The sequence below is a fragment of the Pedobacter sp. D749 genome, from assembly GCF_019317285.1.
Taxonomy (GTDB): domain Bacteria; phylum Bacteroidota; class Bacteroidia; order Sphingobacteriales; family Sphingobacteriaceae; genus Pedobacter.
In genome coordinates, this window is record NZ_CP079218.1 from 807,399 (window position 1) to 865,069 (window position 57,671).

At 39.2% G+C, this 57,671-nt stretch carries 47 protein-coding genes and 1 tRNA gene (2 of these 48 cut by a window edge); 31 read left to right on the forward strand and 17 right to left on the reverse strand.

The window, feature by feature from the left end; genetic code table 11:
• The 4 genes from hisB to hisG all read right to left on the reverse strand — a co-directional run.
• On the reverse strand, window positions 1–725 hold the 5' portion of the coding sequence (hisB, locus tag KYH19_RS03375; RefSeq protein WP_219077550.1) for a bifunctional histidinol-phosphatase/imidazoleglycerol-phosphate dehydratase HisB. The gene continues 409 nt to the left of window position 1, outside the view; only the first 725 of its 1,134 coding nucleotides appear in the window; it begins with the start codon at window positions 723–725; the stop codon falls past the left edge of the window.
• A 1-nt stretch (window position 726) separates the two neighbouring features.
• On the reverse strand, window positions 727–1,767 hold the full coding sequence (gene hisC, locus KYH19_RS03380; protein WP_219077551.1) for a histidinol-phosphate transaminase: 1,041 nt from the start codon (window positions 1,765–1,767) through the stop codon (window positions 727–729).
• Between the two features lie 89 nt (window positions 1,768–1,856).
• Window positions 1,857–3,179, reverse strand: coding sequence for a histidinol dehydrogenase (gene hisD, locus KYH19_RS03385; protein WP_219077552.1), 1,323 nt, complete (start codon window positions 3,177–3,179; stop codon window positions 1,857–1,859).
• A 48-nt stretch (window positions 3,180–3,227) separates the two neighbouring features.
• A complete protein-coding gene (hisG, locus tag KYH19_RS03390) occupies window positions 3,228–4,079 on the reverse strand; it encodes an ATP phosphoribosyltransferase (RefSeq protein ID WP_029278663.1) in 852 nt (283 codons plus the stop codon).
• A gap of 274 nt (window positions 4,080–4,353) precedes the next feature.
• On the opposite strand from hisG, the gene KYH19_RS03395 reads away from it, so the two are divergent.
• From KYH19_RS03395 to KYH19_RS03525, 26 genes are all read left to right on the forward strand, one after another.
• Window positions 4,354–5,916: a L,D-transpeptidase family protein gene (locus tag KYH19_RS03395; protein WP_219077553.1), complete on the forward strand. Its 1,563-nt coding sequence runs from the start codon at window positions 4,354–4,356 to the stop codon at window positions 5,914–5,916.
• Window positions 5,917–5,987: 71 nt separating this feature from the next.
• On the forward strand, window positions 5,988–6,680 hold the full coding sequence (locus KYH19_RS03400; protein WP_219077554.1) for an NUDIX domain-containing protein: 693 nt from the start codon (window positions 5,988–5,990) through the stop codon (window positions 6,678–6,680).
• 68 nt (window positions 6,681–6,748) lie between these two features.
• Window positions 6,749–7,582, forward strand: a complete 834-nt coding sequence (gene prs, locus KYH19_RS03405; protein WP_219077555.1) for a ribose-phosphate diphosphokinase — start codon at window positions 6,749–6,751, stop codon at window positions 7,580–7,582.
• A 6-nt stretch (window positions 7,583–7,588) separates the two neighbouring features.
• Window positions 7,589–8,074: a nucleoside 2-deoxyribosyltransferase domain-containing protein gene (locus KYH19_RS03410; protein ID WP_219077556.1), complete on the forward strand. Its 486-nt coding sequence runs from the start codon at window positions 7,589–7,591 to the stop codon at window positions 8,072–8,074.
• A gap of 11 nt (window positions 8,075–8,085) precedes the next feature.
• Window positions 8,086–9,579: an ADP-ribosylglycohydrolase family protein gene (locus KYH19_RS24120; protein WP_255562537.1), complete on the forward strand. Its 1,494-nt coding sequence runs from the start codon at window positions 8,086–8,088 to the stop codon at window positions 9,577–9,579.
• 177 nt (window positions 9,580–9,756) lie between these two features.
• Window positions 9,757–10,275 carry an O-acetyl-ADP-ribose deacetylase gene (locus KYH19_RS03425; protein ID WP_219077557.1) on the forward strand — a complete coding sequence of 173 codons (519 nt, stop codon included), beginning with the start codon at window positions 9,757–9,759 and terminating at the stop codon, window positions 10,273–10,275.
• 29 nt (window positions 10,276–10,304) lie between these two features.
• A complete protein-coding gene (locus KYH19_RS03430) occupies window positions 10,305–10,961 on the forward strand; it encodes a DUF4291 domain-containing protein (protein WP_219077558.1) in 657 nt (218 codons plus the stop codon).
• Complete coding sequence (locus KYH19_RS03435) at window positions 10,951–11,493, forward strand: RNA 2'-phosphotransferase (protein WP_219077559.1); 543 nt, start codon at window positions 10,951–10,953, stop codon at window positions 11,491–11,493. Before KYH19_RS03430 ends, KYH19_RS03435 begins: the two co-directional genes overlap by 11 nt.
• 1 nt (window position 11,494) lies before the next feature.
• A complete protein-coding gene (locus KYH19_RS03440; RefSeq protein ID WP_219077560.1) occupies window positions 11,495–12,226 on the forward strand; it encodes a metallophosphoesterase family protein in 732 nt (243 codons plus the stop codon).
• A 20-nt stretch (window positions 12,227–12,246) separates the two neighbouring features.
• Complete coding sequence (locus KYH19_RS03445; protein ID WP_219077561.1) at window positions 12,247–13,704, forward strand: nicotinate phosphoribosyltransferase; 1,458 nt, start codon at window positions 12,247–12,249, stop codon at window positions 13,702–13,704.
• Window positions 13,705–13,764: 60 nt separating this feature from the next.
• Window positions 13,765–14,169: a hypothetical protein gene (locus KYH19_RS03450; RefSeq protein WP_219077562.1), complete on the forward strand. Its 405-nt coding sequence runs from the start codon at window positions 13,765–13,767 to the stop codon at window positions 14,167–14,169.
• 244 nt (window positions 14,170–14,413) lie between these two features.
• Window positions 14,414–16,453 (forward strand): BatA domain-containing protein, encoded by a 2,040-nt coding sequence (locus KYH19_RS03455; protein WP_219077563.1) that lies wholly within the window; start codon window positions 14,414–14,416, stop codon window positions 16,451–16,453.
• Window positions 16,450–17,706, forward strand: a complete 1,257-nt coding sequence (locus KYH19_RS03460) for a dihydroorotase (protein WP_219077564.1) — start codon at window positions 16,450–16,452, stop codon at window positions 17,704–17,706. Before KYH19_RS03455 ends, KYH19_RS03460 begins: the two co-directional genes overlap by 4 nt.
• A gap of 178 nt (window positions 17,707–17,884) precedes the next feature.
• Window positions 17,885–18,553, forward strand: coding sequence for a hypothetical protein (locus KYH19_RS03465; protein ID WP_219077565.1), 669 nt, complete (start codon window positions 17,885–17,887; stop codon window positions 18,551–18,553).
• 11 nt (window positions 18,554–18,564) lie between these two features.
• Window positions 18,565–19,170, forward strand: coding sequence for a DUF4199 domain-containing protein (locus KYH19_RS03470; RefSeq protein WP_132394838.1), 606 nt, complete (start codon window positions 18,565–18,567; stop codon window positions 19,168–19,170).
• 116 nt (window positions 19,171–19,286) lie between these two features.
• Entirely contained in the window at window positions 19,287–20,237 is a 951-nt protein-coding gene (locus tag KYH19_RS03475; protein WP_132394837.1) for a glycosyltransferase family 2 protein, read from the forward strand.
• A 69-nt stretch (window positions 20,238–20,306) separates the two neighbouring features.
• The gene (locus tag KYH19_RS03480; RefSeq protein ID WP_219077566.1) at window positions 20,307–21,275 is read left to right on the forward strand and encodes a glycosyltransferase family 2 protein; all 969 of its coding nucleotides are present in this window, start codon (window positions 20,307–20,309) and stop codon (window positions 21,273–21,275) included.
• Window positions 21,272–22,060 carry a hypothetical protein gene (locus KYH19_RS03485; protein ID WP_219077567.1) on the forward strand — a complete coding sequence of 263 codons (789 nt, stop codon included), beginning with the start codon at window positions 21,272–21,274 and terminating at the stop codon, window positions 22,058–22,060. Before KYH19_RS03480 ends, KYH19_RS03485 begins: the two co-directional genes overlap by 4 nt.
• 38 nt (window positions 22,061–22,098) lie before the next feature.
• Complete coding sequence (locus KYH19_RS03490) at window positions 22,099–23,649, forward strand: GH3 auxin-responsive promoter family protein (RefSeq protein ID WP_255562538.1); 1,551 nt, start codon at window positions 22,099–22,101, stop codon at window positions 23,647–23,649.
• A 152-nt stretch (window positions 23,650–23,801) separates the two neighbouring features.
• The gene (locus KYH19_RS03495; protein ID WP_219078864.1) at window positions 23,802–24,164 is read left to right on the forward strand and encodes a four helix bundle protein; all 363 of its coding nucleotides are present in this window, start codon (window positions 23,802–23,804) and stop codon (window positions 24,162–24,164) included.
• A 36-nt stretch (window positions 24,165–24,200) separates the two neighbouring features.
• Window positions 24,201–25,388 (forward strand): 1-deoxy-D-xylulose-5-phosphate reductoisomerase, encoded by a 1,188-nt coding sequence (locus KYH19_RS03500; protein ID WP_255562539.1) that lies wholly within the window; start codon window positions 24,201–24,203, stop codon window positions 25,386–25,388.
• A 28-nt stretch (window positions 25,389–25,416) separates the two neighbouring features.
• Window positions 25,417–26,805: a site-2 protease family protein gene (locus tag KYH19_RS03505; protein WP_219077568.1), complete on the forward strand. Its 1,389-nt coding sequence runs from the start codon at window positions 25,417–25,419 to the stop codon at window positions 26,803–26,805.
• Window positions 26,806–26,888: 83 nt separating this feature from the next.
• Window positions 26,889–27,431: a Fe-S protein assembly co-chaperone HscB gene (gene hscB / locus KYH19_RS03510; RefSeq protein ID WP_219077569.1), complete on the forward strand. Its 543-nt coding sequence runs from the start codon at window positions 26,889–26,891 to the stop codon at window positions 27,429–27,431.
• Window positions 27,432–27,788: 357 nt separating this feature from the next.
• Complete coding sequence (locus KYH19_RS03515; RefSeq protein WP_219077570.1) at window positions 27,789–28,082, forward strand: DUF3817 domain-containing protein; 294 nt, start codon at window positions 27,789–27,791, stop codon at window positions 28,080–28,082.
• Window positions 28,083–28,170: 88 nt separating this feature from the next.
• Window positions 28,171–28,250 (forward strand) — tRNA-Leu (locus KYH19_RS03520).
• A 107-nt stretch (window positions 28,251–28,357) separates the two neighbouring features.
• The gene (locus KYH19_RS03525) at window positions 28,358–29,077 is read left to right on the forward strand and encodes a DKNYY domain-containing protein (protein ID WP_219077571.1); all 720 of its coding nucleotides are present in this window, start codon (window positions 28,358–28,360) and stop codon (window positions 29,075–29,077) included.
• A gap of 116 nt (window positions 29,078–29,193) precedes the next feature.
• On the opposite strand, the gene KYH19_RS03530 is transcribed toward KYH19_RS03525, so the two are convergent.
• Both KYH19_RS03530 and KYH19_RS03535 read right to left on the reverse strand, forming a co-directional pair.
• Window positions 29,194–29,604 carry a nuclear transport factor 2 family protein gene (locus tag KYH19_RS03530; protein WP_219077572.1) on the reverse strand — a complete coding sequence of 137 codons (411 nt, stop codon included), beginning with the start codon at window positions 29,602–29,604 and terminating at the stop codon, window positions 29,194–29,196.
• Between the two features lie 181 nt (window positions 29,605–29,785).
• Entirely contained in the window at window positions 29,786–30,754 is a 969-nt protein-coding gene (locus KYH19_RS03535) for an alpha/beta fold hydrolase (RefSeq protein WP_219077573.1), read from the reverse strand.
• Window positions 30,755–30,802: 48 nt separating this feature from the next.
• On the opposite strand from KYH19_RS03535, the gene KYH19_RS03540 reads away from it, so the two are divergent.
• On the forward strand, window positions 30,803–31,726 hold the full coding sequence (locus KYH19_RS03540) for a LysR family transcriptional regulator (protein WP_255562540.1): 924 nt from the start codon (window positions 30,803–30,805) through the stop codon (window positions 31,724–31,726).
• Window positions 31,727–31,871: 145 nt separating this feature from the next.
• On the opposite strand, the gene galB is transcribed toward KYH19_RS03540, so the two are convergent.
• From galB to KYH19_RS03555, 3 genes are all read right to left on the reverse strand, one after another.
• Window positions 31,872–34,292 carry a beta-galactosidase GalB gene (galB, locus tag KYH19_RS03545; protein ID WP_219077574.1) on the reverse strand — a complete coding sequence of 807 codons (2,421 nt, stop codon included), beginning with the start codon at window positions 34,290–34,292 and terminating at the stop codon, window positions 31,872–31,874.
• Between the two features lie 277 nt (window positions 34,293–34,569).
• On the reverse strand, window positions 34,570–35,667 hold the full coding sequence (locus tag KYH19_RS03550; protein ID WP_219077575.1) for an adenylate/guanylate cyclase domain-containing protein: 1,098 nt from the start codon (window positions 35,665–35,667) through the stop codon (window positions 34,570–34,572).
• A gap of 238 nt (window positions 35,668–35,905) precedes the next feature.
• Entirely contained in the window at window positions 35,906–36,061 is a 156-nt protein-coding gene (locus tag KYH19_RS03555; protein WP_219077576.1) for a hypothetical protein, read from the reverse strand.
• Window positions 36,062–36,218: 157 nt separating this feature from the next.
• On the opposite strand from KYH19_RS03555, the gene KYH19_RS03560 reads away from it, so the two are divergent.
• Both KYH19_RS03560 and KYH19_RS03565 read left to right on the forward strand, forming a co-directional pair.
• On the forward strand, window positions 36,219–37,079 hold the full coding sequence (locus KYH19_RS03560) for a helix-turn-helix domain-containing protein (RefSeq protein ID WP_219077577.1): 861 nt from the start codon (window positions 36,219–36,221) through the stop codon (window positions 37,077–37,079).
• Between the two features lie 178 nt (window positions 37,080–37,257).
• Complete coding sequence (locus KYH19_RS03565; protein WP_219077578.1) at window positions 37,258–38,358, forward strand: medium chain dehydrogenase/reductase family protein; 1,101 nt, start codon at window positions 37,258–37,260, stop codon at window positions 38,356–38,358.
• A 506-nt stretch (window positions 38,359–38,864) separates the two neighbouring features.
• Here KYH19_RS03565 and KYH19_RS03570 read toward each other — a convergent pair.
• The 8 genes from KYH19_RS03570 to KYH19_RS03605 form a co-directional block, all read right to left on the reverse strand.
• Complete coding sequence (locus KYH19_RS03570; protein ID WP_219077579.1) at window positions 38,865–40,382, reverse strand: glycoside hydrolase family 32 protein; 1,518 nt, start codon at window positions 40,380–40,382, stop codon at window positions 38,865–38,867.
• Window positions 40,383–40,417: 35 nt separating this feature from the next.
• Window positions 40,418–42,376 carry a glycoside hydrolase family 32 protein gene (locus KYH19_RS03575; protein ID WP_219077580.1) on the reverse strand — a complete coding sequence of 653 codons (1,959 nt, stop codon included), beginning with the start codon at window positions 42,374–42,376 and terminating at the stop codon, window positions 40,418–40,420.
• Between the two features lie 11 nt (window positions 42,377–42,387).
• Window positions 42,388–43,941: a glycoside hydrolase family 32 protein gene (locus KYH19_RS03580; protein ID WP_219077581.1), complete on the reverse strand. Its 1,554-nt coding sequence runs from the start codon at window positions 43,939–43,941 to the stop codon at window positions 42,388–42,390.
• A gap of 31 nt (window positions 43,942–43,972) precedes the next feature.
• Window positions 43,973–45,352, reverse strand: a complete 1,380-nt coding sequence (locus KYH19_RS03585) for a DUF4960 domain-containing protein (RefSeq protein WP_219077582.1) — start codon at window positions 45,350–45,352, stop codon at window positions 43,973–43,975.
• Between the two features lie 19 nt (window positions 45,353–45,371).
• Complete coding sequence (locus KYH19_RS03590) at window positions 45,372–47,069, reverse strand: RagB/SusD family nutrient uptake outer membrane protein (protein WP_219077583.1); 1,698 nt, start codon at window positions 47,067–47,069, stop codon at window positions 45,372–45,374.
• A gap of 18 nt (window positions 47,070–47,087) precedes the next feature.
• On the reverse strand, window positions 47,088–50,159 hold the full coding sequence (locus KYH19_RS03595; protein WP_219077584.1) for a TonB-dependent receptor: 3,072 nt from the start codon (window positions 50,157–50,159) through the stop codon (window positions 47,088–47,090).
• Between the two features lie 78 nt (window positions 50,160–50,237).
• On the reverse strand, window positions 50,238–51,188 hold the full coding sequence (locus KYH19_RS03600; RefSeq protein WP_219077585.1) for a carbohydrate kinase: 951 nt from the start codon (window positions 51,186–51,188) through the stop codon (window positions 50,238–50,240).
• A 16-nt stretch (window positions 51,189–51,204) separates the two neighbouring features.
• On the reverse strand, window positions 51,205–52,539 hold the full coding sequence (locus KYH19_RS03605; protein ID WP_193422424.1) for a sugar porter family MFS transporter: 1,335 nt from the start codon (window positions 52,537–52,539) through the stop codon (window positions 51,205–51,207).
• A 253-nt stretch (window positions 52,540–52,792) separates the two neighbouring features.
• Here KYH19_RS03605 and KYH19_RS03610 point away from each other — a divergent pair, with 253 nt between their 5' ends.
• Window positions 52,793–55,588: a substrate-binding domain-containing protein gene (locus KYH19_RS03610; protein ID WP_219077586.1), complete on the forward strand. Its 2,796-nt coding sequence runs from the start codon at window positions 52,793–52,795 to the stop codon at window positions 55,586–55,588.
• Between the two features lie 186 nt (window positions 55,589–55,774).
• Window positions 55,775–57,671, forward strand: partial view of a PAS domain S-box protein gene (locus KYH19_RS03615; protein ID WP_219077587.1) — the 5' portion only. The gene runs 68 nt beyond the window's last position; only the first 1,897 of its 1,965 coding nucleotides appear in the window; it begins with the start codon at window positions 55,775–55,777; its stop codon lies off the right edge, out of view.

The following is a 57,671-nucleotide window of genomic DNA, read 5'->3' on the forward strand; positions in this document are numbered from 1 at the left end:
CCTTTGGCAATTACCTCTAAATCTACACTTCCATGTCTGGCAATCTGATCGAGCATGTGATCAAAAAAGTTTAAACCCGTTTCAATCTTTGCTTTTCCTGTTCCGTCCAGATCCAGGTTAATGGTAATGTCGGTTTCGTTGGTTTTACGCTCGTGGTGAATTTTTCTGCTTCCTGCTTTAAGCAAGTTGTAGATATCTTCCCATTTCCTGGTTTCCAGAATAATCACATCCAATAAAGTTTCATGCTTATCTAGGGCTTCTGTAGAACCTAATGCATCATTCTGGCGGAGAAAAATTGCCTTGGCACCTAAATTCTTGGCCAAAACAACATCGTTCAAACGATCGCCGATCACGAAAGAGTTTTTCAGGTCGTAATCTTCACTGAAATATTTTGTTAATAAAGCAGTGCCGGGTTTACGGGTAGGGGCATTGTCTTTTGCGAAAGTTCTATCAATCACAATCTCGCTAAAATGAACGCCTTCCCCTTCAAAAGTATCTAGCATGAAATTATGGATCGGCCAGAAATTTTCTTCAGGATTTGAAAGTGTACCCAGTCCATCCTGATTGGTTACCATTACCAGTTCATAATCCAGTTCGGCTGCAATTTTAGACAAATAATATAAAGAACGCGGATAAAATTTAAGCTTTGCAAAACTATCTACCTGCTCGTCATCAGGCTCGATATTTAACGTTCCATCACGGTCGATAAATAATACTCTCTTCATTTTAAAATTTTTCTAAAACAGTTAATAGTTTGTCGTTTTCTTCTTTTGTACCCACGGTGATCCTTAAACAACCTTCGCATAAAGTTACCTTAGAACGGTCGCGTACAATGATGCCTTGCTCCACTAAAGTATCATAAATTTTTAAGGCATTGGTAACTTCTGTCAGGATAAAATTGGCATCAGAAGGATATACTTTTTTGACGATGTTTAGTGCGGTTAAAGCCTTGCTTAAACGGTCTCTTTCTGCAACAGATTCTTTAATCCATTCGTTCACCTGAGCGATGTTTTTTAAAGCTTCAAAAGCTAAATCCTGCGTAGCCTGATTGATGTTATAAGGTGGCTTAATTTTGTTTAAAACATCGATCACTTTTGTTGAAGAAAATGCCATGCCCAAACGTAAAGCGGCAAGTCCCCAGGCCTTAGAAAAAGTTTGCAAAACTACCAGGTTTCCGTACTCGGTCAACTCCTGTATAAAGGTCTTCTGACGGGCGTAATTTATATACGCTTCATCCACGACAACGATGCCATTAAAGTTGGCTAAAATGGTTTCAATATCTTCGCGGTTTATCGAATTTCCGGTTGGATTATTTGGTGAACAAATGAAGATTAATTTTGTGTTTTTATCAATCGTTTCTGCGATCTTTTCCATATCTAATTGGAAGTTTGGAAGCAGGCTCACTTTGCGTATTTCTACGTCATTTATATTGGCCGAAACTTCGTACATTCCGTAAGTTGGAGGTAGTATAATTACGTTGTCTTTTCCGGGATTACAGAAAGCGCGAAACAATAAATCTATCGCTTCATCACTACCATTTCCTAAAAAAGTATTCTCGATTGGCACACCTTTTATTTTGCTGATTGCATCTTTCAAATCAAGTTGCAATGGATCAGGATAACGGTTATAATTAGCGGGTAATGGCGAACCATAACTGTTCTCGTTTGCATCCAAAAAAACAGATGCCTGACCTTTAAATTCGTCCCTAGCGGTAGAGTAGGGGCGGAGGTTTTTTATATTTTCTCTTACTAAATTGTTAATGTCCATGTTAATTAAAATGATTGCACAGATTACTTAGTTCTTTTACTTCGGTATGATTACACAGATGATGTGATTACACCGATTTGCATTTTCTTTTATGTCGTTTTATCTTCGGACTTCGGACTTCCAACTCCTGACTCAAAGTTCAATCTAATACTAACTGCATTTTTATGTGCTTCCAAACCTTCAGCTGCAGCCAATATCTCTACTGTAGGGCCAATATTGTTTAATCCTGTGGCCGATAACTGCTGAAAGGTGATCTTTTTCAGAAAAGCATCGGTAGATACGCCTGAATAAGCTTTTGCAAAGCCACTGGTTGGTAAAGTATGGTTGGTTCCCGAGGCATAATCGCCAACGCTTTCCGGTGTAAAGTTGCCTAAAAATACCGATCCTGCGTTGATAATCAATGGAGTTAGACTTTTGAAATGCTCCGTAGCTAATATTAAGTGCTCTGGTGCATATTCATTCGAAAATTGCATTGCCTCATCCAGGTTTTCAACTAAAACGGCATAAGAATTGGCTATTGCTTTAGCAGCGATCTCCTTCCTTGGGAGAATAGCAAGCTGATTTTCAATTGCTTTTAAGGTTTCAGCGATGATTTGATTTGAAGTAGATACTAAAATAGCCTGACTATCAGTTCCATGTTCTGCCTGTGCAAGTAGATCAGCAGCAATAAATGACGGATTGGCAGTCTCATCAGCAATGACCAAAACTTCCGATGGTCCGGCAGGCATATCGATAGCGACTTTATTTTGGACCATGGTTTTTGCCGTGGTTACATAACGGTTGCCAGGGCCAAAGATCTTATATACCTGTGGCACGCTTTCGGTTCCGAAGGCCATTGCCGCAACGGCCTGGGCGCCGCCAATTAAGAATAATTTTTCGATCCCCAGCAGCACGGCACAGTAAGCCAGATAACAATTGGTTTTGCCATCACTTTGTGGAGGAGAACAAACCACTATTTCTTTACATCCTGCAATGATTGCAGGTGTGGCCAGCATTAAAAATGTGCTCGGTAAAACAGCTGTTCCCCCCGGGATGTAAAGTCCTACTTTTTCAATTGCCCTCGATTCTCGCCAGCACACAACGCCAGGCATCGTTTCGATTTTGTCCTCAGTTTTTAACTGCGACTGGTGAAAAGTTTTGATATTTTGATAGGCCGTATCAATTGCATTTTTTGCTTCAACTGGTATGGTAGATGCAATTGCTTTTAATTCTTCTGCATTTAAAAACAGCTTCTCCAAATCAACTTTATCGAATGCTTTTGCAAAGTTGAAAAGTGCCTGGTCGCCATCTTTTTTTACAGTGCTGATGATGTCTCTTACACGTTCTTCAACCAATTTATCGTCTTCAATCTGTCTTGAACAAAGTTCTTCAATTTTTGATTTAGATAAATCTGTATAATTGTAGATTTTCAATGTTTTATAATTTAAAATTAACTAATAGTTAATATGTGTTTGAACGATTTATTTGATTATTTTCTCGATTGGCATTACCAAAATGCCTTCTGCACCTGCTGCTTTTAAACTGTTTATTTTGTCCCAGAAATCTTCCTCGGCAATTACAGAATGAACAGCAACCCAGTTTGGTTCGAAGAGCGGAACTACCGTTGGACTTTTTACCCCTGGAAGTAAATCGACTACTTTTTGAAGGTTATCTTTTGATACATTTAGTACCACGTATTTGTTAGATTTTGCACTGAGTACAGATCGGATACGTTGAAGCAATTCTGCAACTTCCGGATTGTCGGCTATCGATTTGTTTCCGATTAAAACCGCTTCAGATTGCATCACATCAGCGAATGGTTTTAGCCCATTGCTCTTCAATGTTCCGCCTGTTGATACGATATCAAAAATGGCATCACTTAAGCCTAAACCCGGACCAATTTCTACCGATCCTGAAATGGTTCTGATATCGGATTTAATACCCTTTTCCTGTAAGAATTTTTCGAGGATTACGGGATAAGAAGTAGCAATCGCTTTGCCGTTCAATTCTTCCAGTTTTTGAATATTGCTGGTGGCCTGAACAGCTATTTTTAAAGTACATTTTCCGAAGCCTAATTTTTGAAGATAATCTACTTCGGCTTTTGTTTCTACAATTACATTTTCACCAACTATACCCAGATCAGCAATGCCGTCTTGTACATATTCAGGAATATCATCATCGCGAAGGAAAAGGATTTCTAAAGGAAAATTAGTAACGGTTGAGATGAGTGAGCTTTTGTAGTTTTCGAAAGATAAACCACAGTTTTTAAGTATTTCTACAGATTTTTCGTTTAACCTACCCGACTTCTGGATAGCGATTTTAAGTGTTTTCAAAGTATTGAATATAGAGTGAACAAGAAATTATTTTACGGAAAAAAGTTTTGAAGTACAAAACAAACATATCATATCGCCTATCGGCGATGGTGTAAATGTAAGTGATGGTTCAAAGTTAAATTCATAAATTATTTCTGCCAGTATCAATACGTTAGCTGATAAGCGCTGGCAAATATAGTGTTTGAAATGATAAAACAAAAAATAATGGCACTTAATTTGCCATTATGCTGTTTTTATTGTTAATAACCCATATTTATATTAAAATTTTACTCTTTTGAAAAAGTTTCGCTTTCTAATTCTGCCCTTTATTTTGTTCATTTCTGCCTGTGGGTGGTTTAAAAGCCCACCAGAGATTGGGAAAGTGCTTTCTGAGCATTTTAAGAATAAAATCTATAAAGATTTCGATACTGTAGCTTATGACAGCATTTTTGTGAAAACAATGGACAGTCTTTCGGGCAAATTCGTTAACCCTAAAACTATAAAAGCATTTTATGCCAATAATAATGCTCAACCTAAGTTGGTTACGCAATTCTATATTAATGGAGAATTAGATTCATTAGTGAGTTATTTAGATCAAAGTAAGGTGCATGGCTTTAACTCAAAGATCTTTAAAGGGGATGAAATTAAAAGCTTGTTAGCAGTGTTAGCAGCCAATAAATTTAAAAAAGTTGACGAAAGTTATCCTGTAATTGCCAAATTAGAGCTGCTATCGGCAAATGCTTATTTAAACTATAATAATTACCTTAAATACGGAGTCGTAAATCCCCGAACTATCTTTTCGCGTTATTACATTAAAGTAAAACGCCCGGACAGCTTGGGGATGATTAATCTTTTAAGTGGTAAAAGTCTTTTGGATACCTTAAGATCTGTTCAACCAAAATCGGTTCAATATAAAGCTTTACAGTCTGCCTATTTAAATACAGATGTGGAAAGTGAGAAGCGTATTTTATTATTGAATATGGAACGTTTCCGTTGGAAAATGCCAGAGACGGGAGGTAACTATGTGCAGGTAAATATTCCTGATTTTAGATTAACCTGGCTAGATAAAACAGATACCGTAATTACGATGAAAGTTTGTGTTGGTGGCAAGCGTGAAAATGGTTATGAAGATAAGCTAAAAGCCTTTGCAAAATCGGGTAATCTGGATGATAAACCAAAGAACCATGAGACACCACTATTGTTCAGTAAAATCAACTCCATTCAGGCCAATCCAATCTGGAATATTCCGGTAAGTATTGCCCAAAGTGAGATCTATTGGATGGCTCGAAAAGATCCTTATTATTTATCGAATAGCAACATTAAAGTTTACTATAAAGACAAGCTAATTGGTGAGCCTGATACCATCAATTGGAACAGGTATTCGCGTGATAAATTGCCCTTCAAATTTAAGCAGGGATCAGGCGGTGGAAACGCTTTAGGGAAGTTCAAATTTATCTTCGATAACAGCTCGAGTATTTACCTGCACGACACCAATAATAAGAACGGATTTAACCTAACCAATAGAGCGATTAGTCACGGCTGTGTACGCATCGAAAAGCCGTTAGAATTTGCCGCACTTTTGGTGAAAGATTCTTATGCTTATGATAAGCTTAGGGCAGAGGTAGATTTACCACCGATAGATAGTGCGCATATGAAATGGTATAGAAAGCGCATGGCCCAAAAGGCAGATACCACTAAAGCATTTCAATTAAAACCAGCTTGGTTTGCCCCAAAGAAAAATGTTCCATTAATCATTACCTATATCACTGCCTGGTCGCAAAATGACAGGATCGAATACAGACCTGATGTGTACGGTATGGATGAAAAACTTTGGACTGCAATGAAAAAGTTCAGGTAGAATTTAATCAACAGTTTCGATCTTCTTGGTTAAAACGATTAACTTTGTGTTGTTTTAACACAAATTAAGGGATGATCGATCAAAATATTAAAATTGCTGTTGACGCCATTGTTTTTGGCTACGAAAAAGGAACACTTTATGTGTTGGCTGTTCAGCAGCGATTTGGTAAACTGGCCGATAGATGGGTTTTACCAGGTGGATTTATTTTAAACGACGAGCCATTGCTTATGGCAGTTGAGCGCGAACTTAAAGAAGAGGCCGGCATAACCGTAAATTACCTGGAGCAATTGGGTACTTTTGGTGATGATATTTACCGTGACGAACGATTTAGGGTAATTTCTGTCGCTTACTTTGCACTGGTTAATCCTAAAAATTTTGTGTTAAAAGCCGATACCGATGCTAAAGATGCCAGGTGGTTTCCTGTTGCTCAAATTCCAAAGTTGGGCTACGATCACAATGAAATGGTTAATCTCGCTCATCAACGTTTAAAAAGCAAACTCACATACCAACCGATCGGTTTTGATCTGTTGGATCAGGAATTTCTCTTTTCCGATCTTGAAAATCTGTATTGCTCCATTTTAGAAAGAGATATAGACCGACGAAATTTCAGAAAAAAAATTCTAAGTTTTGGAATTGTTATAGAAACCGATAAAGTAGTTAAAATGGGTGCCAGCGGCAGACCAGGCAAACTTTTTACCTTTGATAAAACTAAATACAATCAACTTTTAAAGGGGAATTTCCAGTTCGATATTAGTTTTGCGTAAAATAAACACAAATTATTCTTTGTATTCTAAAAATGATTTTTATATTTGTGTAAATAATACGCAAATATATGTTGAATCTTAATCCAAGTTTTACTCCGCTAGGCGAAAATAACTTAATCGAATACAAATCTTTCTTATTTGCAGGTGGCGAACCACACATTAAAATTTCAAATAATTTTGATGCTAGCCTTCCGGTTACCATTACACACCGAATAAATTCTTTTAATGATTTAGGTCTGATCTGCATTACCGTTGATGCCTTGAGAAGAATGGATGTAAAAGAAATCGAACTTTTTATTCCATATTTTCCGGCAGCAAGGCAAGATCGGGTAATGATTCCTGGTGAGCCTTTATCGGTGAAAGTTTATGCTGATATCATTAATGTCATGGCTTTGGCAAGTGTTACCGTTTTTGATCCGCATAGCGAAGTAACACCAGCCTTGCTCAATAACTGTGTGACAGTTTCCAATCACGAATTTATAAAACAGGTAATTGCAAACATTGGAAATAACGTAAAACTGATTTCTCCTGACGGAGGTGCTTTAAAGAAAATTTATAAAGTATCTGAATTTTTAGGTGGTGCAGAAGTGGTAGAGTGTTCAAAAAGCCGCGATGTGAAAACAGGAAAACTTTCAGGATTTAAAGTATATGCTGAAGATTTAGCTGGTGCCGATTGTTTGATTGTGGATGATATCTGTGATGGTGGCGGTACATTTATCGGCTTGGCAGAAGCATTAAAAGCTAAAAATGCCGGCAAACTTTATTTAGCGATTAGTCACGGCATATTTAGCAAAGGCTTTGATGAATTAGGTAAATATTTCGAGCAAATTTTTACAACAGATTCGATCAAAGAAGTTGATCATGAAGGGGTAACACAAATAAAATTAATGGAAATTTTATAAAATAATATGAGAGCGATACTTCCATCAGAGATTATTGCACCATCAAATGTATCGGTATTCATCGCAGGAACAATCGATATGGGGAATTCGATTGATTGGCAACAAAAATTTATTGATCGGGCAAATAAAGAAGAAACTTTGAACGATGTAGTCGTTTTCAATCCAAGAAGAAAATCCTGGGATCATACCTGGGCGCAGACAATCGAAAATGCAAAATTCAGCGAACAGGTGAACTGGGAGATGGATGCAATGGAAAATGCTGATGTGATTTTGTTGTTCCTTGAAGCGAATTCTAAATCGCCAATTTCGATGATGGAGTTAGGTTTATTCGCTGATTCTGGCAAATTAATGGTTTGTTGTGAAGAGGGGTTTTGGAGAAAAGGGAATATCGATATTGTATGCCAAAGAAAAGGGATTGATCAGTATAACACATTTGATGAGCTTAGTGAGACAGTAATTACTAAGCTTAAAAAGTTTGTAAATATTAAATAAACTCAAAAAAGATGAAAACCACAGTTATCCATAGTTCAATATTCGGCCTGGTAGTTGGCGATGCATTGGGAGTGCCCGTAGAATTTAAGAAAAGGGATTTTTTAAAAAGATTTCCGGTAAAGGATATGCAGGCGTATGGTGTTCATGATCAGCCGTTAGGTACCTGGAGTGATGATAGCTCTCTTACGTTTTGCTTAGCCGAAAGCCTGTGTAGTGGTTATAATTTAGATCATATCGCACAGAAATTCCTTCAGTGGTTTAATGCCGAGATTTGGACCCCTCATGGAAAAGTTTTCGACATCGGTATAGCAACAGCTGAAGCCATTAAAATGATAAAGCATGGTGCTGATCCGATTTTATGTGGTGGAGCATCTGAAATGGATAATGGAAATGGATCTTTAATGAGGATTTTGCCTTTGTTGTTTTATTTGCAGGATGAAAAGGATCTTAAAGTTATTTTTAAACGCGTAAAGGAGGTTTCATCCATTACCCATGCCCATTTCCGTTCTGCTTTTGCCTGTTTTATCTATGTTGTTTATGGCTTAGAACTATTAAAAGGAATTGATAAAAGAGAGGCATACTTTAATATGCAGATTAAGCTTAAAAAGTTTATTGCAGAGAATGATTTTGAACAAAAGGAAATTGATCTTTTTAATAGGGTTTTGATGAATGATATCGCTACGCTTCCAGAAAACGAAATTTATTCTTCTGGTTATGTGTTGCACAGTCTCGAGGCTAGCTTATGGTGTATCCTCAGTACCGGAACTTATGAGGATGCCGTTCTAAAAGCAGTTAATCTTGGTGACGATACTGATACAACTGGGGCAATTACAGGTGGGTTGGCAGGTTTAATTTATGGTTTTGAATCTATCCCTGAAAAATGGCTTAATGCAATTGTTAAAAAAAATGAAATTGAAGGACTCTGTGAAAAAATGAATGCGGTGTTTATGAAAAAGCAGAAATATAATGTTGCAGATATAAAAGAAAGTACTGAATTCCTATTTTTTTGGGGACATCAAGCTCCGAACAAAGGAACGATTTCTAAAGCTTGTTTAAGTCAGTGGTGGCCATCTTCATTTGTTGAAAATGACATCATCTATCAAACAGCCGAACATTACATGATGGCAAAAAAGGCTTTATTGTTTCATGATCAGGAGATTTTTGAGAAAATACTATTAAAAGAATCTCCAAAAGATGTAAAAGACCTTGGTCGACAGATCAGAAACTTCGATGTTGCAAAATGGGATGCTCATAAATACGAAATAGTAAAACAGGGTAACTTGCTTAAGTTTTCTCAAAACGAAGATTTGAAATCTTTTCTTTTGCAAACTAAAGGTAAAGTGCTGGCCGAGGCCAGTCCGGTTGATCCAATTTGGGGAATCGGTTTGGCAGAAGACCATGTAGATGCAAAAATACCAAAGAATTGGAAAGGTTTAAATCTGCTAGGCTTTGCGCTGATGGAAGTTAGGGATGAGATATCAATTAATAAAATTAATGATCAATGAAATATTTTTCAATCGACCGTCATCTCGACTGAAGCGCAGCGGAATGGAGAGATCTATTTAGACAGATTTAGCTTCGCTGAGCACTACGTGGTTCTCGGCCGCGTTGCATTATGCTCAAAATGACGATGTTTTTAAGAAAGTTTGTGGTGGAACAGTTTATAAATAAAAATTCAAAAAATGATTTTAGCCCTAATAAAAGCCGATATAACAACAATTAAAGCCGATGCGATTGTTAACGCTGCAAATAGTTCGTTGCTAGGTGGAGGTGGAGTTGATGGTGCCATTCACAGGAAGGGTGGTAAAGCAATTTTACAGGCCTGTGTAGCCATCAGGAATAGACAAGGTAAATGCAAGACCGGAAATGCAGTAATCACTACGGCAGGCAATTTACCTGCAAAATATGTCATCCATACGGTTGGGCCGGTTTGGAACGGAGAAAGTGAACAAAATAATGCTTTGCTTGCAGATTGCTACCGAAACAGTTTAACCTTAGCAGTTGAAAATGATGTTAAAATTATTGCTTTCCCTAATATCAGTACGGGAATTTATCATTTCCCTAAAGATAAAGCAGCAGATATTGCCATTAATGCAGTAAATAATTTTACACAAAAAGAAAAAATAGAAAAGGTAATCTTCGTTTGTTTCGACGATGAAAATTACCAGCGCTATGAAGAAAAACTTAATCGCATTAACTAATGAGGTGAGTTTGTTAACAGAATTATATAATGAAAATAACAGTAAAAAAATATAAAGAACAGATATTAGAATGGCCAAAATCAGGATGCCATATTATGGCCCAATATGATGACGAAACAATAATTGTTTATCAGGCATACCGAAAAGAAATCGGTGAATTTGCAGTCAAAAATCAATTTTTCGGCGGTGAGTTCAGTTTAAACAGAATGACATGGATAAAACCCAATTTTCTATGGATGATGTACAGAAGTGGTTGGGGAACTAAAGCAGGGCAGGAAATTACTTTAGCCATACACCTTAAAGTGTCTGCATTTCGTAATTACCTGGAAAATGCAGTTTATACTTCATTCGATCAAACCGATGAAATTTCTTATGATGAATGGAGAAATTCTTTGGAAAACACTAATATCAGGTTGCAATGGGACCCAGATCACGATCCTTATGGTGCAAAACAGGTAAGAAGGGCTATCCAGATCGGATTAAGGGATAATTTTATCAGATCTTTTGCAAAAGATGATATTTTGTTAATTGAAAATATTAGTCAGTTTGTAGAAGAACAATATGAATTTGTGCAAAACAGACAATTGGAAAATTTAACTATACCTGCAGAAAAACCTTTCGTGTTTAACAATGAAGCACTAAACAAAAAGTTGAAAATCAAAAATGAATACGCTCATGGACACTAAAATAACTAAAGGAATCAGCAAGCTGCTGAGCTATATTTTGAGACATTCGCCAGAAACCATAAAGCTAAAGCTCGATGAAAATGGCTGGGCAGATGTGAATGAACTGATCGCCAAATTCGACCTTTATGATTTAACATTAGATTTTGAACTGCTTCAATACGTTGTTGAAAATAACGACAAAAAGAGATTTGCCTTTAACGAAGATAAAACCAGGATCAGGGCAAGCCAGGGACATTCTATTGCTGTTGAATTAAATTTAAAAGAAACTGAACCTTTGGAATACCTGTATCATGGTACGGTTGAAAAGTTCCTGACAGATATTAAATTGCAAGGGCTGCAAAAAATGAGCAGACAGCATGTGCATTTAAGTGCCGACAAGGAAACGGCGAATAAAGTAGGTGGAAGAAGGGGAAAACCGGTTATCCTTACCATTAATAGTGGAGAGATGCACAAGGCGGGCTATAAATTTTATTTATCAGATAACAATGTGTGGCTTACAGATGTTGTGCCTGCTGAATATATAACGTTTTAACATGAGCAGAACATTAGTAATAGGCGATATACATGGTGGATTAAAAGGTCTGGTCCAGTTATTTGAGCGTGCAAAGGTAACAAAATACGACAAACTGATTTTCCTGGGCGATTATGTGGATGGTTGGAGCGAATCGGCGCAGGTAATCGATTACCTGATGCAGTTAGAAAAAAGTCATCAATGCATCTTTATCAAAGGCAATCACGATGCCTGGTGTATCGACTGGTTGGAAAAAGATATTGTAGATGAGGTTTGGTTTGTTCACGGTGGTAAATTAACCATGGAGAGTTATCAAGACTTATCTGATGTGACCAGAAAGGAACACCTGGATTTCTTTAAACGGATGCACGATTATTATCTAGATGGGCAGAACAACCTCTTTATCCATGCCGGTTTTTCTTCTATGCACGGACCAGAAAAGGAGCGCTATTCTTCCAATTATTCTTGGGATCGCACCCTTTGGGAAATGGCCCTGACCATGGATACCCGAATTAAAAAAGATTCAGCAATTTATCCGAAACGTTTATTGCTCTATCACGAAATCTACATCGGCCATACGCCAACGCTTTATTACAATGTTAATGTACCCATGAAGGGCTGTAATGTTTGGAATATCGATACCGGTGCTGCATTTACTGGAAAATTGACTTGTTTAGATATCGAAACAAAAGTATTTTGGCAGAGCGATACCCTACAAAGCTTATATCCGAACGAAAAAGGAAGAAATAAATAATATTTAAATACATCAAAACCATGAATCCATTATTATTAACAGACGGTTATAAAGTTGACCACCGCAGACAGTACCCAGAAAATACCACATTGGTTTATTCTAACTGGACGCCAAGAAAAAGCAGGCTCGAAAATGTAAACCATGTGGTGCTTTTTGGCTTGCAGTATTTTATCAAAAAATACATTATAGAAGATTTTAATCAAAATTTCTTTAAACAGCCAAAGGAAGAGATTTTAAAGAAATATGCCCGCAGGATCAATAATTACCTGGGCGAAAACCTGGTAGGTACGCAACATATTGCCGATCTACACGATCTGGGTTATATTCCAATGGTATTTAAATCGCTGCCAGAAGGCGCAGAAGTGCCTTTGCGTGTGCCGATGTTTACGATGTATAATACCAAACCCGAATTTTTCTGGCTGACCAATTATTTCGAGACATTACTGTCAGCAGTGGTTTGGTTGCCATGCAATTCTGCTACTATCGCAAAACAGTACCGTACTATTTTGGATCAATATGCAGCAGAAACTTCATCCGTTCCCGAATTTGTAGATTGGCAAGGACACGATTTCTCTATGCGCGGCATGGGTGGAATAGAAGCTGCGGTAACCTCGGCAGCAGGGCATTTATTGAGTTTCACCGGAACTGATACCATCCCGGCTATTGATTTTTTAGAAGAGTATTACAAGGCAGATTCGGATAAAGAGCTAATTGGTGGATCAGTAGCTGCTACTGAACATTCGGTAATGTGTATGGGGACCAATACCGGAGAACTTGAAACTTTTAAAAGACTGATTTTAGAAGTGTATCCGAAAGGAATTGTATCTATCGTTTCCGATACCTGGGATTTATGGAAGGTGCTGACGGAGTATCTACCTGTTTTAAAAGATGATATTATCGCGCGTCCAGGTAAAGTGGTGATCAGGCCCGATTCAGGAGATCCCGTTGATATCATCTGCGGAAACCCCAATGGCAAAAACGAAAATGAGAAAAAGGGCGTAATTGAACTGCTTTGGGATGTTTTTGGTGGAAAAACCAACGATAAAGGGTTTAAAGAACTGGTACCGCAAATTGGTGCTATTTATGGCGATAGCATTACTACAGAGAGGGCTACACAAATCTGTGAACGCTTAAAAGCCAAAGGTTTTGCCTCTACCAATGTTGTTTTTGGCATTGGCTCATTCACCTATCAATATAATACCCGCGATACTTTTGGTTTCGCAATGAAAGCCACCTATGGAGAAGTAGATGGCGAAGGCCGCGAGATATTTAAAGATCCGATTACCGACGATGGTACAAAGAAATCTGCAAAAGGTTTGCTGCAGATTTTTAAAAATGCCAACGGAGATTACGAAATGAAAGACCAATGCACCTGGGAGGAAGAAGCACAGGGCGAATTGAAGGAAGTTTTCAGGGATGGCAAACTGTTAATTGATTATTCTCTTGCCGACATTAGAGAAAGGCTAAAGAATAGTTAACTTCGCCAAGTTTTTAATCGACCGGCCTTTGGCTGGTCGATTAATTTTTTGAAAGATACCATGCAAAACAATTCCACATTTAACCATCAAGCCGATATTGTAAATAGTGCCATCAGATTTATAAACGCCTGGTTTAAACAATCGAAGGCCATTACAGACGAGCTGAATGATTTTTTCATTCTTCCAGGTAATAAAATTATTGGTAAGGATGTTATTATCGGGCGTTTGAAAGGTGTTTTTGGTCGGTCTGATGAATATGTTGGAGGCAGATATGATATTATTGATGTTAATTTTGAATTAATGAATGAGGGTAAAGGCATGGGCTTTGTTGAAGGGGTTGCCGGTTACAGAGATGTTATTCAAAAACAATCGAAAATTGTAAGCGGACCTTTTAAACTGTACTTTGCACTACACAACAGTAGCTGGAAAATTGTAAATATCGAATTTCCAGGGTTTAGTTATTGATTTGTTATCACATAAATTTTTTACCAATATTTAAGACTTAAAGTCGTCACCCTGATCCGATTGCTATCGGATTTATTTCAGGATCCATCTTGCGAGAAAGATGCTGAAATAAATTCAGCATGACGATCGCATAGACTAAGAAACTGAAAAATAAGTCTAGCAGATTAACTCTAATCCATTCTAACTGATAATAAATTAAGGAATATTATCTCCAATTCCATAATTTTTCTATCTTTGGTTTTTAATGAATTTCCTTTATCCGGGCTTTCTTTTTGCACTATTATCGGTTGCCATCCCGGTTATCATTCATTTATTCAATTTCAGGAAATTTAAAAAAGTCTATTTCTCTAACGTTCAGCTTTTAAAAGAAGTAGAGCAACAAAATTCATCGAAAGAAAAGCTTAAAAACCTGCTCATTCTCTTATCGCGGATTTTGGCGATCATCTTTTTGGTGCTGGCATTTGCTCAACCATACATTCCGGCGCACAATCAAAAAAAGACTTCTTTAAAGAATATTGTAAGTATTTATATTGATAATTCTTACAGCATGGAAGCCGTTAATAAAGATGGCAATCTGCTCGACGAAGCCAAACGCAGGGCAAAAGAACAGATTAAAGGTTTCGGTATTAACGATCGTTTTCAGCTTTTAACGAATGATTTCGAAGGGAAACACCAACGCTTGTTAAATGAGGAAGCATTTTTAAAGGCACTGGATGATGTAAAAATCTCGGCTGCCAACCGCAATCTCCAGCAGATCTTAAACAGGCAGAGCAATGTTTTAACCGGAGGCGAAAATAAATACAGCTTTCTAATTTCTGATTTTCAGAAAAATATTTCATCCATAAAAAAACTCGAAACCAAAGCCGATATTCAGTATTCATTTTTGAAATTGAATGCCAATACCTTACCCAATGTTGCAGTAGATAGCGTTTGGACACTTTCTCCAAACCACCAGCCTGGCGCGAATGAGCGTTTGGTGATACAGCTAAAAAATTATTCAGAAGAAGAAGCAAAAAATATCCCGCTAAAATTAAGCATCAACAACCAGCAAAAGGGATTGGGTGCCGTAACCATTCCTGCAGGTAAAACTATTAAGGATACCCTAGATTTCTCAGGACTTAATGCAGGTTGGCAAAAAGGGATTGTGAGCATCAAAGATTTTCCGGTAACTTTTGATGATACACTATCTTTCAGTTTTAAAGTAGATCAAAGTTTTCCGGTTTTAAGCATCAATGGATCTGATGCTGGGAATTATATTAAAGCATTATTCGCAGCCGATGCTTATTATAAACTTACCGAAAACACCGAGAGTAATATAAGCTATAGCAATTTTGCCAATTATGGTTTGATTGTATTGAATGGATTGAAAAACCCTTCAACCGGTTTGGCGCAACAACTTAAAAATTATCTCAATGCGGGTGGCACAGTAGTGCTTTTTCCTAATCTCGATGCCGATATCCAGGGATACAACTCATTTTTAAGTGCATTATCGCTTCCAACAATCCAGTCGCTCAATACCACAGCTACAAAAGTTGATCATATTGATCTGCAAAATCCAATTTTTAAAACTGTTTTCGAAGAAATTCCCAAAAATCTGGATCTTCCCTCAGTTTCCCGTTATTATTCTTTTATAGAGAAAAATACATCCAATAAAGAAGATATTATGTTGCTGCCGGGCAGAAAACCATTTTTCTCTAAATATATTGTAGGTAACGGACAGGTCTATCTATCAGCTTCCGGATTAAATACCAGCGATGGAAATTTATCAAAGCACCCTGTTTTTGTGCCGTTAATTTATCGCTTGGCCCTAAGTGGTGGAAATGAATTGCCCCTATATTATAATATTGGCAATGATAATACACTGGCCAGTAAAAAAATCAGTTTGGGTAAAAACCAGAACTTAAAAATTACAGCCGAGCATTTTGAAGCGATCCCTGAAATCCGTCAGGCAAATGGGAAAACATTGATTTACATTGCCGATCAGATTAAAAATGCGGGCTTTTATAATCTGAAACTTACAGATTCGTTGCTTGCTGTTTATAGTTTTAACAATGGCCGAACCGAATCTGATATGCACTATCTAAGCAAAACAGAACTTGAGCAATTAGCTGGTAAAAGTAATCTGAAAATATTCGATACCGATAAAGATGCCGTTAAATTAATTGCCGGCGACAATAAAATCGGGCAGACTTTATGGAAACTTTGTCTAATTTTGTCGCTGATTTTTATTGCAGCAGAAATTTTACTTATCCGATTTTTTAACAACACAAAAAAAACAATATGAATCTCCTGGTTAAAAATGTAACCATTGCCGATCCGCAAAGTAAATTTAACAATCAACAATGCGATGTCAGGGTAGAAAATGGTAAAATTAAAAACATAGGTAAATTAACTGCCGATAAAAATGAAACCGTTTTCGATGCCCAGGGTGCTTTTTTAACACCAGGGTTTTTCGATTTAAACTGTGTAGCAGGCGATCCGGGTTTCGAAACGAAGGAAGATATTCAAACGCTAACGGCTACCGCAAAAGCAGGTGGTTTTACCGGATTGGCCTTATTGCCACAAACCAGCCCGGTTGTACAGTCAAAATCTCAGGTAGAATATATTATTAACAAGGCCAAAAACAATTTGGTTGATGTTTTGCCTGTTGGCGCCATTAGTCAAAATCGCGAAGCAAAAGAACTTGCTGAATTATTCGATATGCAACAAGCAGGCGCTGTAGCTTTCTCTGATGGAGATAAAGCTTTGCAGGATGATGGTTTTATGAGCCGCGCCTTGCAGTATGCAAAAGGTTTCGATGCGCTGTTAATGGTTTATCCTGAAAATAAATCGATCGCAGGTAAATCGCAGATTAATGAAAGTAAAAATTCTGTGTTGTTGGGGATGAAAGGCTTACCCGCACTGGCCGAAGAAATGCATATCGCACGCGATATCTTCCTGGCTTCTTACAACGAAACCAAAATCCACATCAGCAATATTTCGACTGCAGGAGCTGTGGCTTTGATCCGTAGGGCAAAGAAAGATGGTGTTCAGGTCTCATGCGATGTAACGGCACATCACCTGGTATTTACAGAAGAACTTTTAAGCGATTTTGATAGTAATTATAAGGTTAAGCCACCATTGCGTGGAAAAGCTGATGTAAAAGCATTAATTGCCGGTTTAAAAGACGGAACCATAGATGCCATTACTTCTCAGCACAGGCCAGAGGAAATCGAATTTAAAAATGTAGAGTTCGAAATTGCCCACTACGGCATTATTGCTTTACAAACCGTATTGCCTCTGTTATTAAAAGCCGGACTGGATGTCGCTCTAATTGCAGAGAAATTGGCCATTAATCCGCGTAAATTATTAAATTTAGCTGTTCCGGTAATAGAAGAAGGATCAGAAGCCAACTTTACAGTTTTTAATATAGCCGAAAAATGGTTGTATAATTCCGCCAGCAACCACTCAAAATCGGCAAATAGTCCGTTATTGGGGACCGAGCTTATCGGAAAGGTAACTTTGGTTTATAATAATAATCAGTACTGGGAGAATTAAGGTTGAAGGTTAGAAGGTTGAGGGCATAAGGTTCTTAACCATGTCTCAAAAGATAGTAGTTCAAAAAAAATATTGATAAATTAACAGGTTATAAGAACTAAAAGACAAAAGCAAAAATTACAATTTTGTTGTTCAGGTCATACAATCTTATTATCCTAAAATTCTAAAAATCTTAATCATGGATAACAGAGTAAAAAAAGCACTAAGTGCAGCCATTAATAAGTATGCTGAGGTTTCAGCTACCAATGTAGAAGGTTTTGAAACGGAATTACTGGCTGCTTTTGAGCTGGATGTTAACTTTTTAGATAAAGCTACGGCTTTCGATGTGGTTTTCGATTCTCACCCTAAATTTGAAGAATTACGCGAAGTATTTTTTGATTTATTGATGGTGAATTTCTTCAGCAGTGATGTACAGAAACTGGAAGACGATTACTTAGAAAGTGAAGAATGGGCAAACATTGAAGAGGAAACCATTGATAGAGGAACTGAACTGTTAAACTTGTTGCTTTATATTAAAGAATGTAAAGATGAAGACCTGGATCCTGAATTGGGCGATTTCTTAAAAGAATTTTTGTTGGTAGAGGACGATGAGTTTCAGGATGAATTTGAAATTTATGAAGAACTGATCAGCAACCAGCAACTGGCAGAAAGTAGTGTAGAGGAGATCTGTAAAACAGCCACTAATTTAAATATCAGCGAGGAAATGCAGGAATTATTTGTGCCATTTATGGCTTTTTTCCTTGATGTTGAAGGAAGTGCAGAAACCACGAAAGAAATAATTCAATTTAGCAGTAACAAATCGTTTGATTCTGCTACTTATATATTAATTACAACAATTAATAATTAAATTAATTTATCATGGAACAACAATTACTCCAAGAAGAAAAAACACCAAAGGTTTATGAAGAAATTATTAAGCATGGTCTGATTTTAGGTATCGCGATGTTTATCTTAGGAATTGCTTTGCTTTTTCTAATTCAGGGCGCAGATTCATTTATGACGATGGTTATTGTTTATCCATTAATACTGCTGGTCGTTTTCCCAATTGTGGTTTCGGTTTTCTTATGCCGTAATCTCCGTAAAAGTATTGGAGGTTATTGGACCTTTAAACAGGCTTTAAAATCAATCTTTATTGTGTTTTTTGTAGGATGGCTAGTCTCATTTGGCTTAAATTTAGTTTATACCAAGGTAATAGACACCACATCAACTGAAAAAATGCAGAATCACATTAAAGAAAAAACACTTGCATTTATGAAAAATCAAAATGTGGATGATGATAAACTGAACGAAGAAAGTGCAAAAATGGATGAACAGTTTGCCAAGCAGAACGAATTTACGGCTAAATCTGTATTTAAAAACATTACTATCGGGATTTCGATCATTTTTGTATTTGCTTTAATTTTTGCTGCAATCTTTAAAAGAGAAAGACCGATTAGATTGGAAGATTTTCCAACTCAGGCTTAATTTCTTTTATAAAATTTTGAACGTGCAGGTTTTATCATTTAATTTGATGAAATTTGCACGTTTTAATTTAACAAACCTCGCAGGTTTCTAAAACCTGCGAGGTTTATGCTTAAAAAATGGATATATCAGTTGTAGTACCCTTATTTAATGAAGATGAATCTTTGCCGGAATTAACGGCCTGGATTGATAAAGTGATGATTGATAATAATTTCAGCTATGAGGTTATTTTGGTTGATGATGGTAGTACCGATAGATCCTGGGAGGTAATTGAAGAATTAAGATCTCAAAATCCTGCCATAAAAGGCATTAAGTTTAGAAGAAATTACGGTAAATCTGCAGCATTGAACGTTGGATTCGAAGCCACGCAAGGCAATGTTGTAATTACAATGGATGCCGATTTACAGGATAGTCCGGATGAAATCCCTGAATTATACCGTCGCATAAAAGAAGAAAAGCTTGATATCATTTCAGGCTGGAAGAAAAAACGTTACGATCCGATTACCAAAACAATCCCGACCAAACTCTTCAACGCAGCTACCCGCAAAATGAGCGGTATAGAACTGAATGATTTTAACTGTGGCTTAAAAGCTTACCGGAGCGATGTAATCAAAACCATTGAAGTTTACGGCGAGATGCACCGGTATATTCCGGTAATTGCTAAATGGGCCGGATTTAGTAAAATAGCCGAGCAGGTGGTAGAACACCGTGCACGTAAATATGGTACAACAAAATTTGGTTTCAGCAGGTTTATCAACGGCTTTTTAGATTTACTTTCTATTTTCTTTGTGGGTAAATTCGGCAAACGTCCAATGCACTTTTTTGGTTCGCTGGGCGTATTGAGTTTCTTTATCGGTATCATTATGGCTTTATACATTTTATTCGAAAAGAAATATTTGATATGGCAGGGCCTGGCTTATCGTGATGTAACCGATCAGCCTTTGTTTTACTTATCGCTGGTTGCCATTGTGGTCGGTTCGCAGATGTTCCTGGCAGGCTTTATTGCAGAGTTATTATCGCGTAACGCACCAGAAAGAAACCAATACCTAATAGAAAAAGAACTTAAGTAAATGTAAAATGTAAGATGTAAAATGGAATTGCCATCATACATCTTACATCTTCCCTTTTCCATTTTAAACATGTTTTTCTCCATCATAATCCCCCTTTACAATCGTCCACAGGAAATTGACGAATTGTTAAACACCTTAACCAAACAGACTTATTTACAGTTTGAAGTGTTGGTTATTGAAGATGGTTCGAAAAACGATGCAAAGGCAATTGTGGCTTCTTATGCAGATAAACTGGATATTAAATATTACTTTAAAGAAAATGCCGGACAGGGCTTTGCCCGTAATTTCGGCTTCGAAAGGGCTACAGGCGATTACTTTGTGATTTTCGATTCAGATTGTTTAATCCCTGCAAATTATCTTGAAACGGTTAAAAACTATTTGTACGAGCATCATTTAGATGCCTATGGAGGTCCGGATGCGGCACACGATAGTTTCACACCTGTGCAAAAAGCAATCAGTTATGCTATGACCTCGCCTTTCACCACTGGTGGAATCCGCGGCAACAAACAACATGTTGGGCAATTTCATCCACGCAGCTTTAACATGGGCGTTTCACGTCAGGCCTGGGAGAAAGTTGGGGGCTTTATCCTTACCCGATTGGGTGAAGATATTGAGTATAGCATCCGTATTCATGAAAATGGTTTTAAAATTGGGTTGATCCCAGATGCAAAGGTTTACCATAAAAGAAGAACAAGTTTCGGGCAATTTTACAAACAACTGCATTTCTTTGGCAGGGCCAGAATTAATATTTATAAACACTTTCCAAAAGAGTTGAAACTGATTCATTTTTTTCCGGCAGTAGCAACCGTTGGTATGATAACAACATTGCTATTGAACATCTTTTATCCGCCTTTGGCGTATATTTTCGATTTTCTGGTAGTATTGTACTTTTTGTTAATATTTTTTCACTCCTGGTCAGTAAATAAATCTTTAAAAGTTGCATTTTTGAGCATTATATCTTCATTCATCCAATTAACCGCTTATGGTTTAGGATTTATACAGGATTTATTTAAACGTGTGGTATTCAAACAACAATGATCAATTATTTAAAAGAAAGTACGTTTGCCGTTAACGATGTAATGCAAAAAGCATGGGGCATTACTAAGAAACATTATCTATCGATTGCTACATTATGTTTTTTAATGTTTATTACCGCTAGTGCATCAAGTTTGATGGCTTTTTTTATTAAGGATGTAAGCAAAGCTTTAAGCATTATCATGGTGATTATTTTCGTTTTGCTCTATTTTACCATTAATCTTTCACTGTTTAAGTATATTTTTCATTTAATGGATGATGAAGAAAACGATGTGAAAATTGTGGATACCCTCCCAACCAGGCAGCAGATCATCAGGTTTTTGGTTGCTACGCTATATTTCGTAGGCTGCATTTTGGGTGTTTACCTGGTAGTGATCTTAGTTGCCTTTCCTTTTATTTATACTGGAATTAATGTGTCAATTGTTAAAAATGTAGCCATTTCAGTAGGCATTATTGCCATTTTTATTACCTGGTTAAGAATTTCATTCTTTCCGTTTTTTATCATAGATAAAGGAGCAACGCCTTTCGATTCGATTAAATTAAGTTTGGCTACTACTAAAGGGAATTTTACTAAGATTTTATTGTTATTGGTTGTTTTAGGAGGCGGATATCTTATTTATCTGTTGTTAAACTACCTACAATGGCCGTTAATCGCTTTCATTGTAAATATTTTAAGTTCATTTATCATTGTTCCGCTTTCTAGTGTAGCTTTAACCGTTGCATATCGTAAAATTTCGAGCGAGTATAAAGGCGACGAACATCCGGATATTTTACATAATATCGTTTAACCCCCAGTCCCTGAAGGGGAGTTAAAAATCAGATTAAAATGATGGAAAAAGAAAAGAACGGTAGAAAGGAAAAGTCCCCTTCAGGGGGTTGGGGACTTAAGGCAGCATTAAGTAAACCCTTTGCGGCATTTGCAGTTTGGCAGATCAACAAATGGAAAAATAATGCGGTTAATGCCCAAAATAAGATTCTGAAAAATCTTATTGACGAAGCCAGACGTACAGCGTTCGGGAAAGACCATCATTTCTCCGAAATTAAAACCTATGCTGATTTTAAAAAATATGTTCCTGTTCAGGATTACGAAGGTTTAAAACCTTATATAGATCGTGTTGTAGCAGGAGAAGCAGATGTAATTTGGAAAGGTAAACCGGTTTATTTTGCCAAAACCTCAGGCACCACTTCAGGTGTAAAGTATATTCCACTTTCTAAAGAATCGATGCCAGAGCACATCAAAGCTGCCCGTAATGCCATTTTAACTTACATTAATGAAACGGGCAAGGCTGATTTTGTAAATGGAAAAATGATTTTTCTTCAGGGGAGTCCGGTTTTAAATGTGAAAAATGGGATCAATGTTGGACGTTTATCTGGAATTGTGGCCCATCATGTACCAGCCTATCTGCAAAAGAACCGTTTGCCTTCTTACGAAACCAATATTATAGAAGATTGGGAACAGAAAGTGGATGCCATTGTGGAGGAAACCATTAATGAGGACATGACTTTGATATCGGGCATTCCACCATGGGTTCAGATGTATTTTGATAAATTGTCTGAGAAATCCGGAGGAAAGAAAATTGCTGAAATATTCAGGAATTTTAGCCTGTTTATCTATGGAGGGGTAAATTTCGAACCTTATCGCGCAAAGATTGAACAGAGCATCGGAAAAAAAATTGATGCCATTGAAACCTATCCAGCTTCAGAAGGATTTATTGCCTATCAGGATTCGCAAAAAGATAAAGGATTATTGTTACTGGCCGATGCAGGGATTTTTTACGAATTTGTTCCTGCTGATGAATATTACAATGATCATCCAACACGGTTATCACTTGGCGAGGTTGAGCTGGATACGAATTATGCGCTGATTTTAAATACCAATGCAGGTTTATGGGGTTATAGTATTGGCGATACCGTGAAATTTGTGTCGAAAAACCCTTATAAAATTGTAGTTACCGGGCGGATTAAACATTTTATTTCTGCCTTCGGTGAGCATGTAATAGGAGAAGAGGTAGAACAGGCCATTTTAAGTGTGGCCAATGCAGAACAGGTAGAAATTACAGAATTTACAGTGGCACCGCAGGTTAATCCGAAAACTGGTCAATTGCCTTATCATGAGTGGTTTGTGGAATTTTCATCTGCACCAAAAGATATGGCTGCTTTTAGCAAAAAGGTTGATGAAGCTTTACAAAAGAAAAATATTTATTACTTTGACCTGATCGAAGGAAACATCCTTCAGCCATTGATTATACGTACTTTGCAAAAAGATGCTTTTGTAAACTATATGAAAAGTGAAGGAAAGTTAGGTGGGCAGAATAAAGTACCGCGTTTGAGTAATGATCGGAAACTGGCGGATGCTTTAGTGGTATATATTGTTTGATTGCTACATTGTTGAATTGTTAGTACTGGCGCCTTAACCGTGGCGGTAGAATATTGTTGGATTGTTTAGCATTGTGCAGATGAAAATTGCTAAATTGTTGTTAATGATTAACGTTCAACGATATGGAAAAGAATTATTGACAGTTAAATCAGATAACTGCTTATACAAAATCGTTTCATCTTAGCAATTTTGTATGGGATTTGGTATCTGGTTGGGATAGCTTTGCAAAGTATACCATCGGGCAACAGTTTGTTGATGCTGTTGATTCTATTTCAGCTAATATTGCTGAAGGCTTTGGTCGTTATCATAAGAAAGATAAGATCAAGTTTTATTATTATAGCTTTGGTTCTGTTAAGGAATGTTTAGACTGGAACGAAAAAGCAAGAGTTCGAAAGTTGGTAAATGAGGAAACGTATTCAAAGATTTTTGCAACTTTGGAAACTTTGCCGAAAGAAAATTCATCAACTGATAAAATTTACAAACGAAAAATTGAAAATTTAATCGAATGCAATTAAAACAATTAAATTTTTAATACGAGAGAAAGAAAACAATTGAACAATATAACAATACAGCAATCTGTAAAAAGAATAACCATATTAGGTTCTACAGGGAGCATAGGTACACAAGCACTTGAAGTTGTTAAGGATCATCCTACAGTTTTTAAAGTTGCCGTATTATCTGCACTGAAGAATGCAGCTTTACTGATTCAACAAGCAAAGGAATTTAAACCGGCAATTGTTGTAATATGTGATGAAAGCAAATACAGCGAAGTTAAGGATGCTTTGTTTGGCCTTGATGTTAAAGTTTTGGCTGGCGAAGCGGCTTTATCAGAAGTTGCCGCTTACGCTGATAGCGATGTAGTGCTTACTGCATTAATGGGATCGGTTGGTTTAAAACCAACCATTGCTGCCATAAAAGCAGGGAAAAACATTGCTTTGGCTAACAAAGAAACTTTAGTGGTTGCCGGCGAACTGATTACACAATTGGCAACTGAACACCGGGTTAAAATTTTACCGGTTGATTCTGAGCATTCGGCCATATTCCAGTGTTTAGTGGGTGAGGAGCAAAATGAGATTGAGAAAATTTATTTAACGGCATCCGGCGGACCATTTTTGGGCAAAACAAAAGACTTTTTAGCGACCGTAAAAAAGGAGCAGGCTTTAAAACATCCCAATTGGGTGATGGGGGCAAAAATCACGATCGATTCTGCATCTCTAATGAATAAGGGTTTAGAGGTAATTGAGGCAAAATGGTTGTTTAACCTCGATGTAGATCAGATTGATGTCATCGTTCATCCTCAATCTATCATCCATTCCATCGTTCAGTTTACTGATGGCTCTATGAAGGCACAGATGGGCGTTCCCGATATGAAACTGCCTATTCAGTATGCTTTAAATTATCCCGATAGGCTAAAAAACAATTTTAAGCGTTTTAACTTCTTAGATTATCCAAGTTTTAGCTTTCAGAAAGCCGATATGGAAACATTCAGAAATTTAGACCTGGCATTTGCTGCTTTACGAAAAGGAGGGAATATGCCTTGTATTTTGAATGCCGCGAATGAAATTGTTGTAGAAGCGTTTTTGACGGATAAAATTGGTTTTCTGCAAATGAGCGAGGTTATTGAAAGATGTATGGAAGAAATCAGTTATGTTGAAAAACCGCAATTGAGTGATTATTTAGAAACTGACAAACATAGCCGTATCTTAGCCGGCGAATTAGTAACAAAAAGTATAGTTTAACATCTAACATAAAATTTTATAAGAAAATATGAATGGATTGATTATGGCGGGGCAGCTGCTGCTCGGATTGTCTTTATTGGTAATATTACACGAATTAGGGCATTTCCTGGCAGCCAGAGCATTTGGTATTAAAGTAGAAAAGTTTTATTTATTTTTTGATGCATGGGGTTTCAAACTTTTTAGTTTCAAAAAGGGTGATGTTGAATATGGAGTGGGATGGTTGCCACTTGGGGGTTATGTAAAAATTGCCGGAATGATTGATGAGAGTATGGACACTGAGCAAATGGCCCAGCCAGCTCAACCCTGGGAATTCCGTTCTAAACCAGCCTGGCAACGTTTAATTGTAATGCTTGGCGGTATTATTGTAAATGTAATTGTAGGTATTTTTATCTTTTGGATGTTAACTTTCAACATCGGGCAGAACTATACGGTTAACAGTAAACTAAATGATGGTATTTCTGTAGGTGCGATCGGTAAAGAAATTGGTTTGAAAAACGGAGATAAAATTTTGGCCATCAATGGGAACAAATTAATCCGTTTTGAAGATGCGATATCAAGCAAAGTATTGTTTGATGGTGCACAATTAACCATTTTAAGGGATAATAAAGCTCTTTATATTTCTGTTCCGGATACTATTTTAAACAAAATATCGAAAAACGATAAAGAGAATTTTATCTCGCCACGGTATATCATGGAGCGTGTTGATAAGGTAAGCGCACCTGATGAAAAAGCAGATAAACCATCATTTTTTGATAAGCTATTTGGCAGAAAGTTTGAGAAACCAGTATATCCTGCTTATGCTGCCGGCATTAAACCGGGCGATAGTATTTTATCGGTTAATGGCAAACAGATCACTTTTTTCGATCAGTTTAAAGAAGAGGTGTCTACAAATAAGCTAAAACCCATTACCATTAAAGCATTGCGCAAGGGAAAAGAAGTAACATTCGATCTTAAAGTAAGTAAAGACGGAACAATTGGAATTGGTCCTAACCTGAAAATGCCTGAAACTGCACATGTAGATTTTGGCTTTATCGAGTCGTTACCAGTTGGTGCGAACATGGCATGGAGCACTTTTGTAGATAATGCGAAGGGCATTGGTAAAATGATCACGGGAAAGTTAAGTGCACGTAACATCAGCAGTCCGATTGGAATTGCGAAGGTGTATGGAAGTACTTTCGACTGGGTTAAATTCTGGACTTTAACAGGATTAATTTCGATGGCATTGGCATTTATGAATTTATTGCCTATTCCAGGCTTAGATGGAGGCCATGTCGTGTTTCTTTTGATCGAAATGGTGCAACGTAAGCCGGTAAGCGAAAAAGTACTGGAAAAGGCGCAGATTGTGGGTTTTGTAATCCTGATCTGTTTAATGGTGTTTGCTTTTGGTAATGATATTTTAAAATCCTTCGGTAAGTAAAACCAAATTTATATCATTGCCGCAGATGCGCAGATTTGACCAGTCGATCTGAACATCTGCGGCTTTTTAATTTAATACATAGTATGAGCGAAGCAAAACCAGATACTAATTATTTCGATTTTTACGAGTTACCGATCCAGTTTAATCCGGACCAAAGTGCGGTAAAAACAAAGTTTTATGCTTTAAGCAAACAGTTTCACCCCGATTTTTATGCCAATGAAAGCGAAGTGAAGCAGCAGGAAGTGCTAAACCTGTCAACATTGAACAATAAGGCTTACCAAACGCTGAGCAATGCTAAAAAACGCTTAAAATACGTGCTCGAGTTGAAAGGGATAGTAGAAACAGACGAGGGTTATCAACTGCCGCAATCTTTTCTAATGGAAATGATGGATGTAAATGAGGCTTTAATGGATCTGGAGTTTGAACCGGATGCCGAAAAGCTAGCACAGGTAAAAGGAGATGTTGATGCCATAGAAAAAGGCTTGGCTAACGAATTGAATGATTTGATAGCTCGTTTTGATAGCAATCCAACAGCATCCGATGCACTACTGCCTTCGATTAAGGATAATTTTTACCGACAGAAATATATTGATAGGATTAGAGAGCGATTGGTGAAACAGAAGTAGATGGAAGATGGGGAATGGAAAATGGATGAGGGCATTAGGCCGAAGTCGGACGGCGGAAAGTCCGAAGATAATGATGTCAAAGAAATAGTCTCCTAAATATGTTCGTTACTCTTTAACTCATGACCCTTTGCAATTAAATGGTATATGATGAGTGAGTCAGAAGTCCGATATCGGAAGTCCGAAGATATGTTGCAAATGAATAGTCTCCTAACTCTGCGTTCTCTGTGCCTTCACTCTGTGCGCTTTGTGGTTAAATGATAGGAGCGTCTTCAGCGTTAAACACCCGATTGTAAAATCATTTTTTAGTTTTTGCCAGGCAAAAGCTTTGTTTTACTTTCGGAACAAACAATCAGATTTATGAATAGCTCCCTTTCTATTTTTCGTAAAGTAGCCGTAGCAGAAGGCATATCCTACCTGCTTTTGTTATTTGTGGCCATGCCCTTAAAGTATTTTGCAGGCCTTCCTCTGTATGTAAAATATACTGGCTGGGCCCACGGATTATTATTTGTACTATACGCAGCTACCTTAGTTTTGGCCTGGCAAGAGCAAAAATGGAAGTTTGGTAAAGCAATTCTCATCTTTTTGGCATCACTTTTACCATTTATGCCCTTTGTGGTAGATCGCAAATTAAAAGACGAAAGACCAAAATAATTGCTTTTCAGTAAGTTAAATTTAATTGAAAATAATTTTGTGAATTAAGGTTTCATTATCTACATTTGCAACCCCGTCCAACAAGAATGCCCGGATGGCGGAATTGGTAGACGCGCTGGTCTCAAACACCTGTGGGAAACCGTGCCGGTTCGACTCCGGCTCCGGGTACACTTTTTAAACCCTAACAATCTGATTGTTAGGGTTTTGTGTTTTTAAAGGTTTTATTTAAATTTTAACCTTGTAACTTGTATGCGCTTAACTTAAATGCCAGACATATGAAAGATCTCGGACACGGCTTCACGCTTGTAGACAGAAGCATTTATCTGTATGATTCGGAAAAATTTACCAGCCTAAAAAAGACAATCGATTACGATTCGTTTGAGATGGTCGAAGCTTTTGAGGACAAGACTTTTTATTTCAGGGATCAAAATAGGGTGTATGTTACCAGCTATATGTGCAACGCTTCTGTTATTGAGGGAGCAAAGCCTGAAACATTTAAAGTTATAAATGCCGCAGATGGCATTGGTTATGACGGGAACAATTATTATTGGTACGACCGGTGCCTGCCATATGATTACAGCAAGGCGGAAAAATATAATGAGTATTATCTTCGGGCAGGTAATAAAGTTTATTTTCTTACAGATATTGTGGAAGGAGCTGATACAAAGACCTTCAGCATTATCTGGCAAAATGTTGCCCGGGACAGGGAAAGCCTGTTTTTTAGGGGCAGGAATGTACCTGGCGTAGATGTTGACACTTTTAAGAAAGTGCCTGGCTGCTTTGATGCTGATCATCTTGACCAAAGCCACACTTATTATGCAGCCGACCGGAACAATGTTTATTTTGTGAATACCATAGGCAAAGCCCTGAAGAGGCTGACCGGTGTAAAGCCTTCGGACTTTTCGGTAAAGATTGTCGATAACAGGCTTTACGGGATAAGCGGTAAGGATATTTACTTTTTTGGCATTAAAAAGAAAGGCTTAGTGCTAGAATAAGGATGTTTAGGATGAGCATTATCAAAAATGGTTATCTCAGATTATTAGTTTGATATGAAACTGGCAAGGCGCTAACAATATACCAGCGCCTTTTAAATATTAGTATTTATCCTATTTTATAGCATTCGATCTTTTTCATCAATGGCCAGATCATTGATGCTTGCGAACCGTTTCTCCATTAGCCCGTATTTATCAAATTCCCAAAGCTCATTACCAAAGCTGCGGAACCATTGCCCTTGATGGTTATGCCATTCATATTCAAAGCGAACTGCTATACGGTTATCAGTAAATGCCCAAAGTTCTTTTTTAAGCTTGTAGTCAAGTTCATTCTCCCATTTGTTTGCTAAAAATACTTTGACTTCTTCACGGCCGGAGATAAATTCCGACCGATTGCGCCATTCTGTATTAAGGGTATAGGCCATGCATACTACTTCAGGATTGCGGCTATTCCATGCGTGCTCTGCAAGCATAACTTTCTTCACCGCGGAATCGTAGTTAAACGGTGGTACTGGGTTTTTAATTTCCATCAATCATTTGATTTATTTGTATTTGAAAAATTCCGGCTTATGCGCGGCTTGCTTTGATCATTGTATTTTCGATATCTTAAGACGCTCTACCAACATGATTAAATACACATAACCATTCTCTTCAACCTGCCAACTCCAGGTACAAAGTTTTCACATTTAGGCAGTATTATACCCGAAGATCTTATTTTGGAAGGGTGGAGAGAAACTTCAGTATTTCATTTCCTATCTGCTGTGCATGGGTTTCTAACGCAAAGTGGCCGGTATCATAAAATTTTACTATTGCGTTTGGAATATCTTTTTTATAGGCCTCAGCTCCGGCTGGAAGAAAAAATGGATCTTTATTTCCCCACACAGCAAGCAATTTTGGTTTATTGGTTCTAAAATACTTTTGAAACGATGGATACAGATCAACATTTGTTTTATAGTCTTTCAACAGGTCAAGCTGAATTTCTGCAGATTCTGGTCTATCTAGAAAATACTGATCCAAAATGTAAGCTTCGGGAGCTATAAGCGATGAATCGGTAACACCAGTAAAATATTGGAATTTCGTTCCCTCCTTGCTATAAAAAGACCTTAGTGCATCTCTATTTTCCTGGGTGTCATTTTTCCAATATTTCTGAATTGGATTCCACCCCGTACTCAATCCTTCTACATAGGCATTACCATTCTGCGAAATAATCCCCGTAATTTTCTCTGGATTTGCAAGTGCCAGACGAAATCCGGTTGGTGCACCATAATCGAATACATAAATTGCAAACCTTTTTAAACCTAATTCATCAATAAAACCCTGCATTGTTTTGGCCAGATTTTCAAAAGTATAGTTATAAGTTGTACGGTCTGGCAGATCAGTATTTCCAAATCCAGGAAGATCAGGGGCTATAACGTGATATTTTTTGTTTAACACCGGTATCAGATTGCGGAACATATGTGACGATGTTGGGTAACCATGCAATAATAATATTGTGGGTGCTCCTGCCGGGCCTGACTCTCTATAAGCTACGCAAAGTCCGTTTACATTTACTTTGCGGTGATGAACAAGCCCAACTTCTAAAGCAGGACTTGTTTTAACTGTGTTTGATTGTGCCATAATTTCTGTTCTTCCTAATAAGCCAGTTAAGATGATCGTGAAGGCTATTTTTAGTTTTTTCATTTTTCCTTTTTTTTATTCAAAAGTAAACCTGATATTTAATCTTTCAAAATGATTTATAAAGATACTATGTATCTCAATTTAAGATTTATGAACACGAATGACCTTAATTTATTTGAAGCCGTTGCGCATTATGGCAGTTTTACAAAGGCTGCTGAAGCCATGTTTACAGTTCAATCAAATGTAACTACCCGTATAAAAAATTTGGAAGAGGAGTTTGGCGCACTACTTTTTACCAGAAACAACCGCAAGGTCGAATTAACTCCGGAAGGCGAAAAACTTATTAGGTATACCAAGCAAATCAACCATATTTTGGATGAGGCAAAAAGGTCGATTGGTAAAAGTGACATCGTAAAGGGCCAGATTAAAATTGGATTTTTGGAAACGATGATGACCCTGAAAGGGCCTGAACTTGTTAATGAACTTGCCTCTAAATTCCCTTTTGTTGACCTGGATTTTAGATCCGCGATGAGAGCCAGCTTAATTAGTGATGTGTTGAATTATAAACTAGATGCTGCATTTATCCCTGCTCCACTTGACATTCCTGAGCTTGAACAAATTAAAATAAAGGACGAACAGGTTGTAATTGTTGCTCCGGCAGATTGTGAAAACCTGGATGTTTTACTTAAAAAAAATCCGCTTAAAACAATAGTTTTCGATCAGGGCTGCGTCTTTAGAGCTAAACTTGACTCTTGGCTTGTAAGTAAAGGTATTGCCGAATATCATAAAACAGTAATGAATTCCATTGAAGGCGTTGTAAATTTCATTGAATCCGGTATTGGATTTAGTGTTCTGCCAGAAGAAATCATAAGTACGTTTTATGGTAATAGAAATATAAAAACATTCCCTCTGCCAAAGGAGTTGGGTCTTATGACAACGATTTTGGTCTACAGAAAAGATGTTCCACTTTCCCCTGCTTTAAAAGCCTTTATCAGCATCAGTAGCGGAACAAAAAGTAACAATATCGACAAATAAAGATTTCACATTCAAGTCTCAAACTGTTTCAAATAAAATACTTGATCTTATGGAAGCAGCGGAAAAACTTAAGCAACATTTTTTGGCAAACACAACAATTACCCTCTGCTATGGTAAGCAGAAAGCATTTTCATAGCCAATTGGTTTATTTAATAGTAATGGGCAACGATGCAGAAGGTAAGCCATCGGCTGTTGCTGTTATTGTAACGGTACCCGGTTTATTTTTAGCGCCAATAATTGCCAGAGCCAAACCATTGAATGCTTTATGATGATCGGCTTTGAATGATTCGTGGCTGGTTTGGCTTCCATTATCAACACCCGCAAGGAAGCTGTCGGCTCCTGACAGTTTGAATTTGACATCATTATCTGCATTCGGCACCATTATGCCATTTTTATCTACAATTTTAACGGTAATAAAAGAAAGATCATGATCGTTTGAACGTATGGTGCTCCTGTCGGCACTTAATTCTATCCTGGCTGGCGCACCTGCAGTTTTAACCTCGGTAGTTTTCACCACTTTGCCATTTTTGCGCGATACGGCCTTTAAGGTTCCCGGCGCATAGTTTACTTTCCAGGCAATGTGCAGACTGTCTCCCTGTTTCGATTTTGTACCTAATGATTTGCCGTTTAAAAACAGTTCAACCTCATCAGCATTACTGTAATAGGCCCAAACATCAACAACTTTACCAGCTTCCCAGTTCCAGTGCGGTAATATGTGGAGCACTGTTTTATTGGTCCATTCGCCCTGATATAAATAATAAACGTCCTTAGGAAAGCCAGCCAGATCTACTATCCCGAAGTATGAACTGCGGGACGGCCACTGGTAAGGCCATGGTTCGCCTATATAATCAAACCCGGTCCATACGAACTGACCTGATAGAAAAGCATGTTTTTTATATATTTTCAAGGTTTCCTCATGGGTATGACCCCAGGGTGCCGAAATATTATCATAAGCATTAACGGTATGATCAGCATTCATTTTCCAGCTTACCCTTTTGCCATTCACTACCCCGCCTCCCGGCCACCGTTTAATGGTATCGGGCGAAGTATTGTAAACACCACGGCTTTCCAGCGCCGAAGCAGTTTCCGTACCAATGAATTTTTTACCGGGGTAATCCTTCTGAAAATTGGCCAGTTTATCGTTATGGTAATTGTAACCTAAGAGGTCAACAGCGCCCGATTCGACAATTTTATTGCCCGGGCCGGGTTCGTTATTGCCTGTAGTGATTGGCCTTGTGGTATCCAGTTGATGAATGATACCGGCAAGCTCGCGGGCTATACGTGTCGCGCTGGTATCTCTTTGCTCGGGTATTTCATTTCCAATACTCCATATGATCACCGAAGGGTGGTTCCTGTCGCGCAATATCTGATCTGTCAGGTCGCGCTTGTGCCATTCCTTAAAGAAAAGATGAGCGTCAAACTGAGGCCTCTTATGAACCTGCCATACGTCAAATGCTTCGTCCATAATAATAAGGCCCATGCGGTCTGCAAGGTCTAAAAACTGTGGTGCGGGTGGGTTGTGTGAAGTGCGTATCGCATTTACGCCCATTTCCTTTAATATTTTAAACTGCCTCTCCAGCGCGTGCACATTAAATGCTGTGCCCAGCGCGCCCAGGTCATGGTGTTGGCAAACGCCGTTTATTTTCATGTAAACACCGTTAAGGCTGAAGCCTTTATCGGCATCAAAATTGAAATAACGGATACCCAGCGGTGTTTCATACTGATCAACAACAACATTATCCACCAATATTTTGGTTTGTACTTTATACAGGAATGGTTTGTTAACCGACCATAATACCGGTTTATTAACACCGAAATTTTGGCTTATGGTAGTAACCGTATCCTTTAAACTAAGGCCAGTAAGGGTTTTGCTTGCTACTACTTTGCCGTTGGCATATATGCTGCTGACAACAGTGGCAAGTTGAGTATTGCCTGCCGCGTTTTTTATGCTAACGCTCAGGTTAACATCGGCATGACTGGTGCTTACCTTTGGTGTGGTTACAAAAGTACCCCAATGGTTAATGGCAATTTTGTTGGTGCTTATCAGCCAAACATTGCGGTAAATGCCCGAACCAGAATACCAGCGGGAATTTGGTTGTAAAGAATTATCAGCCTTTACAGCTATCACATTTTTACCGCCATAATTTAAATAGGGCGTAAGTTCATATCTGAAACTGATATAACCGTTTGGTCTGTAACCTAAATGATGACCGTTTATCCATACATCGCTTTTTTGATAAACACCGTCAAAAGCAATATAGATCAATTTGCCTTTATCCGTTTGCGGGATGGTAAAGGTTTTACGGTACCAGCCTATACCGCCTGGCAAAGCGCCACCTTCCACAGTGGCCGGGTTTTCTTTTTTAAATTCGCCTTCTATGCTCCAGTCATGAGGTAAATTTAATTTTCGCCAGCTGGCATCATTAAAATCAACGTTTTGGCCGTTGGGTATGTCGCCCAGGTTAAACATCCAATTTTGGTCAAAATCCAAAACCGACCGCCCGCTTTGCGCATGCACAGCAGCTGATAAACTGATAAGGATAAACAAGTAAAATAATTTTTTCATTTTGGTTAGAAATAATTATTAAATGTATCTATAACGTTTATTTATAGCAAGTGATTTAACGTAAATTATATGTTATATTGGATATTCCGGCTCTTCAGCAGATGTGGTTCGCATATATGATATTTATAAAAATGGATTTAACTTTTCGCATAACAATTAATTATCGCATTGTCCTAATTTATGTTCTATCGATAAACAAAGAAGTTGGATATTTTAAAGGTGAAAAATGACTTCTGAAGTAATGGCGAAACATGTTTTCAGTCATCACTTTATTTGTCTATTTAATTCTTCTCGAAATGGAAAATAGCTCCGTTGATTTGCTTCTGCCTTTTAAAACGTTATCCCCAACTGATGTTATGATGTAATTGTTGGGAAACTGAATTATTTTTGCCAGATCTTCAGATAAAAGCAGATCAGTATTGAAATGGTTACAAAGTCCCTGGATCCTTGCTGAAGTATTGAGCACATCTCCCGTAAAAATAATTTCTTTTTTAAGCGATCCGATTTCCCCGGTAGTTACCATACCGTAATGCAATCCCGCTTTGAAGCTTGGCAAGCAACCATACCTGTTGTTGTACTTTTCAGTTTCCTTTTCTAAAACATGTTTCATAGCAAAAAAGCACTCGATGCAATTATTGTTTTTTAACCCGTCTTTCAGCTTCCAGCATATAATCATTTCATCACCAGCATACTGATAAATCGTGCCGGCATAGTCAATAACTGCACTTGAAAGGTCAAAGAAATATTCTCTTAACATTTCGAAGTATTGGACATGCCCCAGCTTTTCGGCTATTGTAGTTGATGACTTCATATCCAGAAACATAAATATCCTTTCTTCCTGCACAGGTTGATGGTATGTTCCCAAAAAAAAATTACGCAGTGTACCCTGGCCCAAACTAGCGCTAAATTCAGCATAGAATTGGGTAATCAAAATTATTGCACCCATATAGATCATAATACCGATCATTGCGTAGTCAGTTAAAAAGGCCAAAGCTGGCGATGAAAGGATTTTGAAAGGATATCCTTTCTGTGTGTAAAGCACATTAATTAGCGTAATGACAGTAAGGAATGTGATTACAATGAACAGATAAATGACCGATTTAGATACAATTTTCCTGGTGAAGCTTTTTTTGATGAACCACTTGCTAAAATAACCAATCTCCAGGATCCCGGTAAGTATCCCCATGAGCATTCCTGCAGTCGGGATTGCAATTATACTTCTTCCAAAATTATAGGGAACACCGGTAGCTGGATAAGCGTCTAAATGGCCCATAATACCTTTTTCCAGTACGCAATAAACAAGGCTAAAGATAAACCACAATACGCCGAAAGGAATAACGCGTTCTATATTTCTTTTCGTTTTTGGTGACAGCATAGACTAGAATTTTATTTAAGCTCCATCTAAAAAGACCTTCCCGGCTTTTATTATAAGTTTAATATACTGGTGGCCAGTTCAAGGTACTGAAATATATTAAATATTTTCAGTTGGCCGATATCCCTTAAGATATTGTTTATTTCTTGACTTTTGACAAAACTGGTGTCGGTAATCTAGCTATTTTCATATTTTAGATATTCTGCGGGCAAATTAGAAATCCATTAGTGAGGATAAAAGGTTAAGACAATCCTTTTAAAAGAAGTTTCATACCTGCCAATGAAGTAAAATAGGCATTATGGAATACACCATTAAAATAAGGGATGTCAGAAAGTTCAAAGTTACAGGCTATTACAAAAGCCGAAGATAAGAAGTTAATCAGGCAGATCGTTTTCATCGTTTCGAATTAGTTTTTAGTGTTTAACATCAGTGTTAGCATTGCATCAAGGCAGATGCATTTGGGTATGTATTAATTGACTTGTAATCATTAAATTTGATAAGGCAAACATAACCTGCTTGCGGATCCCGGAATTGTAAGAAAACGAAATGAAGTAATGGAAGAAACGGACATAAATGAAGCATTATTTTTCGTAGAGCCACCTTTAGAAGATGTAATTACTAGCTTCTATCACATGCTGGTTGCCCCAGGCGGAACACCTATTACCAGGCATGTTTGTCCGAATTTGGAAATGATGTTGGTATTTAACTTTGGTGTACCTGTACGCATTTCCTTTCACAATAATCTTCTGGATACTGAAGTGATCAGTCGTAGCGCTGTAATCGGTCCGCTCCGACAGATGCTGAACTATGAACTGCTGCCCGGTGCAGATGCTCTGGTTGTTAATTTTAAGTTCAATGGTTTTCAGCGCTTGTTTGGCATGCCTTTAACGGGACTGACTGGCGAGGAACTGAAAGGTGCAGAGATTTTAAAGGATGATGGTCTTTTTGATCGCCTTTGGGAAGAATTAGCAGCCCTGCCTACAACAGAGCAAAAAGTGGGTTTACTTAAGCAGTCAGCCGTAGGTTTGTTAAAGGAAAACGATCAGGTACTGCAGACGATAATCAGTAACCTTGCCCAGTTTTTCGACCCCTGTGTTGATCCGGTAAAGGCTATAGCGGCTGATACCCGTCTTTCAGAAAGAAGTATTCAGCTGAAATTTCAAAAGCATACCGGCTATTCTGTTAAAGAGTTGCTGCGCTTTTTACGTTTTAAAGAAGTTATTGCGTATATCCTTGCCCGGAGCAATCAGAAGATAGCAATTTTTGACCTGATCACCAGGCACGATTACCATGACCAGAGTCACCTGATCAAAGACTTTAAGTATTTCTTAGGTCTTGCACCTCAACAGTTTATTAAAAACTTAAACAATGGAAGTTTCTGTGTAGTGAGTGATACCTATCCATCCCAGCCATAATATAATTATTCCAGCAGTGTATTACTTAGTTAGATTGAGGATGATCAGCCTGATCTGAAATAGCTACCTGAGGATATTTAATATAAGAAAATTGAGCAGCCATTTCGTTTTCTTACAATTTCCCCGCGGTCTGTTCCTATACATTTGTACTGTTCATTCAAATTAAACAGAGGCAAATATGGAATCACTTACAAAAAATGGAAACAGTATTCAGGATAATACTGAAAATCATCAAAACACTAAACATTTAGGACAAACCAGCTTCAATACGACAGAAGTAATTATGCCAGGCATCATTGAGCCGGACGGATTATTAGTTAGAAGCCGTGTACTAGATAGCCCTGCTGCCGGGCAGGTAATGGTAAAAATGGAAGCCAGCGGCATAGCTTTTGCCGAGCAGTCCATGCGCCGTGGCAGGTATTATGAGCAGCCCAAGTTTCCTTTCGTTCCGGGCTATGATCTTGTTGGTAGGGTGGTTGCAACAGGGCCAGGCGTTGACCCAGCTTTAATGGGTAAACGCGTAGCTGCCATGACAAAGATTGGGGGCTGGGCAAGCTATGTGCTGCTTTCGGCCAGCGATTTGCTACCTGTTCCTGAAGCTATTGATCCGCTCGAAGCTGAAACACTAATTGTTAATGGCATCACTGCCTGGCAAATGCTGCACCTAAAAGCCCAGATCAAGCGTGGACAAACGATCCTGGTTCACGGTGCCAATGGTGGAGTTGGAACAATTCTGACACAACTGGCCCTTTATGCCGGTGTTAAGGTAATTGGAACTGCTTCACCTCGTCACCATGAAACATTGCGGGCACAAGGCGTGCTGCCGGTAGATTATAACGATATTGATTTAGCGGGGAGTGTGCTTAAACTTTCACCCGGTGGAGTAGATTCGGTTTTTGACCATTTGGGCGGAGCGAGTTTTGCCAGGTCTTTTGGCCTGCTTGCTAAAGGTGGTGTACTTGTTTGTTATGCCATTGCCTCGGCATTGAATGACAAGGGTAATGTTTTGATCCCGTTTTTAAAAGTATTGATACAGTTAGGTTGGTGGAACATCATGCCTAATGGTCGCAAAGCCTATTTCTACAATATCTGGGATGGAAAAGGCAGCGAAGCTTTCCAGGAACAACTCAGGGAAACTTTTACGGAGCTCACCACTTTGCTCGCCAGTGGAGCGCTTAAACCGCAAATTGCTGCCCGGTTTCCCCTAGCTCAAATTACAGCGGCCATGAAATTGGCGGAATCACGGACGGCTTATGGCAAGGTTGTGCTTGTACCCTGAATTAAGGAGTTGTATTGTTAATATTAATGTGGTATTCGACTCCGCTACCATAGGCAGAATCACTAGCACGACCGTCATTCCCGCGCAGGCGGGAATCTTAAAGCACTTGCATTACGATTCCCAATCTAGTTGGGAATGACGATCTCGCGCAGCCTGCCATTTGCCAAAAAGATCTGTCTTTAATATTGATTTATGAATTAATTATCCTTCAGGATGACAATCTATATTTATGATTTAGCCTCACTGCGGTCGAAAAGACGATTTATCTTCAACTGTCATTTCTACTCCTTTGTTTTGTGAAAAAACGGACCAATCAGATTCAGCTACAATTAAACCTGTTTTGGTCACATTCTACTGATTATTACAAGGAGATTTGTATAAATGCAAAAGTCTGCCCGGCTAAATGCCAGGCAGACTCTTTCTTAAGGTATTAACCTTGCTGATCGCAAAGCCGGATCACTCTCTTAGAAACTTAGTGACATTGTACTGTTTCATTTGTGGCCGATTTAGTTAATGCGTGTAACCGTAGAAACCTTTACCATTGGAACATCAATTTTCTGCGGACTTTTTATTTGCAGTAAGGTGTTTTTTTGAATTGGAAAAAATACTTCAGTCATTGCAGTAAGTCCATTGTCTGCAAATAGCTCTACAGATGCTGCGTCAATGTATATCACTACCTTTTTGGTGGCCGCATTTGAAATTCTTGGCGAACTATATTTTTTTGCGAAATCTTTCTCGAAACTACTATTTCCGGCATGACTGCGGTCAATAAAATAACCTTTATCCTGTTCGAAACCGATAATAAGCTTCTGGTTTTTTCCATCTCCAAGTTCAATGCTGAAGTCGCCCGGACTATTAACCTGCATCTCAATCTTAGTACCTTTCCCATCTTTTAAACCTGCTGAAAGATCTAACGAATTAATTCCAGTCAATTCTTTGCGTTCAAATACCACTTTCTCCAGCTTAGATACTTCATTAACAGGAGTAGAAGCAAGATAAATCTCTTGACCAACTTTTTTAAGGGTCAAATCGCGGGGTAGGGTGGTTGCGCCTCGCCAGGATCCGGTAGGTATGACATTGGCATAGTTCCAATTGTTCATCCATCCCATCAGCACTTTTCTTGTTCCGGTATTGGAAAAAGTAACACCCGCATAATTGTCAGTGCCGTAATCCATCCATTTTTGCTTTTCAGCATCTGGTTTAAAAGTTTTTCCGTCAAAATCACCGGTAAAATACTGTGTGGCTGAACCACCATTAGGCCCGCCCGGATTGATGCTCACCAGGAGTACCCAATGTGTTTTGCCGTCAAGTTCGAGTGGAAATAAGTCAGGACATTCCCAAACGCCACCATGAGCACCCAGCTTTTCGCCAAACTCGCTTTCCTTGCTCCATTTCTTTAAATTAGGAGAGGAATAAAATGTGATCCGGTCTTTTGTGGCCAAGGTCATGATCCATTTTCCGGTAGCGGCATGCCACATTACTTTTGGATCTCTGAAATCCCAGATGCCGGGATTTGGAAGAACAGGATTTCCAGCGTACTTCGTCCAGGTTTTACCTTCATCAAGACTATAAGCGAGACTTTGATATTGGTGAAGCCCTGTCTTCTGATCTTCAATTTTCTTGTTGTGATGAGTAAAGATTGCGACCATCGCATTTTTACCAAATCCCGCCGTATTATCCTTATCTATGACCGCGCTACCAGAGAATATCGTTCCAAGGCTGTCCGGATATAGCGCTATCGGCTGCTCTTCCCAGTGGATCATATCCTTACTTATTGCATGCGCCCAATGCATGGGCCCCCAAATAGTGGAATCGGGATTGTACTGAAAAAACAAATGGTATTTTCCATTCAAATAGACCATTCCATTTGGATCGTTCATCCAATGGGCTTTAGGCGTAAAATGGTATTTTGGGCGATAGGGTTCCGTATCTGCACTTTTTTGATGCACCATCCTCGTCGACGTGCATCCATAAAAAAAAGATGCAATGAGTAAACCAAAGTATAAAATTCTTTTTATTTCCATTTCTGTAAGTTTAAAATATAATTAATTATTAGTGCTTACCATATGCTTTTGAGTTTCCAGGCCCGGATATTTAATTTTGTATTTCCACCCTCGGAAAAAGTTTCCAGACCAAGTTGAGTGTCAGCGGCAAATGTTGTGGCACTCACCACCTTTCCTCCATCATTCGCGAATATTTCAATCGAAGAACGATCGATAAAGATATGTAAACGAAGGCTACCATTATTCAAATCTAAGGGTACAGCATACTTTTTTGCAAACGATTTTGTAAAAGCGGTATCCGTAATGAAGTTGGTGCAGTTGCGACGGTCTAAGGTAAGTTCACCAAGCTGCGGATCATATCTTAGTTCCAGTTTTCTGCCTTCACCAACGAGCAGGTTAAATCCAAATGCCTTAGCGGTTCCAACGGTGAACGTGGCGTCGAGTTCATAAGAATTCACACCGGGCTTAAAGTTTTTGATAGACTGAACATCTTTTAGCTGTAATTGTTGACGAATACCACTATCACGAAGTTGGGCAAGCTGCGGTATCGGCTGCTGAAAAACCCTCAGTCCGGATGGCGTTTCTCTTAAAGTCATTACCCTGGGAATGGATTGAAAGCCTTTTCCCCATTTTGATGGTGCCCTGCGTGCATAATCCCAGTTCCCCATCCAGCCTATGGCATGAACGGTGTCGGCCAGGCCGTTTTTGTTGTCATAGTCCCTCCAGGTTCTGGTGGCATAATAATCAGGTCCATCATCCAGCCATAAGGCGTGTTCAAGATGTTGATTGCTTAATTGATCAGAAAACAGGATATGATCTACAGCGATGAACCCCGTAGTCGTATCTTTGCTCAGATCTACAAGTTCCAGTTGTGCTTTCTTGCCTACCCAGGGGCGTACATCCCATCCGTTCCATTTAAATACTTTGGTATTATCTCCAGTGGTTGTCCTTACTACCTTGCCATCGACCAAAAGATTTATGCAGGTGCTATCCTGGTGATTTCCACCCATAAGCAAAAAATTAATGGCTTTAGTGGTTATGGTGAAAGCCTGGGATTTTGACCGGACAATTGCCCCAGTAACATTTGCTGTACTGAGGTAATGATTACCTAAATAATCAGTGACACCAGATACTTTGTTTTCATGCGCTTCGGGAAACTCAGACCATTTTGAATTTTTACCCTCAAAATTCTCAAAAACAGACCCGTTGATGCCTTTTCCAACACTAAGGTAATCAGCGAGCTTTTCATCGGTCACAAAAGTTTTTCCATTAAAATCACCCACAAAATACTGCACTCTATTCGGACCTCGTCCGATGATCAGCACCCATTTCTTCTTATTGCTTCCTTCAATCGGAAGTTCGAAAAGGTCAGGACATTCCCAGAATGAGTTTTTGGCACCCAGGCCTTTAAAGCTGCTGCAAAAAGTCCAGTTTTTGAGATCCGATGACTGATAAATATGAATCTGCTGGACGTCAGGTCTGGAAACGACCATCTTCCAGCTTTTATCCTGCTCATACCAGAAAACCTGTGGATCCCTGAAAAACACTTTATTGATATCCAGAATCGGATTCCCCTGGTAATAGTCAAAACTCCGTCCCTCATTATTACTGATGGAAATGGCTTGTGTTTCTGGAAGTGAATCACCAGGAAGGTGTTTGGTATAGAAAGCGATCATACTATTCTTTCCAAATCCTCCGGTGTTCATTTTGTCTACGACCACCGAACCGCTGAAGTAAGAAAATCCCATTCCCTCTTTCATAGGTCTGCGCATTTCCTGCCAGTGAACCAGATCCTTTGAAACCGCATGGCCCCACCAAAAAAGATGATAAATATTGTTATAATGAATAAGTCCATCCGGGTCGCCCATCCATCCTTTTGCTGGGCTGAAATGATACATAGGTCGGTATTCCTGTGCTTTTCTATCGATTTCCTGGGCATATACGCATCCGCCCACCAATAAAAACAGTCCGAGGATATACCTCAAATCAAACCTATAATCAAATTTAATGCTCATCATCCTGACGATTAATGGGTTGATACCTTCAAATTAGTAACTTTTGCCTCTAAACCATTAGCAGTCAGCGACCATGGTGTACCTTTTGCACTATAACTTCTGTTTGTTAGTGCAACCTGATCGTTGAGATAGAGTACGATGATCGATCCATCCACAATAATACTAAAGTCGTATGTTTTTCCCTGTTCGAAAACAAATGGAACGCGGGTAACTTCCTGGCCATTATTATAGGCGGCAATACGATTTGATGCCGGTTCGAACCTGATCTGGTAGGATCCGTTAAGGTCAGTTTTTGCATTAAAGTTTAAGGAGGCTGTTCCGTTAAGATTGCTTAAAGATAGTTTTCCTTTAACCATAGTTGTTCCGTTAAGCGTTGCAAACCTGTATCCTGAAGCTGAAGAGGTTCCGGTTAGGGTATAGTTCCCAGCCGATCCGCTAACGGTGCCGGTCTGAGTGCTCACCACGGCATCTGCATCTTTACTAAAATAACTTTTTACGCTAATTGGGGCTTTCACCGCAAGCTTATCATTGCCCAGCTTAGTAATCTGCTGGCTGATGAGGTTTCCTCCCCAGGTGCGAACACCATTGTCGTTTTCCGGACTGCGGCGGTGTGCCCAACCGAAAGCATAACGTTCAGTACCATTACTTGCTGTTTTACCGGCATAAAACTGATGCCCGTCAAACATATCCATTCCATCTGCTGGTTTTAACCATGGCCCTGCTGAAGACGATGCAACCCTGTAATGCGTTCCCGGGCTTGTGCTCCAGTCTTCTGCAAAAAGCATAAAATACTTGTCATCAATTTTGAAAACATCTGCACATTCAAGCATCAGATAATCGCCTTCAACAGAAAGAGGTCCTCTTAATTGCCAGTTATCACTTGCCGGATCGCTACTGGTGTAAACGAGTATTACACCTTTGTTTTCTTTTTGAGCGCTCACCATCATCCAGTAGGTAGAAAACTCTGTATTATAGAATACATACGGATCTCTAAAGTCTGTGGTTGCATAACCTTCTGGTGCTTTGAGCGCAAAACCAGACTTCTTTGTCCATCCTGTAGTTGTGCTGCAGGTGGCGTACATGATCGCTTCACGTGTATTGCCCGTTACAAATGCACTGTTGGCATTCTGCAACCAGCTGTTATTTGCATTATAACCTGTATAGTAAAAGTAATTTGTATTTCCAGCCTTTACCATAGAGCCTGTACCAATGAGGTTATCCTGAGTAGATTTATTGCCATAAGGAATCATCTCGCCATCATAGCTGAAGTCGAGCAGGTTTTTAGAACTCAGCTTGTGGATAGCATGCTGACCAGTGCTACTTTGCTTCACCTGATCAGGATCATCGTGCAGAAAAAACAGTTCGAACTGTCCGTTCACATAGCTAGGCATCACATCACCAACCCAACCTGTCGACTGGCCTGTAGTGGAATTCGGGCTTATTTGTGGTTTCGGGAAGATGTTAAATTTCTCTTCGCTAAAAGGTTCAGCCGGGGCGTAGGTTTTTTCTTTGGTGCAAGACAGGAAAAGCGAAATCGCCATTCCTGCTAATAATATTCTTTTCAATGCCATATTAAATCACTATTTAATTGTGAAATTATTTTTTTAGATAGTCGATCGCATTTTTGGTAAGTCTGCGAATGTTCGTGATGAATCTATTACTGGTAGGCGCACCATTTTGAGGTTCTGAATACCAATCGTATGCACCAAAGGTGATTACGACTACATTTCCAGGGCCATTTGCCTGAGGCCATTCAGCAATGCCAACGCGGCCGTCGAGGTTATCGTCCCATGCCTCAGATGCCAGGTTTATTCCACCTGTCTGCTGACGCCATCCTGCACCATTCATGTAACCTCCCCAGTCTGGAAGAAACCACCAGGCCGTGTGGTTAAGTCTGAATGTTCCTTTTTGCAAAAGATTAGCCTTCCCGGTTTCATAGGTCTCCAGCCCCTGAAAGAGGGGATGAGATTCCTTGCCTTTGAAAGAGATCCCCCAATCGCTACCATTTTCGATAAAGCCAGCGCCAAGGGCAAAATCTCCAAAAACATTGTTTGGCCCTTTACCAGCCGGCACCACGCCTAAAGCCTCTACGTACCTACCCGCCATTGAGGTTAGCAGCAAACTTCCGCCTCCATTTCTGTATGCCTTGAGCGCATTGATAACGGCTGCACTAGTTGCCTGGGCTGGGAGATCCTGTGCAGAATCGAAATGCCACCAAATTACTTTATAATTGGAAAGACGCTTTCCGGTTTCCAATGCGGCAAATGAAATATAGTCTGCAGTAGGGTAGGTGGCAAAAAACCAGTCACTTGCTGCTTTTTCATCCGGGTTAGTTATTGCCGATCTTGAACTTGCTGTACCTAAAAACGCATACTCGCTTATAGAATTGCTGATAAAGGTGACCTGGTAACTTGTGGTAAAATTACCCTTGGTGAAAGTGTAGGTTACTGGTTGATTGAAATCCTGTGCTGTACCACTTAGCGGGCTAACCACAACATCTTGCTCTGCTTCTATGATTGGCTTAATTCCAGCTAAATCTGTTCCGTCGGGAAGAATTAACGTTGCGGTACGGTTATCGTGATTTATCGATGCTTTTAAGCTACCCACAGAGACGCTTTTGAGTGGAGGAATAATTTTCACCGTTGTTGAATAATCTTTAAAAAGATTTCCATTCACTACCCTGAAATCTACGGCACCTGTAAAATTAATGGGTTTATTAAAATTCATGGAACTTGTTGCGCCATCTGGCATTTCCACTTTAGGTGTCAAATTTGAAATATCTGTGCCAAAAGGAACATTAACGCTTATCGCACCCGTTTTTTGGTCGATAGTAGCAACAATACCATTAATCGAATAAGACACGAGCTGTACCTGGCTGTCAAGTTTAAAATCATTGTTCTTATCCTTTTTGCAGCCTATGAATGGTAAGACCATTACAAAGACTAAAAATGCTTTCAATATTTGCTTTAATTTCATTTTCTAATCATTTAGAGGTTTAGTAACCTGGATTTTGAACATAGTTGTTTTCACTAAAGAAGATTTGGTTTTGAGGAATTGGTAAGTATTCGTCTCTTCCTTTTGTAAATCTTGCAGTAGTATAAATACTTCTGAAGCTCTTTTCTGAATCAAAAAACGAGTTGATCACCTGATCGGCTACGCCCCAACGGATGAGATCAAAAAACCTTTCTCCTTCCAGTGCCATTTCTAAACGGCGTTCAAATCGCAAAGCTTTTCTGGCGTTTGCCTGATCCCAAACGATGTTTGTTCCCGGAACATATTGCTGTACATTGTATTTGGAGGTCGGCTGTCCGTTGGCCATCACCAGTTTTGCTGTGCTTTTAGATGCCCGGTCTCTTATTGCATTAATAATCGGTAAAGCCTCAGTCTGCCTGCCCAGTTCAATCAGTGCCTCTGCTTTAAATAACATCACATCAGCCAACCTGATCATGATTCTGGCTTTTGTATTGCCGAAAAAGGGAGCAACATTTATAAAACAGTCACAATCAGGTGATACGTTTTCTTTCATAGAATTATAAGTTCCGTATAGCGGAATATTTCTGCTCCAGCTTGCTGTAACCACTCTTGAAGGATCATATTTCCATGGAGCTCCAGGTCTGGATATGGTATGGTCTACCCTTGGATCGACTGTATTTGTAGTAAAATCGACATTCTGTTGGTTGAAAGTATCGAATAGCGGTATCCCGGTAGTTGTTGTTCTGAAAGCATTCATCAGGGTTTGTGACGGTTTTTGGAAATCGCAGCATCCAATACCTTGTGGTACCGTAAGCATATCACCAAAGTTTACCCGGCCTCGTCCTGCGCCATCATTACTCGAAAACTGAACAGACATAATCGCTTCAGTACCATTCTCAAATGTTCCAGAGGTGAAATTATTTGCAAAATCTGCCTGTAACTTATAAGATGAGGCCAGCACCTGATCGGATGCATCAATAACCTGTTGTAACCTGTTCTGGTCGATTCCTGTTACGGCATGTGTTGCATTTTGCGTGTAAGCCTGGAACAAACGTGTTTTCGCTAAAAAAGCATAAGCAGCAAATTTATTGGCTCTTCCTATTTGTGGTTGGGTTGCTGGTAATGCCTCGGCAGCAGCCTGAAAGTCACCGGCAATCTTCTCCAGAATCTGATCTCTGCTTAGTGCATTGTTCTTCACTAATTTGTAGTCATCTGAAGGTACTGTATCATCAATATACGGGATATTCTTAAACAGGTTTTCTACCATCAGGTACCAGTATCCGCGTAAGAAACGAAGCTCTGCTAAACGGGTTTTAACCAAGGGATATTCCGCTTCGCTAAATTTGCTTAATACTCTAATGCCTTCATTTGCCCGCCTGATGCCTACATAGATATTAAACCAGATGCCATCATAGTTCCATTGATCAGGTCTGGAGGCAATAAAAGTCTCCATATTATGGAAAACATCTCCATCATTGATACCGCCACCTCCTTTATAGGCATCATCAGCGCGGATATTTCCATACTGATACATACTAAATGCCCTGTTGATTTCATCGTTTCCTAATTGTGAATAAGCGGCGGTTACAAAACCCTCGGCCTGTGCCGGAGTTGCAACCTGGCTTTCGTTAAGCGAACCTTTAGGTCCAACTTCAAGTGCTTTTTTGCAGCCCGTGGCTAATATTAGCGAGACAGCAAGGGTGATTATATATTTTTTCATAATAAAATCTTCAATTATTTAAAATCTTACGTTAATTCCGGCTGTAACAACCAATGGATTAGGGTAGCCAAATCCTGGGGTCTCCGGATCCAGACCAGTAAAGGATTTTGACTTCATTAAAATGGCTAAATTGTCTCCTCCGATGTAAACACGAAGATTCTGCATTTTTAACTTGCTGATCAGCTGTTTGTTAAATGTATAGCCGATTTGAGCGTTTCTCAGTTTAAGATAAGATCCATTTTCGATAAAATAGGTCGAAAGACGAGATTCGAAATTATCATCTGTAAGCGCTACTGCCGGAATATCGGAGTTCGGATTGGAAGGTGACCATGCGTTTAATAACCTTGCTCCTTTATTTGAGGAAGATTCAACGGCACTCCAGAAATCCGTATAGGATTTGGCCTCATTTTGTACGGCTACATCACCTATACCCTGCAGAAGAAAAGAGAAATCAAAATTTTTGTAGTTGATATTTGCGTTAAACCCATATGTATATTTAGGTAGTGGATTTCCAATCCAGGTACGGTCATTTACATCGATAACACCGTCATGGTTTAAATCCACGTAACGGATTCTTCCAAGTCCTTTGTTGGGTTGCGCAGCATGATTATCTACTTCAGCCTGAGTCCTGAAAAGACCATCGGCAACATAACCGAAGAAAGATCCAATGGTTCTTCCCAGAATATTCTGTCCCTTGCCATCACCTCCGTAGGCGTTCACTACTGCCGGAGGCAAATAGGTAACCTTATTTCTAACCATATCGAAATTCCCGTTCACATCAATGCTTAAATCATCAGTTAAGCGGCTTTTGTGTCCCAGGGATAGTTCAAATCCACGGTTTTCCATTGATGCCCCGTTTACATAGGTATTACCGCCTTCGCCAAGTACGCCAATGTATGGAGGAAGTAATAATATGCCGGTGGTTTTCTTAATGTAATAGCCAACACTACCATAAAGTTTTTGTTTCCAGAGCGAAAAGTCGAGTGCGACATTGCTCATTTCTGTTGCTTCCCAACGCAGGTTTGGATTGGCATTCTGGGATAGATAAAACCCGGAAGGAAGCACACCGCTTTTGTTTCCATTGATATCGTAAGAAGTGATATTGTAATTGGACAGGTAAATATTATAAATCGCGTTATTATTAATCTCCTGATTACCGGTTTTCCCCCATCCTGCATGAAGTTTCAAATCGTCTACAATGGAGGTATTATTCTTTACGAAAGATTCTTCGCTAATTCTCCAGGCACCTGAGAATGCAGGGAACCAACCATATTTATTATTTGCTCCAAACCTGGAAGAACCGTCTCTTCTGATGGTTGCAGACAGGAGGTAGCGATCCATATAAGAATAGTTCGCTCTACCTATATAAGACATAAGCACGTTTTTTGCGCCACTGCCGCTGTTGTCTTTTATTCCTGTACCGGCATCTAAATACAGGTAGTCAGGATCTTCTAAAACAAATCCTTCCCGTGATGCCATAAAAGTATTGTTATTCTCAACAAAGTGTTCCGTTCCTGCAAAGGCATTAAGGCGATGATTGCCTGACTCCAGGCTATAATTCAGGGTATTGGTCCAGGTAGTTTTTACATTGTGTGTCTGGGTATTGATTACTTTGTTCACATCATTAACCAGGTAACCGCTCTGGTATTTTTTTTGCCAGTTCCGGCTGGTATAGTCACCGTAATCAATCCCGAAATTGGATTTGAATACCAAACCCTTGGCGATTTTAACATCTGCAAAGAAATTACCAAATAACCTCATATAGTCATAACCATTCTGTTGATTATCCTCCAGCACGCGAACAGGGTTCTGGCGATCGTTCATCCCGTCAACAGGACCGCCCCAGCCTATGCCGTCTACGGTATGCACCGGTATAATAGGCAATGCCTGCAGTGCGGAATTGATAATATCGGCAGCAACTTCTTTTGTTTTGGTTATGCTCAGGTTCTGACCTATCGTCAAGCCACCATTGAATAACTTATAGTCTGAATTTATTCTTGCTGAAATACGGTTGAATCCGGTCGTTCTTACAATGCCTTTGTTGTCAAAGTATCCGAGGGAAAGTAAATAGTGTCCGTTTTCAGTGCCGCTTGAAACCTGCGCATCATAATTCTGAATGATACCAAGCTGGGATATTTCTTTAAACCAATCTGTATTTGAAGTGCGAAGGGTTTGGGTAGAATTAAGAAATTCGGGTAAAAGAACCTTGTTCAATACAGGCTGATTGGTGTTTGGGTCAACCTTCCAGTCGAATTGATAACGCAATCCATTCGAATTAGGATCGAGGTTTTTGTTAACATAAGCCTGCCACAAAATTTTACCATAACCTTGCGCATCCAGCATATCCAACTTATTGACATAGGTAGAAAGCGATGAGTAAGCGTTCCCACTTAACTGTGTCTTACCGGTTTTACCCTTTTTAGTGGTAATTACAATTACGCCGTTTCCTGCCCTGGCACCATAGATACTGGCAGATGAAGCATCTTTAAGAATCTGCATCGATTCGATATCAGCTTGATTGAGTTCATGCATGCCTGACTTGGTAGGTACGCCATCGATAATGTATAGGGGATCATTGTTATTTAAAGTTCCGATACCCCTGATTCTGATGGTTGCCGGAGCGCTGGGGGCTCCGTTTCCTGTGATGTATACGCCCGCTACCTGGCCCTGCAATGCTTTCATCGGGTTGGCTACAGATTGCTTTTTAAGTTCATCTACATCCACAATGGCCACATCACCTGTCAGATCTTTTTTTCTTTCCGTCTGGTAGCCCGTTACCACCACATCGTTCAGGTTGGTAGCGGAAACTTCCAGTTGTGCGTCTACTACCGAAGTAGGGCCAACCTTGGAACTAACTGTCTGAGCACCCATGTAAATAAAGCGGAGGGTTTGCCCTGCGGCGGCCTGGATTATAAATTTCCCTTTTTCGTCTGTTTGTGTGGATTTACCGGTCTCTACATTATAGACGGAAGCTCCCGGAACAGGTTTTGAGGATTTATCGGTAACCGTCCCGGTAATGTTTCGGATTTGTGCGTATGTACTTGCCATAAAGCAAAACACAAGAACACAGCAAAGTATTACTTTTCTCATAAAATATGGTTTATAATGGTTAGTTTCTCTCTATATAATCAGCATTTGCCGGTTATGTAGTTTATTTGTTTTTATCCTCTAAGCAGCAGTGTGTGAACTGTTACTTTCAGTTTTTGTCGTAAATAATTCGTTATAGAAAGCCTGGTATTCGTCAAATTTGTATTCGGGGCATCCGCCTTTCTTCGTTGCGATAAATGCACCCATCGCAATCGCTTTTTTAAGTATTTGCAATGGTTGATCCCGGCGGCTGTGGGCAGCAATAAAGGCAGCCAAAAAGGAATCGCCGCTGCCAATCGTGTCCTTTACTTTAACCTCATTTCCCCAAACATTATAGGTTTTATCTAAATTATAGTATGAGGCACCGAATTCACCTTTGGTTACAATAACCTCGGGGATTTTAAACCGGTCCTGTATAAACCGTACCTGATCAGCTTCCCCTTTTAAAGAACCACCGAACATGATTTGTACAATACCCAGCTCAGCCTCATTAAACTTAACGATGTCTGCTTTTGATAATAAATGACCTAATTGAGCCTGGTTGATAAAGGGCGCACGAAGATTGATATCGAACACTTTAATCGCGTCATTATCCAAAAGATTATAAAGGGTATTCCTTGAGGTTTCGTTTCTGGACGCTAAACTTCCAAAAATAAAGTATGTTGCTGGTTTTATGTGCTGGAGGAGTTGTTGACCCTGATCAATAAAATCCCAGGCCACCGGAAACACGATTTCATAACTTACTTCATTACCATTGTTCATTTTGGCCAGAACCTGACTAGTTTCATATTGCTCATCAATTTGTAAGAGTCCGGTATTTATTCCCCAGTTTTCCATCAATCCAAGGAGTTTCCGGCCATTTTCATCGTTCCCAATCCGGCTGATCAGGCTTGAGCCTATGCCCAGCTTATTGAGGTGATAAGCAACATTTAATGGTGCTCCTCCAGGCTGTGGCCCGTCTGGCAGTACGTCCCACAGAATTTCTCCATAACATGTGGCTGGAGTAGAACTATAGTTTGGGTTATTTATCATATTATTCACGTATCATTTAATGCATCAAAACAACATTTTCTCCGATCTGCTCAAGTGATCTTCCTTTAGTTTCCGGCATCATCTTCCATACAAAAATCAGTTGTAAGACCATCATCCCTGAGAAAAAGAAAAATATATTGGCACCTCCAAATGATTCTGCCAGATAAGGAAAGCAGAATGCAATCAGTGCTGCCATTACCCAGTGGGTAGAACTACCAAGTGTTTGTCCTTTTGCCCTAACCTGATTTGGGAAGATTTCTGAAATGAATACCCAAATCACCGCGCCCTGAGAAAAAGCAAAGAAAGCAATAAAGAGCATTACATAAATCGGGATTTCGAAACCGCTGGATGAACCACCCAGAAAAGCAAATGCAACAAGTCCAAGGGATACGATAAGGCCTACAGAACCAATAAGCATCAAGGTTTTTCGACCAACTTTATCGATGATATTGATGGCCAGTAGCGTAAAGATAAAGTTGACCATTCCGATACCGACCGTGGATAAAAGCGAAGAATGCGCACCAAGCCCTGCCATCTCAAAAATTCTTGGCGCGTAATAAATGATGGCATTTATGCCAGATACCTGATTAAAGAAAGCAAAAAGCACGGCCAGGATAACAGGTGTTTTGTACTTACCTGAAAAAAGTCCGTCCGTAGATTTATCCCGTTGCATATCCTCACCTGACTTTTTGATAGCGGCAAGCTCTTCATTGCAGTTTAGCGGATTGATGATGCGCAGGATTTCCAGTGCTTTATCGTATGCACCACGTTTGAGTATAAGCCATCTCGGACTTTCAGGAATAAAATAGATTAGCACCAGGAATATTATTGAAGGAAATGCCTGAACACCAAGCATCCATCTCCATGATGCCTCGCCTCCCTGGCTGAGCAAATAGTTTGAAAGATAGGATATCAATATACCCAGTACAACATTGAACTGGAAAAGCCCTACAAGCCGTCCCCGTCTGTGTGCCGGAGATACTTCGGAAATATAAATAGGTGCGGTTACAGAAGATATACCTACGCCTAGGCCACCTAAGAAGCGGAATGCTAAAAAAATATACCAGTTATCTGCCAGGGCGGTACCCAGCGAAGAGAGTAAGTATGCAGCAGCTACGAAATAAAGTGTATTTTTTCTTCCGAAATAATCAGATGGACGGGAGCCTACGAGTGATCCGATTACCGTACCAATAAGTGCAATGGAGATGGTTAGACCATGAGAGAAAGCAGAGAGATTCCAAAACTGCTGTATCGATTTTTCAGCACCTGAAATTACTGCCGTGTCAAAGCCAAACAAAAAGCCGCCTAGGGCCACAACCATGGACCACGCCAGGACAGAATGTTTTTTCATAAAAAGTTTATTATTGGTTAACGATCGCAAATTAGGCCAAATGGCTTCGTGGCACTATTAAAAATCTTTCAAAAACGTTAAAAAATTAAATCAACATAAGTTGTTGTTTATGAGTAATTTGAGCTTTGTCTGCTTCGGCTGTTAGGTTCAACCTTAAATATTGTAACATCAGATGTTAAATTTGGTTACATGATGCCAGGTGAGGATTTATCACTCATTTCCAATATTGAAAAGTAATCTATAGCTTTATTAAATGAATAATCAAATATTCCGGAAAATAGCTAATATCCAGGGTGTCAAAGTTTGGCTTTTCGGTCTGATCACTACGCTGTTTTTCTTTAGTTCCTGTTCGGAAAAGAAAGAAGAAAAAAAGTTTACCATCGGTTTTTCGCAATGTGTGGGTTCTGATTTATGGAGGAAAACGATGCTGGAAGAAATGAAAATGGAACTTTCCCTTCGGTCAGGAACCAACTTCATTTATATGGATGCTAACAATAGCAGCAAGAAACAGATTGAGCAGGTGGAAGAATTGGTCGATAATCATATTGATCTGTTAATCATATCTCCAAACGAAGCATCTCCATTAACAGATATCGTTGAAAAAGTATATAATAAAGGAATTCCCGTAATTGTTCTTGATCGGAAAACTTCCTCCTCCCAATACACCGCTTATGTGGGTGCCGAAAACCATCAGGTAGGCAAAATGGCTGGCCAATACATCACTAAGCTACTCAAGGGAAATGGAAAAGTGGTTGAGATATTGGGGTTACCGGGATCTTCTCCGGCCATGGAGCGTGATAAAGGATTTTCTGATGAGTTAAATAAATCACCGGGAATAAAATTAGCAGCTCAGGTTTATGGTAATTGGGTTGCCCGAAGTACACTTTTGGAACTGGAAAAGAATAAAGAAACGATCCTGCAATCTGATGCTATTTTTGCACACAATGATGTTATGGCGGCGAGTGCAAAAGATTTTCTTCGTCATCATAAAGCCTCAGAACATATTAAGGTAATAGGAGTGGATGCGCTTCCTGGTCCGGGTGGTGGGCTACAGCTGATCAGTGAAGGGAAAATATCCGCCAGCGTGTTATATCCCACAGGAGGCAAAGAAGCCATTAGTATTGCTTTCAAAGTTTTAAATAAAGAACCTTTCTCAAAAGAAAATATCCTGCAGAGCTTAGTGATCGACAGTTCTTTAGTTCAGCTAATGAAACTTCAATGGGCAAAGGTATCCAGCCAGCAAAGAGATATTGAACGCCAGCAAACCATGTTATCTGATCAGCTGCGAATCTACGATAATCAAAAGCTGGTGCTTAATTTTATTGTGATCACACTGGTATTGGCCGTGATATTTGGAGGCCTGGCATTTTTCTCCCTATTGGAGAACCGGAAAATTAACAAAAGCCTTGAGCAGAAAAACGTCCAGATTCTGGATCAGCGAAATAAGCTAATCGATGCCTCGGCTAAAATAGAGGCAGCGACTGAGGCCAAGCTTAATTTTTTTACCAATATATCTCATGAGTTCAGAACCCCGCTAACTTTGATTTTATCTCCATTGGAAGATCTCCTTGAAAGCGATAAAATCCAGAGCGGGGAAAAGCGTGAACTGACGATGATTCAAAAGAATGCATATCGGTTACTGAAGCTGATCAATGAACTTATTGATTACAGAAAGATAGAACATCAGAAATTTCATGTGCAACCAACAAGCAATAACGTTCAGTCTTTCCTGAATGAAATAATAGAAAGCTTTAGATACGGCGCACTTAAAAAAGATATTGCTTTGAAATTTTCCTTTCCACAACATGATATCATAGCCAATTTTGACGTAAATATTCTTGAAAAAATCATTCTCAATCTGTTGAGTAATGCATTGAAATTTACCCCGGCGCATGGAAGAATACATATGGATTTAACCACTGAAGCGAATAATTTTATTATTTCTGTTTCTGACAATGGCAGCGGGATGAATCCAGAGGAATTGCAGCAGGTTTGGGACCAATTTTATCAATCCAATACTAGCGAATCAAGAGGATCTGGCCTCGGCCTTTCCCTTACACGTGAACTGGTACATTTGCACGGTGGCACTATTGAGGTACAGAGCAGAAAATGGCAGGGAAGTACATTCACGGTCACAATGCCATACGGTGAGCCTATAGATTCAAAGCTTTCTCTTATAAGCACAGATGACAGAAATGTTTCACTAACTGAACAAGTAAAAGTTTATATCACCGAAGAATTACCAGCGGAGAATAGGCAGATTGATCCGATAGGTGAATACATCAAAGAATATTCCGTCCTGATCATTGAGGATAACCTCGACTTGTTAAATTATCTTCAGGAAAAATTTTCAGTCAATTATGAGGTGTTCACCGCCACAACCGGTAACCAGGGGCTTCATGAAGCTTTTGAAAAAATTCCTGACATCATTGTTTCTGATGTGATTATACCGGGGATGTCGGGCAAAGAAATTGCAAAGAAACTTAAAACAGATCTGCGAACCTCCCATATTCCACTTATCCTGCTCACGGCACAAGCTAGCCCTGAACAGCAGATCGAGGGCATAAACAGTATGGCCGATCTTTATATGACCAAACCTTTTCATTTTGACTTCCTTCAGGCAAATGTACGAAACCTGCTTGCCAACCGTATGTTACTAAAGGAGCATTACATCAGCGATATCAGCTCTGGTGTAGAGAAAAAATCAACATTAAGCGTTCTTGATAAGAAGTTTCTGAATGATTTTGCAGGCATTGTAGAACATCACCTTGGGAATGAAACACTGAATGTGGAAGACCTGGCAAAGATGATCGGTATTTCCCGTATTCAGCTTTACAGAAAGGTGAAAGCATTACTTGACTGCAGCATTACGGACTACATTTTAAACCGTAGATTGAAAAAGGCTACTTACCTGCTGACGAATGAAGATTATTCCATTTCGGAAATCGCCTTCAAAATAGGTATTTCCTCACCAACCTACTTTTCAACCTTGTTTAAAGGAAAATATGGAATGAGCCCCAGTGAGTTTAAGAAAAAACAGAATAATTGATGATGAATAGTTCGAGTGTTATAAATTCCGGACTCTTTTAAATCATTGGCGAAGAATAATAATGATATACTTTTTTCTTTGGTCAGGATACTCAAACGTGGAAAAAACATTTAGGAAGAATGATTTTTTGAAATATCTTCAATAAATTTGATAGGTTTTTTCGATGGATCTTAATCCACAATAATTATGATAAAATCAGCGCACCTGCCTGACCTCTTCACATTACAATCTATTTTTGAAGGCATTCAGGATGCCATATACTGTCATGACCTTGACTTCAGGATTACCAATTGGAGCCCGGCTGCAGAACGTATGTTTGGTTATACCGAACAAGAGATATTGGGCCAATCTGTTTTTATGCTGATTCCTGATGACAAGTATTCAGAGAAGGAAAGGCTGATGCAGGAGGTTTTGAACGATAAGCGTATCAGCCAGTACAGAACAGTGCGTCTTAGTCGCTCGGGGAAACAAATACCTGTCACCTTATCCCTTTCGCCGATCAAAGACGATAAGGGGCGAATTATTGGCATGTCTCAAATTGCCCATGATGTTTCCTTCGAACACCAGGCAGAGGAAAAACAATCCATGCTTGCCGCTATTATAGAAAGTTCTGAAGACGCCATTATTAGTAAAACGCTTGATGGAATCATAACGACCTGGAATAAAGGAGCAGAGCATATTTTTGGCTATTCCGAAGACGAGGCCGTTGGCCAGCCGATCACAATACTTCTCCCTGCTGATCGTTTGAGCGAAGAAGAAGTTATCATTGAAAACATTCGACGTGGCGAAAAGGTAGGCCACATACAGACCATTAGAAAAACAAAAGATGGGCGCTTACTCAATATTTCACTCACCGTATCTCCTATTAAAAATCGTGATGGAGTTGTTATTGGGGCATCGAAAGTCGCCCGCAACATTACTTCGCAAAAGGAGTCTGAAAAATTAATTGCCAAGCACATGGAACGCCTGGAATTGTTGAATGTAGTGGGCAGGAGCATTAATGAATCGTTAGACCTTCAGCAAATATTACAGCAGGTAACTGATTCCACTACCAAGCTAACTGGTGCAGCCTTTGGAGCGTTTTTTTATAATCAAGTTAACCAGGAAGGGGAATCTTACTGGTTATACACCATATCAGGTGTTCCGAGTGAGGCTTTGGCGGACTTCCCGATGCCACGTAATACCGCTTTATTTCATCCTACTTTCAGCGGAGAAGGAATCGTTCGCTCAGACGACATCACCCAGGATGCCCGATATGGTAAAAATGCGCCATTTTTCGGAAAACCTTCCGGACATTTACCTGTGATCAGTTATCTGGCAGTTCCGGTTAAAACCAAATCAGGTGAAGTGATAGGCGGGCTGTTTTTTGGTCATCAGGAAAAGGCAATTTTCAAAAAAGAGCATGAGGAACTTGTCCTTACGGTGGCTTCCCAGGCGGCCATCGCTATAGAAAATTCGATGCTTTTTAAAGAGGTACAGGAACTGAGTGCGAAAAAGGACGAATTCATTGCAATGGCTTCCCATGAACTAAAAACACCAATGACCTCTCTTTTTGGTTTTTTGCAGTTGGCCAATCGCAACACGGGTGAAGGTATTGCAAAAAATCTACTTGAAAGGGCGATCAGACAACTGGAAAAAATGATTGTTCTGGTTAGTGATCTTTTTGATGTCTCCAAAATCCATTCCGGAAAACTACAACTGAATATGGAATACCTTAACCTGGCCATCCTTATTCAGGAAATGAAAGAATCTTTTTTACAAGCCCATCCGGCGCATATTCTAACTATTGAAATGCCGGAAGAAAGCTTTGTTAATGCTGACCGCATGCGCCTTGAACAGGTACTCACGAATTTATTGAACAATGCAGTTAAATACGCAACTCAGGAAAAAACAATTGAATTGAAGGTTCAACATTTAGATAATGTGGTACTTACTTCGGTTAAAGATTTTGGACCAGGTATTAGCGAAGAAAACCAGCGTCATATATTCAGCCAGTTTTACCAGGCCAAGGAAAATAAAGACGGTTCATCAGGATTAGGCCTGGGGCTTTTTATATCGAAAGATATTATTGAACGCCATGGCG

Coding starts and splice junctions, on each gene's coding strand:
- hisC (WP_219077551.1), bottom strand. CDS start 1,767: ATGGACATTAACAATTTAGTAAGAGAAAATATAAAAAACCTCCGCCCC.
- KYH19_RS03400 (WP_219077554.1), top strand. CDS start 5,988: ATGATCGATCAAAATATTAAAATTGCTGTTGACGCCATTGTTTTTGGC.
- prs (WP_219077555.1), top strand. CDS start 6,749: ATGTTGAATCTTAATCCAAGTTTTACTCCGCTAGGCGAAAATAACTTA.
- KYH19_RS03410 (WP_219077556.1), top strand. CDS start 7,589: ATGAGAGCGATACTTCCATCAGAGATTATTGCACCATCAAATGTATCG.
- KYH19_RS24120 (WP_255562537.1), top strand. CDS start 8,086: ATGAAAACCACAGTTATCCATAGTTCAATATTCGGCCTGGTAGTTGGC.
- KYH19_RS03425 (WP_219077557.1), top strand. CDS start 9,757: ATGATTTTAGCCCTAATAAAAGCCGATATAACAACAATTAAAGCCGAT.
- KYH19_RS03430 (WP_219077558.1), top strand. CDS start 10,305: ATGAAAATAACAGTAAAAAAATATAAAGAACAGATATTAGAATGGCCA.
- KYH19_RS03435 (WP_219077559.1), top strand. CDS start 10,951: ATGGACACTAAAATAACTAAAGGAATCAGCAAGCTGCTGAGCTATATT.
- KYH19_RS03440 (WP_219077560.1), top strand. CDS start 11,495: ATGAGCAGAACATTAGTAATAGGCGATATACATGGTGGATTAAAAGGT.
- KYH19_RS03445 (WP_219077561.1), top strand. CDS start 12,247: ATGAATCCATTATTATTAACAGACGGTTATAAAGTTGACCACCGCAGA.
- KYH19_RS03450 (WP_219077562.1), top strand. CDS start 13,765: ATGCAAAACAATTCCACATTTAACCATCAAGCCGATATTGTAAATAGT.
- KYH19_RS03455 (WP_219077563.1), top strand. CDS start 14,414: ATGAATTTCCTTTATCCGGGCTTTCTTTTTGCACTATTATCGGTTGCC.
- KYH19_RS03460 (WP_219077564.1), top strand. CDS start 16,450: ATGAATCTCCTGGTTAAAAATGTAACCATTGCCGATCCGCAAAGTAAA.
- KYH19_RS03465 (WP_219077565.1), top strand. CDS start 17,885: ATGGATAACAGAGTAAAAAAAGCACTAAGTGCAGCCATTAATAAGTAT.
- KYH19_RS03470 (WP_132394838.1), top strand. CDS start 18,565: ATGGAACAACAATTACTCCAAGAAGAAAAAACACCAAAGGTTTATGAA.
- KYH19_RS03475 (WP_132394837.1), top strand. CDS start 19,287: ATGGATATATCAGTTGTAGTACCCTTATTTAATGAAGATGAATCTTTG.
- KYH19_RS03480 (WP_219077566.1), top strand. CDS start 20,307: ATGTTTTTCTCCATCATAATCCCCCTTTACAATCGTCCACAGGAAATT.
- KYH19_RS03485 (WP_219077567.1), top strand. CDS start 21,272: ATGATCAATTATTTAAAAGAAAGTACGTTTGCCGTTAACGATGTAATG.
- KYH19_RS03490 (WP_255562538.1), top strand. CDS start 22,099: ATGATGGAAAAAGAAAAGAACGGTAGAAAGGAAAAGTCCCCTTCAGGG.
- KYH19_RS03505 (WP_219077568.1), top strand. CDS start 25,417: ATGAATGGATTGATTATGGCGGGGCAGCTGCTGCTCGGATTGTCTTTA.
- hscB (WP_219077569.1), top strand. CDS start 26,889: ATGAGCGAAGCAAAACCAGATACTAATTATTTCGATTTTTACGAGTTA.
- KYH19_RS03515 (WP_219077570.1), top strand. CDS start 27,789: ATGAATAGCTCCCTTTCTATTTTTCGTAAAGTAGCCGTAGCAGAAGGC.
- KYH19_RS03525 (WP_219077571.1), top strand. CDS start 28,358: ATGAAAGATCTCGGACACGGCTTCACGCTTGTAGACAGAAGCATTTAT.
- KYH19_RS03530 (WP_219077572.1), bottom strand. CDS start 29,604: ATGGAAATTAAAAACCCAGTACCACCGTTTAACTACGATTCCGCGGTG.
- KYH19_RS03535 (WP_219077573.1), bottom strand. CDS start 30,754: ATGAAAAAACTAAAAATAGCCTTCACGATCATCTTAACTGGCTTATTA.
- KYH19_RS03540 (WP_255562540.1), top strand. CDS start 30,803: ATGATTTATAAAGATACTATGTATCTCAATTTAAGATTTATGAACACG.
- galB (WP_219077574.1), bottom strand. CDS start 34,292: ATGAAAAAATTATTTTACTTGTTTATCCTTATCAGTTTATCAGCTGCT.
- KYH19_RS03550 (WP_219077575.1), bottom strand. CDS start 35,667: ATGCTGTCACCAAAAACGAAAAGAAATATAGAACGCGTTATTCCTTTC.
- KYH19_RS03555 (WP_219077576.1), bottom strand. CDS start 36,061: ATGAAAACGATCTGCCTGATTAACTTCTTATCTTCGGCTTTTGTAATA.
- KYH19_RS03560 (WP_219077577.1), top strand. CDS start 36,219: ATGGAAGAAACGGACATAAATGAAGCATTATTTTTCGTAGAGCCACCT.
- KYH19_RS03565 (WP_219077578.1), top strand. CDS start 37,258: ATGGAATCACTTACAAAAAATGGAAACAGTATTCAGGATAATACTGAA.
- KYH19_RS03570 (WP_219077579.1), bottom strand. CDS start 40,382: ATGGAAATAAAAAGAATTTTATACTTTGGTTTACTCATTGCATCTTTT.
- KYH19_RS03575 (WP_219077580.1), bottom strand. CDS start 42,376: ATGAGCATTAAATTTGATTATAGGTTTGATTTGAGGTATATCCTCGGA.
- KYH19_RS03585 (WP_219077582.1), bottom strand. CDS start 45,352: ATGAAATTAAAGCAAATATTGAAAGCATTTTTAGTCTTTGTAATGGTC.
- KYH19_RS03590 (WP_219077583.1), bottom strand. CDS start 47,069: ATGAAAAAATATATAATCACCCTTGCTGTCTCGCTAATATTAGCCACG.
- KYH19_RS03595 (WP_219077584.1), bottom strand. CDS start 50,159: ATGAGAAAAGTAATACTTTGCTGTGTTCTTGTGTTTTGCTTTATGGCA.
- KYH19_RS03600 (WP_219077585.1), bottom strand. CDS start 51,188: ATGATAAATAACCCAAACTATAGTTCTACTCCAGCCACATGTTATGGA.
- KYH19_RS03605 (WP_193422424.1), bottom strand. CDS start 52,539: ATGAAAAAACATTCTGTCCTGGCGTGGTCCATGGTTGTGGCCCTAGGC.
- KYH19_RS03610 (WP_219077586.1), top strand. CDS start 52,793: ATGAATAATCAAATATTCCGGAAAATAGCTAATATCCAGGGTGTCAAA.